This is a genomic window from Agrobacterium sp. CCNWLW155 (assembly GCF_036888815.1).
Taxonomy (GTDB): domain Bacteria; phylum Pseudomonadota; class Alphaproteobacteria; order Rhizobiales; family Rhizobiaceae; genus Agrobacterium; species Agrobacterium radiobacter.
Window position 1 is genome coordinate 1 of the sequence record NZ_JBAKFW010000003.1, and the last position, 56178, is coordinate 56178.

At 57.3% G+C, this 56178-nt stretch carries 57 protein-coding genes and 1 tRNA gene (1 of these 58 only partly in view); 34 read left to right on the forward strand and 24 right to left on the reverse strand.

Features of this window, described 5'->3' with window-relative positions:
• Positions 1-1232 (forward strand): flagellin (locus tag V6S97_RS12565; RefSeq protein WP_334426946.1); only part of this gene is annotated, 1232 nt, incomplete at its 5' end.
• Here V6S97_RS12565 and V6S97_RS12570 read toward each other — a convergent pair.
• Positions 1225-1815: a recombinase family protein gene (locus V6S97_RS12570; protein WP_334426947.1), complete on the reverse strand. Its 591-nt coding sequence runs from the start codon at positions 1813-1815 to the stop codon at positions 1225-1227. The genes V6S97_RS12565 and V6S97_RS12570 overlap by 8 nt on opposite strands.
• A gap of 213 nt (positions 1816-2028) precedes the next feature.
• On the opposite strand from V6S97_RS12570, the gene V6S97_RS12575 reads away from it, so the two are divergent.
• Both V6S97_RS12575 and V6S97_RS12580 read left to right on the forward strand, forming a co-directional pair.
• Positions 2029-2700: a response regulator transcription factor gene (locus tag V6S97_RS12575; RefSeq protein ID WP_334426948.1), complete on the forward strand. Its 672-nt coding sequence runs from the start codon at positions 2029-2031 to the stop codon at positions 2698-2700.
• A 192-nt stretch (positions 2701-2892) separates the two neighbouring features.
• Positions 2893-3237, forward strand: a complete 345-nt coding sequence (locus V6S97_RS12580; RefSeq protein ID WP_334426949.1) for a hypothetical protein — start codon at positions 2893-2895, stop codon at positions 3235-3237.
• Between the two features lie 377 nt (positions 3238-3614).
• On the opposite strand, the gene nhaA is transcribed toward V6S97_RS12580, so the two are convergent.
• From nhaA to V6S97_RS12595, 3 genes are all read right to left on the reverse strand, one after another.
• A complete protein-coding gene (gene nhaA, locus V6S97_RS12585; RefSeq protein ID WP_334426950.1) occupies positions 3615-4802 on the reverse strand; it encodes a Na+/H+ antiporter NhaA in 1188 nt (395 codons plus the stop codon).
• Between the two features lie 246 nt (positions 4803-5048).
• Positions 5049-5423 (reverse strand): hypothetical protein, encoded by a 375-nt coding sequence (locus tag V6S97_RS12590; RefSeq protein WP_334426951.1) that lies wholly within the window; start codon positions 5421-5423, stop codon positions 5049-5051.
• Between the two features lie 105 nt (positions 5424-5528).
• A complete protein-coding gene (locus tag V6S97_RS12595; protein ID WP_334426952.1) occupies positions 5529-5930 on the reverse strand; it encodes a hypothetical protein in 402 nt (133 codons plus the stop codon).
• A 161-nt stretch (positions 5931-6091) separates the two neighbouring features.
• Here V6S97_RS12595 and V6S97_RS12600 point away from each other — a divergent pair, with 161 nt between their 5' ends.
• Positions 6092-6574, forward strand: a complete 483-nt coding sequence (locus V6S97_RS12600; protein WP_334426953.1) for a hypothetical protein — start codon at positions 6092-6094, stop codon at positions 6572-6574.
• 610 nt (positions 6575-7184) lie between these two features.
• On the forward strand, positions 7185-7511 hold the full coding sequence (locus tag V6S97_RS12605; protein ID WP_334426954.1) for a hypothetical protein: 327 nt from the start codon (positions 7185-7187) through the stop codon (positions 7509-7511).
• A 30-nt stretch (positions 7512-7541) separates the two neighbouring features.
• Here V6S97_RS12605 and V6S97_RS12610 read toward each other — a convergent pair whose 3' ends face one another.
• A complete protein-coding gene (locus V6S97_RS12610) occupies positions 7542-7904 on the reverse strand; it encodes a hypothetical protein (protein ID WP_334426956.1) in 363 nt (120 codons plus the stop codon).
• A gap of 286 nt (positions 7905-8190) precedes the next feature.
• Positions 8191-8331 (reverse strand): hypothetical protein, encoded by a 141-nt coding sequence (locus V6S97_RS12615; protein ID WP_334426957.1) that lies wholly within the window; start codon positions 8329-8331, stop codon positions 8191-8193.
• Positions 8332-8396: 65 nt separating this feature from the next.
• Between V6S97_RS12615 and V6S97_RS12620 the strand changes: the two genes are divergently transcribed.
• The 5 genes from V6S97_RS12620 to V6S97_RS12645 all read left to right on the forward strand — a co-directional run bounded on the left by V6S97_RS12620 (position 8397) and on the right by V6S97_RS12645 (position 14040).
• Positions 8397-8756 carry a hypothetical protein gene (locus tag V6S97_RS12620; protein WP_334426959.1) on the forward strand — a complete coding sequence of 120 codons (360 nt, stop codon included), beginning with the start codon at positions 8397-8399 and terminating at the stop codon, positions 8754-8756.
• Between the two features lie 735 nt (positions 8757-9491).
• Positions 9492-10967: a DUF4041 domain-containing protein gene (locus tag V6S97_RS12630; RefSeq protein ID WP_334426961.1), complete on the forward strand. Its 1476-nt coding sequence runs from the start codon at positions 9492-9494 to the stop codon at positions 10965-10967.
• 118 nt (positions 10968-11085) lie between these two features.
• A complete protein-coding gene (locus tag V6S97_RS12635; RefSeq protein ID WP_334426963.1) occupies positions 11086-11346 on the forward strand; it encodes a hypothetical protein in 261 nt (86 codons plus the stop codon).
• 318 nt (positions 11347-11664) lie between these two features.
• The gene (locus tag V6S97_RS12640; protein WP_334426964.1) at positions 11665-12069 is read left to right on the forward strand and encodes a hypothetical protein; all 405 of its coding nucleotides are present in this window, start codon (positions 11665-11667) and stop codon (positions 12067-12069) included.
• A 36-nt stretch (positions 12070-12105) separates the two neighbouring features.
• Positions 12106-14040 (forward strand): AAA family ATPase, encoded by a 1935-nt coding sequence (locus V6S97_RS12645; RefSeq protein WP_334426965.1) that lies wholly within the window; start codon positions 12106-12108, stop codon positions 14038-14040.
• A 14-nt stretch (positions 14041-14054) separates the two neighbouring features.
• On the opposite strand, the gene V6S97_RS29180 is transcribed toward V6S97_RS12645, so the two are convergent.
• A complete protein-coding gene (locus tag V6S97_RS29180; RefSeq protein WP_442886053.1) occupies positions 14055-14612 on the reverse strand; it encodes a PIN domain-containing protein in 558 nt (185 codons plus the stop codon).
• Positions 14613-14685: 73 nt separating this feature from the next.
• Between V6S97_RS29180 and V6S97_RS12650 the strand changes: the two genes are divergently transcribed.
• The 3 genes from V6S97_RS12650 to V6S97_RS12660 all read left to right on the forward strand — a co-directional run bounded on the left by V6S97_RS12650 (position 14686) and on the right by V6S97_RS12660 (position 17363).
• Complete coding sequence (locus V6S97_RS12650) at positions 14686-14928, forward strand: hypothetical protein (RefSeq protein WP_334426966.1); 243 nt, start codon at positions 14686-14688, stop codon at positions 14926-14928.
• Between the two features lie 338 nt (positions 14929-15266).
• The gene (locus V6S97_RS12655) at positions 15267-16190 is read left to right on the forward strand and encodes a hypothetical protein (protein WP_334426968.1); all 924 of its coding nucleotides are present in this window, start codon (positions 15267-15269) and stop codon (positions 16188-16190) included.
• A 243-nt stretch (positions 16191-16433) separates the two neighbouring features.
• The gene (locus V6S97_RS12660) at positions 16434-17363 is read left to right on the forward strand and encodes a hypothetical protein (protein ID WP_334426970.1); all 930 of its coding nucleotides are present in this window, start codon (positions 16434-16436) and stop codon (positions 17361-17363) included.
• A 140-nt stretch (positions 17364-17503) separates the two neighbouring features.
• Here V6S97_RS12660 and V6S97_RS12665 read toward each other — a convergent pair.
• Positions 17504-17588, reverse strand: a tRNA-Leu gene (locus V6S97_RS12665).
• 296 nt (positions 17589-17884) lie between these two features.
• Here V6S97_RS12665 and uppQ point away from each other — a divergent pair.
• Entirely contained in the window at positions 17885-18535 is a 651-nt protein-coding gene (gene uppQ / locus V6S97_RS12670; protein ID WP_111793830.1) for a polysaccharide biosynthesis GNAT family N-acetyltransferase UppQ, read from the forward strand.
• Between the two features lie 54 nt (positions 18536-18589).
• Here the strand turns inward: uppQ and V6S97_RS12675 are convergent, their stop codons facing one another.
• The 5 genes from V6S97_RS12675 to secA all read right to left on the reverse strand — a co-directional run bounded on the left by V6S97_RS12675 (position 18590) and on the right by secA (position 26375).
• Complete coding sequence (locus V6S97_RS12675; RefSeq protein WP_060724914.1) at positions 18590-19861, reverse strand: GNAT family N-acetyltransferase; 1272 nt, start codon at positions 19859-19861, stop codon at positions 18590-18592.
• 8 nt (positions 19862-19869) lie between these two features.
• On the reverse strand, positions 19870-21285 hold the full coding sequence (gene uppV, locus V6S97_RS12680; protein WP_087745840.1) for a Wzx-type polysaccharide biosynthesis protein UppV: 1416 nt from the start codon (positions 21283-21285) through the stop codon (positions 19870-19872).
• Between the two features lie 57 nt (positions 21286-21342).
• Positions 21343-22545: a glucans biosynthesis protein MdoC gene (gene mdoC, locus V6S97_RS12685; protein WP_111793831.1), complete on the reverse strand. Its 1203-nt coding sequence runs from the start codon at positions 22543-22545 to the stop codon at positions 21343-21345.
• 71 nt (positions 22546-22616) lie between these two features.
• Positions 22617-23510: a DMT family transporter gene (locus tag V6S97_RS12690; RefSeq protein WP_003507064.1), complete on the reverse strand. Its 894-nt coding sequence runs from the start codon at positions 23508-23510 to the stop codon at positions 22617-22619.
• A 147-nt stretch (positions 23511-23657) separates the two neighbouring features.
• Positions 23658-26375, reverse strand: coding sequence for a preprotein translocase subunit SecA (gene secA, locus V6S97_RS12695; protein WP_003507062.1), 2718 nt, complete (start codon positions 26373-26375; stop codon positions 23658-23660).
• A gap of 242 nt (positions 26376-26617) precedes the next feature.
• On the opposite strand from secA, the gene V6S97_RS12700 reads away from it, so the two are divergent.
• The 6 genes from V6S97_RS12700 to V6S97_RS12725 all read left to right on the forward strand — a co-directional run bounded on the left by V6S97_RS12700 (position 26618) and on the right by V6S97_RS12725 (position 30898).
• Positions 26618-27481, forward strand: a complete 864-nt coding sequence (locus V6S97_RS12700; RefSeq protein WP_026364016.1) for a peptidylprolyl isomerase — start codon at positions 26618-26620, stop codon at positions 27479-27481.
• Positions 27482-27569: 88 nt separating this feature from the next.
• Entirely contained in the window at positions 27570-28811 is a 1242-nt protein-coding gene (argJ, locus tag V6S97_RS12705) for a bifunctional glutamate N-acetyltransferase/amino-acid acetyltransferase ArgJ (RefSeq protein WP_003507058.1), read from the forward strand.
• An 18-nt stretch (positions 28812-28829) separates the two neighbouring features.
• Complete coding sequence (locus V6S97_RS12710; RefSeq protein WP_003507056.1) at positions 28830-29606, forward strand: GNAT family N-acetyltransferase; 777 nt, start codon at positions 28830-28832, stop codon at positions 29604-29606.
• Positions 29603-30016 carry an 8-oxo-dGTP diphosphatase MutT gene (mutT, locus tag V6S97_RS12715; RefSeq protein ID WP_003507054.1) on the forward strand — a complete coding sequence of 138 codons (414 nt, stop codon included), beginning with the start codon at positions 29603-29605 and terminating at the stop codon, positions 30014-30016. Before V6S97_RS12710 ends, mutT begins: the two co-directional genes overlap by 4 nt.
• A gap of 279 nt (positions 30017-30295) precedes the next feature.
• Positions 30296-30610, forward strand: a complete 315-nt coding sequence (locus tag V6S97_RS12720) for a hypothetical protein (protein ID WP_003507052.1) — start codon at positions 30296-30298, stop codon at positions 30608-30610.
• A 93-nt stretch (positions 30611-30703) separates the two neighbouring features.
• Entirely contained in the window at positions 30704-30898 is a 195-nt protein-coding gene (locus tag V6S97_RS12725) for a Flp family type IVb pilin (protein WP_003507050.1), read from the forward strand.
• Between the two features lie 10 nt (positions 30899-30908).
• On the opposite strand, the gene V6S97_RS12730 is transcribed toward V6S97_RS12725, so the two are convergent.
• A complete protein-coding gene (locus V6S97_RS12730; protein WP_334426976.1) occupies positions 30909-31790 on the reverse strand; it encodes a methyltransferase domain-containing protein in 882 nt (293 codons plus the stop codon).
• A 143-nt stretch (positions 31791-31933) separates the two neighbouring features.
• Between V6S97_RS12730 and V6S97_RS12735 the strand changes: the two genes are divergently transcribed.
• From V6S97_RS12735 to V6S97_RS12750, 4 genes are read left to right on the forward strand one after another with little or no spacing between them, the layout of a single operon-like run.
• Complete coding sequence (locus V6S97_RS12735) at positions 31934-32725, forward strand: ComF family protein (RefSeq protein WP_035213057.1); 792 nt, start codon at positions 31934-31936, stop codon at positions 32723-32725.
• Between the two features lie 60 nt (positions 32726-32785).
• Entirely contained in the window at positions 32786-33040 is a 255-nt protein-coding gene (grxC, locus tag V6S97_RS12740) for a glutaredoxin 3 (RefSeq protein WP_003507043.1), read from the forward strand.
• A gap of 30 nt (positions 33041-33070) precedes the next feature.
• The gene (locus V6S97_RS12745; RefSeq protein ID WP_003507041.1) at positions 33071-33931 is read left to right on the forward strand and encodes a carbon-nitrogen hydrolase family protein; all 861 of its coding nucleotides are present in this window, start codon (positions 33071-33073) and stop codon (positions 33929-33931) included.
• Entirely contained in the window at positions 33928-34356 is a 429-nt protein-coding gene (locus V6S97_RS12750; protein WP_003507039.1) for a DUF1178 family protein, read from the forward strand. The genes V6S97_RS12745 and V6S97_RS12750 overlap by 4 nt, the downstream gene beginning before the upstream one ends.
• 38 nt (positions 34357-34394) lie before the next feature.
• Here the strand turns inward: V6S97_RS12750 and ubiG are convergent, their stop codons facing one another.
• The gene (gene ubiG, locus V6S97_RS12755) at positions 34395-35147 is read right to left on the reverse strand and encodes a bifunctional 2-polyprenyl-6-hydroxyphenol methylase/3-demethylubiquinol 3-O-methyltransferase UbiG (protein WP_003507037.1); all 753 of its coding nucleotides are present in this window, start codon (positions 35145-35147) and stop codon (positions 34395-34397) included.
• A 256-nt stretch (positions 35148-35403) separates the two neighbouring features.
• Here ubiG and V6S97_RS12760 point away from each other — a divergent pair, with 256 nt between their 5' ends.
• Positions 35404-36210, forward strand: a complete 807-nt coding sequence (locus V6S97_RS12760; protein WP_003507035.1) for an SH3 domain-containing protein — start codon at positions 35404-35406, stop codon at positions 36208-36210.
• Between the two features lie 67 nt (positions 36211-36277).
• Here the strand turns inward: V6S97_RS12760 and V6S97_RS12765 are convergent, their stop codons facing one another.
• Complete coding sequence (locus tag V6S97_RS12765; RefSeq protein ID WP_003507032.1) at positions 36278-36535, reverse strand: DUF2934 domain-containing protein; 258 nt, start codon at positions 36533-36535, stop codon at positions 36278-36280.
• Between the two features lie 283 nt (positions 36536-36818).
• On the opposite strand from V6S97_RS12765, the gene V6S97_RS12770 reads away from it, so the two are divergent.
• The 5 genes from V6S97_RS12770 (at position 36819) to V6S97_RS12790 (ending at position 42010) form a co-directional block, all read left to right on the forward strand.
• On the forward strand, positions 36819-37889 hold the full coding sequence (locus V6S97_RS12770) for an enoyl-CoA hydratase/isomerase family protein (RefSeq protein WP_003507030.1): 1071 nt from the start codon (positions 36819-36821) through the stop codon (positions 37887-37889).
• Between the two features lie 315 nt (positions 37890-38204).
• A complete protein-coding gene (cysP, locus tag V6S97_RS12775; RefSeq protein WP_003507029.1) occupies positions 38205-39191 on the forward strand; it encodes a thiosulfate ABC transporter substrate-binding protein CysP in 987 nt (328 codons plus the stop codon).
• Positions 39192-39248: 57 nt separating this feature from the next.
• Entirely contained in the window at positions 39249-40088 is an 840-nt protein-coding gene (gene cysT, locus V6S97_RS12780; RefSeq protein ID WP_080570316.1) for a sulfate ABC transporter permease subunit CysT, read from the forward strand.
• 3 nt (positions 40089-40091) lie between these two features.
• Positions 40092-40979 carry a sulfate ABC transporter permease subunit CysW gene (gene cysW / locus V6S97_RS12785; RefSeq protein WP_020012071.1) on the forward strand — a complete coding sequence of 296 codons (888 nt, stop codon included), beginning with the start codon at positions 40092-40094 and terminating at the stop codon, positions 40977-40979.
• A 5-nt stretch (positions 40980-40984) separates the two neighbouring features.
• Positions 40985-42010 carry a sulfate/molybdate ABC transporter ATP-binding protein gene (locus V6S97_RS12790; RefSeq protein ID WP_087745830.1) on the forward strand — a complete coding sequence of 342 codons (1026 nt, stop codon included), beginning with the start codon at positions 40985-40987 and terminating at the stop codon, positions 42008-42010.
• A gap of 7 nt (positions 42011-42017) precedes the next feature.
• Here the strand turns inward: V6S97_RS12790 and V6S97_RS12795 are convergent, their stop codons facing one another.
• Together V6S97_RS12795 and V6S97_RS12800 are read right to left on the reverse strand one after the other, a co-directional pair.
• The gene (locus V6S97_RS12795) at positions 42018-43115 is read right to left on the reverse strand and encodes a DNA alkylation repair protein (protein ID WP_111793832.1); all 1098 of its coding nucleotides are present in this window, start codon (positions 43113-43115) and stop codon (positions 42018-42020) included.
• Between the two features lie 150 nt (positions 43116-43265).
• Positions 43266-44702, reverse strand: coding sequence for an NAD-dependent succinate-semialdehyde dehydrogenase (locus tag V6S97_RS12800; RefSeq protein ID WP_099087377.1), 1437 nt, complete (start codon positions 44700-44702; stop codon positions 43266-43268).
• A gap of 616 nt (positions 44703-45318) precedes the next feature.
• Between V6S97_RS12800 and V6S97_RS12805 the strand changes: the two genes are divergently transcribed.
• From V6S97_RS12805 to V6S97_RS12820, 4 genes are all read left to right on the forward strand, one after another.
• Entirely contained in the window at positions 45319-45825 is a 507-nt protein-coding gene (locus tag V6S97_RS12805) for a molybdopterin-dependent oxidoreductase (protein ID WP_003507019.1), read from the forward strand.
• A 21-nt stretch (positions 45826-45846) separates the two neighbouring features.
• The gene (locus tag V6S97_RS12810) at positions 45847-47769 is read left to right on the forward strand and encodes a putative bifunctional diguanylate cyclase/phosphodiesterase (RefSeq protein WP_223564893.1); all 1923 of its coding nucleotides are present in this window, start codon (positions 45847-45849) and stop codon (positions 47767-47769) included.
• Between the two features lie 161 nt (positions 47770-47930).
• Positions 47931-48626, forward strand: coding sequence for an FkbM family methyltransferase (locus V6S97_RS12815; protein WP_112295565.1), 696 nt, complete (start codon positions 47931-47933; stop codon positions 48624-48626).
• A 254-nt stretch (positions 48627-48880) separates the two neighbouring features.
• The gene (locus tag V6S97_RS12820; RefSeq protein WP_003507013.1) at positions 48881-49717 is read left to right on the forward strand and encodes an alpha/beta fold hydrolase; all 837 of its coding nucleotides are present in this window, start codon (positions 48881-48883) and stop codon (positions 49715-49717) included.
• 55 nt (positions 49718-49772) lie between these two features.
• Here V6S97_RS12820 and V6S97_RS12825 read toward each other — a convergent pair whose 3' ends face one another.
• The 6 genes from V6S97_RS12825 to rhaS all read right to left on the reverse strand — a co-directional run.
• A complete protein-coding gene (locus V6S97_RS12825) occupies positions 49773-51155 on the reverse strand; it encodes an FGGY-family carbohydrate kinase (protein ID WP_113007383.1) in 1383 nt (460 codons plus the stop codon).
• Positions 51152-51475, reverse strand: a complete 324-nt coding sequence (rhaM, locus tag V6S97_RS12830) for an L-rhamnose mutarotase (protein ID WP_003507009.1) — start codon at positions 51473-51475, stop codon at positions 51152-51154. Before rhaM ends, V6S97_RS12825 begins: the two co-directional genes overlap by 4 nt.
• Before the next feature lie 3 nt (positions 51476-51478).
• Positions 51479-52489, reverse strand: coding sequence for an ABC transporter permease (locus V6S97_RS12835; RefSeq protein WP_003507008.1), 1011 nt, complete (start codon positions 52487-52489; stop codon positions 51479-51481).
• Positions 52486-53487: an ABC transporter permease gene (locus V6S97_RS12840; protein ID WP_003507007.1), complete on the reverse strand. Its 1002-nt coding sequence runs from the start codon at positions 53485-53487 to the stop codon at positions 52486-52488. Before V6S97_RS12840 ends, V6S97_RS12835 begins: the two co-directional genes overlap by 4 nt.
• Positions 53488-53500: 13 nt before the next feature.
• Positions 53501-55036 carry a sugar ABC transporter ATP-binding protein gene (locus V6S97_RS12845; protein ID WP_003507006.1) on the reverse strand — a complete coding sequence of 512 codons (1536 nt, stop codon included), beginning with the start codon at positions 55034-55036 and terminating at the stop codon, positions 53501-53503.
• 225 nt (positions 55037-55261) lie between these two features.
• A protein-coding gene (gene rhaS / locus V6S97_RS12850) for a rhamnose ABC transporter substrate-binding protein (RefSeq protein ID WP_003507005.1) crosses the window boundary here: on the reverse strand, positions 55262-56178 show its 3' portion. Its footprint extends 94 nt past the window's final position; the window shows 917 of its 1011 coding nt (coding positions 95-1011); its start codon lies beyond the right edge, outside the window — the gene reads right to left on this strand; the stop codon is at positions 55262-55264.

Sequence of the window (56178 nt, forward strand, 5' to 3'; positions counted from 1 at the left end):
CCCCGAAAGACCGGCGGACGCAGCACCTGGGGAAGATTCAAACGGCACTATTGGGGAGTATTGCTCCGGTACTGACAACGGGTGGCGGACTGCTTCAGGCTGATGATCGTAGTCCGGGAACCGTAGGCGGCATTCGCAACACGATATACTCCTTCGATCCGGTTGGAACGTCCGCATGGGAGGATTACGTCTTCGACGGTCCTCTGTCATTCACCGATAACAGTACGGCGATCACGTTCACCCTGAACCTAGATGCCGACGATCCCTCGACAACAACGGGTGCGCTGCCCGGGATGACGCAGACATACATGATAGACCGGGACGCGATTGACGCCGTCAATGCCAGCTGGAATGGCGTGGTATCCAATCGCTCCCAGTGGCGGACAGTGCTGCAATCGGTCCTCGGTAGCTCGGTCAGGATTCTTCAGGATTCATCAAATCCGGAGAAATATTCGATAGAGACCATGGAGGTCTCAGGACGCGGCTCTTCCTTTTATGTGAGCGGCTTCAGTTCGACCCTTTCTGGTGGAAAGACCGCTGGCCTGCAGGATAGCTCCGCCATCATATACGGAACCCGCGCTTACACGTACAGCATATGGGATACGGCATTCGAGCTGAAGCCCGAAGTGGAAGCCTACATCGCTATCACCGAGAATGGCGTCGACAAGACACTCACGTTGACGCGAGACACCGTAATGGCAGTTCTCGGCACCACGACTGGTGAAGTGAACTCGATTGGCGACTACATCCAAGTCCTGAACTACGCTTTTGTCGCCCAGGGAATGGGTATCGAAGCAACCGATCTCGGGTCCGGGCTTATCCGATATGATCTGATCGAAACCATTAACCCCGAGGCTGGACGAAAATCGACCCTGGGCGTCACGGGGGCGGATGACAACATTGGCAACACGCCGACATTCGGATTGCTCGATATTGATGTGACATCGAATTATAGTCTCGACGCCTACATCAGCGGTGTCCAAACAATGCTCTCTCGCGTAATAGACGGTGCTGCTGTTCTCGGTGCAGTGAAAAGCCGCCTGGAGCTGCAGGAAAGCTACAACCAGACTGTTATCGATTCCATCGATAGGGGCATTGGCCGACTGGTTGATGCAGATATGAACGAGGCGTCCGTAAGGTTGAAGGCACTTCAGACCCAGCAGCAGCTCTCCATCCAGGCACTCAGCATCGCCAACGAAAACCCTTCAATGCTGTTACAGCTCTTTAGATAAGCTGCTCGGGAAGCGTTTCACTGCCAACCTCATTTTTCAGGAGGTAGCGGCGAACCGTCCGTGGATGGACGCGGTATTGATCGGCGATAGCAGCCATCGATAGGCGGTCATTGAAGTACGATTGGCGAACTGCCTCGATCTGGTTCGGGGTGAGCGCTGGTCGACGACCGAGGTGCCGTCCTTTCGCTCGGGCAGCCGCGACGCCAGCCATAGATCGCTCCGAGATCAAACAGCGCTCGAATTCGGAGATAGCGCCAAAAATATGGAATACCAGATTACCAGTCGGGGTCCCGGTGTCGATAGCTTCTGTCAGCGACCGAAGTTGCACTCCCCGGCTACGCAAAGAGGAAACGGTTTTTATCAGGTGCGCAAGCGATCTGCCGAGGCGATCTAAACGCCATACGACGAGCGTGTCGCCTGTTCTAAGTCGCCGTAAGGCTTTTGATAATCCGGGGCGGTGGGTGCTCGCCCCCGAAACTCCTTGATCTTCAAAAATGATGTCGCAACCGGCCGCATGCAGAGCGTTCAACTGCAAGTCCAGATGCTGGTCGACGGTGGATACCCGTGCATAGCCTATTCTCATGATCGTTCCGAGATTTCCTTGTCATCGGCGCGATTGACAAAACCAACCGATTTTGTCCGGCAAAATTTGCCGTCGTCCGACGAATGTGTTTGTTCAAGGTTCTCAAGGGATTACGCAATCTACGACATCAATCTTGGTTCGATGACAAAATCGGTTGGTTTTGTCCGGTGCGGGTAGAAGAGGAGCATCACACCGTACCAAGGAGTTTTGTCTGTGCACGGCGTGAAATCCTTCTCCGCCTCCGTCCAGGACTTGATGGATGCCTGGATAAAAAGCAAAGATGGGGCTGATGCTGCCGATATCTATCAGGCTGCTATGCGACCGTTGCAGCCGAATGTGATCCTGGCTGTCGTCGATTGCAGATTTCCCAGTGTGGAAGCCTTCTCAGTCGAATTTGTCCGTCGATACAGTGGGGCAACGAAGGTGCTGGATTTTCTCACGCTACAAGAGCCCTCTGATTTCCGCAGCTTTCCAGATCAGGAATGCCTGAAACATACCGCCGTCCCTGCGTTGACCGAAGTCCTGACGCAGCAGCGACCATCCCTTTCCAAAGGGAACACCAATTTCGGAGGCTGCAAGATTGTCTATGAATGTTTGCTCCTTCCCCAGAAATTCGAAACCGGTCGAAGCGAATGGTGCATCATCTTCTCCAAGATCGATCTCCTGTTACCAGAAGTCTCGGGGTTTGAGACGGATGGCATTGATCTCAGCATTCTCCAGCTACTGACAGAGGGTGCAACGCAGAAAGAAATCGGGCTCAGGCTGGGCCTTTCGCCTCGGACGATTGAACATAGGATCGACCGACTTAAAGGCAGGGTGGGGGCGAAAAATATCCAGCACCTTGTGGCGCTTTGGATCGCGAGCAGGCTGGTGGACGTTTTCTAATGCATTCGAGCGTTTCTCCGTTTTGTCACCACAATGTCCCATCAGCGGTATGGCGAAAGTCAACGAGCCGAGACGGGGCAGCCTGTCACTTGCGGCGTTAAGTGAAGGGGTGGGGGGTACGATCAAAACGCGCAGTTGTTTCTTGTGTAAAGGCGCTATATCTTGTTGAGGCTGATGAGCCGAGTGCGACCGATGTCCGAAGATTTGGAGTTTCAGAAACGCCTTATAAACCAGATTTCATCCGCCATTGAGGGTATGAAGCATCTCAATGAACGCATTTCTGCGAATGTTGAGGCTTTAGGCCGGTTCGACGTCGAATTTACAAAATTGTCGCGACAGAACAATCAATTGAGAAGCGCCGTCCTGGACGTTAAGTCCGAGCTTGGTCACTTTCGGGTTGAAGCAAGTCAGCGTTTGAACGCGATTTTCAGTCGCCTGGATGAAGTTGAAAATGTCGTTGACAACAACTCAAAGCATATCCGAGATTTGGCTGGTGAAAACAGAAGCTATTACAACGATATCCTGACGGCTCTCTAGGACGGGCTTCATAATAACATTTCCGTCCGTGAGCTTACTGAACGTATCGAAGAGTTAGAACGTCGATCTGGAATGTGAGTTGTATGAGTCAACAAGATTTCCTCGGTATTTTACAGATATTCAAGCCGCTGATTTGTCTTGACCCTGTCACTTATACTGCATAACGATCCCTTGCGGAGGTTGGGGACGTACCCCCGGCTGTTATGATCCCAACAGACCGGTCGCCAGTCTCCGCAATTCACGATGACAGATATCGTCTTTGCGCCCGGGGATCACTCTAAATTTAGCTGCCCCTTACCTGAGCACCACCCTGACCGCCATCGTCAAAGGCCACAAGCAGAGTCAGATCGATAACCTGCTACCGTGGAGCACCCGATCTACGTCTCGGATCGACGGCCAAATGCGGTGAGCAAAACCGCACCGATCAAGCCCGATGTCAGTGAACCCAGCAGAATGCCGATTTTCACGTGATCCTGCACGTTCGGATCGTTGAATGCCAGCAATCCGATAAACAGAGACATAGTGAAGCCGATACCGCACAAGAGTGCTACCCCGGCCATCTGTCCCCAGCTCGCTTGTGCAGGAAGCTCGGCGAGTTTGAAGTTTACAAGAACCGCAACCGTGCCAAGAACGCCGACCAGTTTTCCGAGCAGCAGCCCGGCGGCGACACCCATGGTCAGCGGCTCGGTGACGACCGACATGGAAACCCCGGCAAACGAGACACCAGCATTGGCAAACCCGAAGATCGGCACGACGGCAAACGCCACGGGCTTGTGAAGATGGTGCTCCAGCTTATGCAAAGGAGATTCTGCATGAGTGGCTTCCGGAGTGCCCGGCGTGAGTTTCAACGGAATCGTAAGCGCCAGTACGACACCCGCCAGCGTAGCATGGACACCGGATGAGAACACCAGAACCCAGAGCACTGCACCCAGCACCAGGTAGGGCCACAATGCTTTCACGCCCATTCGGTTAAAAATGATTAGGTTGCCGACGACAATAGCCGCGCCGGAAAGTGCCAGCAGGTTGAGGTCGGCGGTATAGAACAGTGCAATTACGATGACTGCCCCGAGATCATCGATGATTGCCAACGCGGCTAGAAAGATTTTCAGCGATGCCGGGACACGTTTCCCGAACAGCGACAGCACGCCGAGCGCAAAAGCAATATCGGTCGCCGTCGGAATGGCCCATCCCCTGAGCGCGGACGCATCGTTCAAGTTAAAGTAAATGTAGAGCAGCGCCGGGAACACCATCCCTCCGGCGGCGGCGGCTCCTGGAAGGATACGTCTGCTCCAGGTCGATAGCTGGCCGTCCAGCATCTCTCGCTTTATTTCCAGTCCCACCAACAAGAAGAAGACAGCCATCAGTGCGTCATTGATCCAGTGCTGGATGCTGAGCGGCCCGATATAGACATGAAGGGTATTGAAATACGCGTCCGTCATCGGCGAATTTGCTGTCGCGATTGCCAGTGCGGCAACGAACATCAGGATGACACCGCCTGATGCCTCGTTATCGAGAAAGTGGCGGAGAGTGGATTGAATGCGGCCCTTGGACATCGTCGAAGACATGGGTTCGCGCTCCTTGTGAGAGGTTGATCGTAGTCTCCGTGGATTTCGGGGGAACCCGCAGCACCGCAGCACGCGCTGTGGGCAATATCTAGCGACTATTCGTCTAGATTTCTACAAAATTCGACCTGCATGAGCCATCAAGTAATCAAGCATGATCCTTGCAAAATACCCGCCGTAATTGCATGTTGATAGGGGTGCGAATTCAATGTGCCAGCGGCACACCGCTTACCCACCATTCACGAGTTCTCATGTAATCATCGCGGCTGCACCGGCACCATTTTGAACGACCGCTCCGAAGCGATGCCACGCCTCGCGAAATTCTGCACGATCATACGCCGTTGGCTGCAACCACATCGATATCTTTCCATTGCTGCTTTTCGCCGGATCACTGTGATGGCAAAGCGCCTTCACCTCTGCCAGGGTCATGATGTAACAGACCGGAGCGTCCGTTTTAGCCTTTATGGTGATGATCCACCAATCAGACCGCAGGTTGTCCAGGTTTCCGCCGAGACCAACGGGGTCTCGTTTGGTCAGTCCTTTGCTTTGAACCCCGAAAAAAATCGTCTCAGCATCGTTCGCGCAATACAGATCACTGCCCTTCGAGTTACGAGCTGTCAGCATAACGTTCCACCCCCGACGGGAGAGTTGCCACGCCGCGTAGTGCAGTGCCGCGTTTCCAGTCACTTGCGATGATTTAACGTCCATAGATCAGGCCTTTTGAAAAGATCATCCGAGTTTGGCGATCTCGTCTTCAAATTCTCGAACGCCCTCGATGGCATCGTTCTCTGACAATCGGCCGGACGCCATCAGCTTTGCGCTGCATACCTTAAACAGTTTGAGATACGCCTTGCCCCTATCATTGAGCACACCCCGATAGATATGAAATTGTCCCGTCATAATTTCGGACGAGGCATATCCCGAGATGATTATGTGCGCTGCATCAGGAACGGACCAGCCGCCCTTAGCGATCAAATCGCTGGCATATCTCCCATTTGTTCTCAGACCCCGGGATACTTCTTGCACGACGGCATCAACCGCCATGTCCTCACGCGGGCCTTGCCCTCGATAACGGATTCGGAATTTTTCAAGCTTCTGCTTCTGCTTCCGCTTGAAAAATCGAAACAACATAATTCCCCATATGCGATTCTTAGAGAATTGACGGAGCGGACGTGACGGCGGCCTTGGCACAGGGGCCTGCTTGGCTTGTTCAAGTGGCTTGTCACAGCCGCTTCATGTGTAAATTTACACAACTTTAGCAGGTGAGATTTAGAATTTCGCGAGATCACTAAATGGGAACAGATATGAAAATTGCGTTTTTAGCCGCCATGATTTTCTACTCGCTAGGGCCAGTGAGTGCATATGCAGATTCAAAACTTTACCTCACCCTTAACAGCGCGAAAGAGAAGTTCGGCGCATGCAATATGGATTTCATCCTGACGAACAATTACGCTAAGGAACTGACCAAAATCGCCCTCAACGCGGTTTTCGTCGACAAAGATGGCGATCTCATCGAGAATCGCCTTCTTGTGTTCGAGCGCACAAAAATGGGCAAACCATCGACTGCCAACTATGTGCAGTTTTTCAAGATGAACTGCAATGAGATCGCTGGCATACGTTCATATAGTATCGCCCCTGGAACACTAGCAGAGGGCAATTACGTATGGCCGAATGACCCATGGTATGAGAAAATTGAAAATGCACTCAACGCCTGTTCAAAAGTCGAGACCTTCGACATATCCTCGTTAAATTCGTTGGACGCGGTTTGCCCCTAATTGGATGGGCAGACGCCAAGGCCGATGGTCTCCTCGCGCCGGAGGAGACATCGGATGACTAGATCGTCTGACATTGGTCTGTCTCCAACGTGATGGATGCGCCATGTCGACATTGGTTGAACTCGTTCCTTACGATCCGAATTGAAATAGATGATTTCGGCGGCTGAAGTGCTGTTGAGCACGACACTTGCCCGTGGAATTTCGGTGACCTCGTCGCCATACACCGGGCATTGCGGTGACAAGCTCTCGCCGAAACCATGACTTTTCCCGGGGGATATGAGCAGTTGATCCTTCATGTGCAGGATACCATGCCGTCCAGACTAACGGACGAGGAGCAGTTCCATCCCAGTTTCGTCGGAGAGGATCGACTGAAGAACCCGTTTTGAAGCCAATCTGCATATAGCCTCCCAAAACCGGTATCGTTGCACTGATATCTTATACGGAGACCCAAATTAGACTCGCTCCGGATAACCGCATTAGGCCAAAATCAGACTTCGTTGCATTAGCGTGTCATTAAACATCCTAGACGATCTCAAACCGAGGACGCTATCACAGGCCAGGATATTAGTATTGGGTAGATCAGCTTAAACAGGACTGCGCAAAGGGTGTAATGAACATGAGAACATCTGCTCTTGGAGGAATTATCGGTATTGCCTGGAGCGCCGCAGCCATAGCGCAGACGGCAGATTTACCAACTCCGCAAGAAGCAGCGCGAGCATACGTCAAAGCGACGAATTCGATGGGAATGGTCTGGGAAAAGAAAAAGGAGGGCGATTATATCGTAACCCTTGGTGAGTGCGCAAAAAGCTCTTCTGGACCAGGCGTGATTTGCATAGCCTCCATCAAGACGAATGTTCCAAACGCCAAGTCATTTCATAATAAGCTCGGTTTTTCCAGATCGCCATCTGGGGAGTGGGTAGCGACATTTGAGCGTTGATATAACCCTCGGCGCGCAAAAGTGTTCTTTTTATCTTGGTTTTCGACCCCAGACGGTCTCCCGTCTGGGGTCGACATTTTGGGCGAGAGTATTATCATCCAACGCTAAAATTGGGGTGGATATCCGGTGACTGGTCGCGCTTAAAAACTTCCTTTTAGCATAAGCTCCGGTGGTCGGAATGCAGTGTTCACGAATGCCCATAAACGCTTGGACGTAATTTTCTGAAAAGACCTTTTTTAATCCAATATCATGAATAAGTTCGGGGTGTATTAGCTCGACATCTAGTCGATAGCCCCGTGATATTGACTGATAGATGGCTTGGGACTGTTCCGCTGTTAACGTGCTGACGATCCCTAAAATACCTCCGACAAAAACTTGTGGCGTGCCGTCCAACCCATTTTTCGAACTTCACCCCCCTTTATTTTATAGCTCAGTGCCACCTTCGTACCGACAAATATAGGCAGGTCATCTTGTTCAGCACTGTTCCGCGTTAAAATTTAGAGGGAAAACTTATCCTTATGGCAGATCAGCGTCACGGTTGATGAAATGTCGTCCGCGTCTTTCGCGATCCCGGTTACCACGAGCTTTCCTGCGCTGTCCAATCGTGCGAACCAAGCGGCGTTAGCCGGAGCGGTAGACATAATTGATACAATAGCAGCGGCTATAACACCCTTCACAATCAGGCTGTCGTTGCGAGGCCCATGTCGAAATATTCTCTGGTATGCCGGTTCACGTACTCATCACCCGCTGCGGCGTATGGATCAATCGATGTCATCTTGAGAACAAATGCTACGAGTTTCATCGTTACTGCGTCAGCCATGTGCGCCTCCATTTCTACGGCTTTTTAACTTCCGGGCGTTATCGCAATGCTAAGGGAGAATAATGATGAGCACATTTATTTACGACATTGAGGGATATGAAGAGGAAACAGTTGTTTCCGTCGGGCTTTCATCAAGCCAAAGATTGAAGTGCGGTCTCGTCCCCGTTTTTGATTTCAAATCTCATCGATCAAGGATTTCTCATCTCGAACATAACGATGGAACTACGACGCCACCAAAGGATTATTGGATCGTCGACACTCTGCTAACGCAGGATTTACCATCGGGATATTTAATGATGCGGAAGGGAGGCGACTACCTAGTTCTAGATGACGACGGCTTCGTTATTTCAGGACCAAGCGATGACCCTGTCGCCCTCACGAACGACGCCTGGAGTCACTACAAAGCAAAATACGGGATCATTTAGTGCCTGAATATCGATAAGCATTATCGATTGAAGCTTGATCGATCCAGCCCTTGGAAATTTTCCTTTGGACGGACGCACTGTCCAGCCTGAGGAGACAACCCGTGCCATAGACCGATTCCGTGCGCTGCGCACGTGCCAGTAATCTTCGTAGTCGATCAAGCTCTTGCCTCGACAAGATATCAGCGTCGCTGTCGATAGTGGGGCCCCGATGCCGTATCATAACGTCCAAAACGGCAAAATTTCCCTCGTCGGCTGACAGTTTCATTGCTGCGAGGATAAGGCGTGCATCGTATGGTGCGTTTGAAATGGCGGGATGATCAGAATCTATGTAGGGGGTCATTCTCGGGCAGCCGAATTGCACTGATCCAGATTTGCCCTTAATCCCCGTCGGCGCAAGTTATCCGTAATAATCCGGCCCGGCCGTGGCGACGAAAAGCTCACGCTGAGCTTTACCGCCCTTATCAGGTTATAGCCGACCCGAGGAGCGACACTCGCAACCTGTTCTAATTCTATTACGATCAGCGGCATAGACGACCGCTGACCGTACCGGAGTTTCGGCGCGCGTCAGCGACACGCGGTTTCCTTTGGCTGCCTCTTGAATATTAGCGTTTGGTTGTTTCAGCTCCAATTTAGCCGAGACGGACATCGCGGCACTTTTATCCACCGGCTGATTGTACTCCCTAGAAATTTTCAACGAGAACGGTAATCTGGAGCCTTTAGGGCTGGGGAGCATCAATGAGTCCGGAATATTCAGTCGCAATTGGCGTTACTTTCGTTCTGGTCATTCCGGTCGCACTGCTGGTTTTCTTGGTGCTGTGGTGGAAGCAGCGCCGAAAAGCAAGAAAGGCCACAACTGAAACCGTCCACCTCAGCGGTGAACTGACCGAGACGAACGCGAAACTATTGAAGGCCGTGGAGCTGGGACGCAAAACACACGAGGAAAAGGTCGTTTTGGCTGAGCGTGTGGCGGGGCTGGAAGATCGGTTTAAGGGCGTCCTCGATGTCGATGCTGAGGTATCCAAGCTTCAGACACAGGTGAAAATTGAGAGGGCGAAGATAGATGATCTACGCAACTCCTATGTAGAGAAGCGGGCCACCTATGATCGCCTGATAAAGGAAGTTGCCGTCTTCGACGAGAAGTTGGCGTTTGCTGAGATGGGCGTTTACGAACCGCACTTCGAGTTTAACGACAGCGAAGAGTACAAGCGCAATATTGAAATCGTGAGGGCTTCCCAAAAGGCGATGGTGACGGCCAAAACAGCTGCCGTGTGCCCCACCGCCTGGACGGTCGAGGGGAGTACCTCAAAGGGCCAAACGATGACTAATCGGAACATCAAGTTGACGCTCCGAGCCTTCAATAACGAGTGCGAGGCCGCAATAGCGAACTGTCGGTGGAGCAACGTCAACGCGATGGAAAAACGCATTGCCACTGCCTTCACCCAGATCAACAAGTTGAACGAGTCCAACCATGTTTCGATTACCGAACCGTATTTGAAACTAAAGTTCCAGGAGTTGTTCCTGACACACGAGTACCGGGAGAAACTCAAGGCCGAACGAGAAGAACGGGCGGAATTGGCTAGGGCAGCCAAGGAAGAGCAGAAACTCATCCGCGACATGGAGCGTGCCGAAGAGGAGGAGGCTCGTTATCAGCGTCTTCTCAATAAGGCCAAGGCCGAAGCCGAGAGCGCGGTCGGCCCGAAACTTGAAGCATTCAATACCCAGATTGAGATGCTGGAACGCGACTTGGCGGAGGCGCATGCAAAGTTTGAACGTGCACAGGCGATGGCTGAGAAAACCCGTTCGGGGTATGTTTACATCATTTCAAACGTCGGTTCGTTCGGCAGTGACGTCGTGAAGATCGGTCTGACACGCCGTCTCGATCCAGCAGACCGCATCCGCGAGCTTGGGGACGCCAGCGTTCCATTTGTTTTTGATACTCATGCCATCATCTATAGCGACAACGCTCCGGGACTGGAGCGTGCTCTGCATGCCGAATTTGAGCCTGTGCGAGTGAATGCCCAGAATTACCGGAAGGAGTTCTTCAAGGCGACTCTGGACGAGGTCGAGACTGCCGTTAAGCGCTTGGCTCCAGATGCCCCGTTCTTCAAAGACGTTGAGGCGCAGGATTATCGGGAGACACTCGCAAAGCGGCGGTCTACCCTTCTTGCTCAGGAAATGGCAGCCGAAGCATTGCTACCCGAGGCGATCTGAGAAAGGACGAGTCACAGGCCCCCGTCAGGAAACCAGCTCTTACTTCATTCGCAACCGTACAAGTTTTCTTGTAGGAAGAGATGGGGGGCGAACGTGACGATCTCGGAGGGACTGGAACATGATCGATCCAATCGTGAGAGCAATTCAGGGGGCGATAATTAATATCTGTCTCTCCGACCCAGCTACCGGTGCCAGGTTGGGACGGCTGAAGCTGCAGCCAAACATGAACATCGGGACCGCGTTGAAGGTGGATGGTGATGTGCTCCATTACAGCAAAGAGCACGTTAAAAGCCTAACCACGTCAGAACTGAAGGACGCTCTAGCGAAGGCGGCCGGGGATAAGGTTTACGGTTCGCATGCCACCTCAAAAAAACATTGACGCGGCGGCTTTTGTTCTCTATTCGTTCTAATCATGAAAAACGCACCTCTGCACATCATACGAATATCCCGTTAATCCGCTGCCTCGTCAGAGGCTTCGATTAATCGCGAGTATTCGAGTGTGTAGATGAGTATCCGGCCGTTGCCTTCTGGCAGGACGTCACGTAAGTCGTCAGCCATCTTCTCCCAGCCCAAATTCAGCCGATGCGTAGGACGCTTCATCGCCAGAGATCAACTGGCGCGTGATGTCGCGTGTCTGTTGGAATTCGAGGACACAGTTTCAAGCTGGAACTGCCGGTCCCTGGAGTTTCGACAGGGCTTGGACACGTATCGCCCTGATTTCGTTGCCGAACGATCTCAGGATATCTTGGTAATCGATGCTATCGGGCAACATCGTCCCCCGCCTTGGATTTCTGAAGCCGTCCGTGCAGAGAACTATACTTATCAAACCTGGTCACGCGGCGACATTGATCCGATCCGCTTGAAAAATTGCAAAGACCTGCTTCGTTACGCCGGGACTGAGGTCCGTCTCGGTGACCGCATCCGGTTGCTTTCCGCGCTTGAAGATCAAGGTTCCCTCACGTTTTCAGAGTGCTTGCAGATGATGAGGGAGAGCCAGCCGATATGCGCGCTGGCGAACATGATTTTAGCCCGGTTTATCGAGATCGATCTCGACACCGCGCTTCTGGGGCCTGACACCAGCGTTCGCAAGTTCTCCCGATAATCACGTATTCTCATATTAGATCGCCAAGGGATCACCATGTCACGCAGCAAAAAGCAAAGCCGTGCGCTTCAATCCATGCGCCAATACGTACTCGACAGCATCATCATCCGCGCTATCAGAGAGCATTCTTTGTTTGCGGCAGGGGGGCCTGGCTTTTTGGTCCTTGTAACGCCTGAAGGATATCTCCCGTCTGAATATAGAGCGTCTGTTTTCGAACACCTTACCCAAGAGGACAGGTTCTACAGAAGCGATGATGTAGGCTGCATTCTCATCAATCTGAAAGATAAATCATCGAAGTTCGAAGACGACTATTACCAGTGCTATAAAAGGGAACGCGTCATCGCTGTGATCGAGAAAGGTGTTGAGTTGCCTTCGGTAATCCGGCTCGCCGCAGACTTGGTCATCGACATTCCCCCCATCACGCCCGACGATCTAAAAGCTGCATCGAGGGCTGTGTTGCGTCTCCCTATGACGGACGAGCAAGCCATCATTGCACTCAGCTATCCACGTGAGCACCTCTGGGCAGCTTTTCGTCCGAGACGTTCGATCAGCGAATCAATGCGACGCTTGAGGGAAACTCCGGTTGCCGCGCCAAGCAATGAGGCGAACCAAAATAAGATGCGGCCAGCCTCTGAAACGCCGATGCTTGCGGACATGTACGGCTATGGTTCGGCAAAAGAATGGGGCATGCAGCTTGCGACTGATTTAGCCGATTGGCAGGCTGGAAAGATCGACTGGGGCGATGTGGATAAAGGCATCGTGCTTAGCGGTCCTCCTGGCGTTGGCAAAAGCATTTTCGCCAGCGCGCTTGCAAAGCAATGCGATGTTCTCTTGGTCGCATCATCACTTGGACGGTGGCAAAGCAGGGGGCATCTGGGCGACCTACTTAAGGCGATGCGAGCGGACTTCGACCGCGCCCGTAGCAATGCGCCGTCTATTATGTTCATCGATGAAATCGATTCCTTCGGGTCACGGGACAGTTTCGACCACGACAATGCCAATTACAGCATTCAAGTCGTGAACGCGCTGCTTGAATGCCTGGATGGCTTGGATGGAAGAGAGGGTGTTGTCGTAGTGGGTGCGACGAACAATATTGATCGCATTGACCCGGCGATCATTCGCGCTGGTCGACTTGACCGACATGTTCGGATTCCATTGCCATTAGCCCCGGACAGGATTGCGATCCTTTCCCAATTGATGGACCACTGCATCCCGATTTCTGAACTCGCAACTCTAGGACCGCTCACCAAAGGTATGACTGGTGCCGATTTGGCAAAAGCTGTTCGCGATGGCCGGAGGCTGGCAAGGCGGAATAAGCGGCAGCTCACGCTGGAAGACCTGAAGGCAGGACTTCCGGAAGCGGTCAAAATTTCTGGTGACCACCGTTGGGCTATTGCAGTTCATGAAGCCGGGCACACCATTGTTGGTACTCAACTGAAATACGGCACGTACCTGGGCACCAATATTTCAGATTTCGTGCGCCCTGACTTAAAGCATCAGATGGGCGGAGCAGCTCATTTCGACATTCCCTCCGTTGGTCGTCGTAGCCAACAATTTTATCTGGATTGTGTTGCAGTGATGCTGGCTGGCCTGGCAGCAGAACAACTGTGCCTGGGAGACTTTAGTGACGGGGCAGGGGGAGGGGAAAACTCCGACCTCGCCGTCGCCACGCGTATTGCAACCTATGCTGAAGCCAAGCTGGGGATGGGAGCGACCTTTCTTCACAGCAAGGCTGAGAGCGATGAGGAACTCGAAAAAATCAGGCTGTACGATGCCGGTTTGCGAGCCCGAGTGGAAAAGACCCTGGCGGACCAATTTGAGAGAGCTAAGGACATCCTGCAAAGAAGACGAAGACTGCTTGAATTGCTCGCGGCCGAGTTGGACACAACCGGTTTTCTATCGCCAGAACGCGTAGTCGCACTGGAGAAAAACATCGCCGTTTCAATTCCTTCGGAATCTCAAATAGTTTGAAGCCAGCGGTACTGCTAGTCGGTCCCAATTTTCTCGCGGGAAGCTTCCAGTGGGTTGGCGGTATGCCAAGTGTCGGTCTGGGGATTATAGATTCCCGGGAGTGGGTAGCAAGTGTGGATAAGAAGGAAGTCTCGCGTATTGAAAGTTGCAATCGGTGTTCTATGTACCAGAGCCGCTGCGGCAACATGGAGGTCCTGCCCATGCCTGAGACGTTTTGCACCGGGATGAGAAACGATGAGATTGCGTAGCCTCGGATCGGCAGCTAATGTTCCCCAAGCTTCGGCTACCTCTTTCCCTGTTTCCAGGATAGGCATGCCTAACGTCATTAGATTCTGGTACCAACGCGTCAATTGCACCGCTTTCACCGGGTCGCGGGAACATAGCTGCGTTATGCCCTGTTGGAACTCCATGATTGCGGCGGCGGGAATAAACAGATTTGGGGCCGTTTCAATGAAACGGACGACACCTGGATGAGGTCTGGCCCTGCTTGTTTCGCTTAGGACGCATGTGTCGAGAATGTATCCTGCAACCATGGAAGTATGCTCACCTGAAAATATGGGCACGCTCCACATTTATAGTTAAAGCGGAGTTAATCTCGCTTTATCGGAAATCGCCCGGCGATATTCATTCACCCAGGAAGCTGCAATGACTGAAGACGAGCATCTCTCACCATCGGAAGGCTCCAGCGGAAACATAACCGGCGAGGAGATTGCTATTCCAATGGAGGGTGAACTAAGGCGCTTTTTTGAAATCCTCCGCAGCAAAGGGAAAATCACCGTGAGCGACGGAGAGAAACGCTTTTGGGTGCATATTTCTCCCTCGCAGATTTCTGCTGAAGCGCGAGCATTCTTGACGCGAGGAGGGCCTATTACCGACAACAATTCTTAGGCTCGGAAAGCCAAGCAGCGTTGCCGTTCTTATTGGTCATCCGAAACTGTCGCGACTTCATGATCAACGTTCAGGTTCGACGACACCACCGTGAACCGCCGGTTTTTCTACCAAGTCATAAAGGCTATCGATAGAACTGGCGACATTGAACAATGCGCGGCAACGAGAGCGAAGAAGTTTACAGGTACAAAAACAAAACCCCAGCTCAAGGCTGGGGCGGAATGTTCAGGTATTTACCTAAGGCCGTATGCTTTCGCACATTGGAGCCTTAAGCCAACCTTGTAAGCAATAATTAAGACAGGGCGTTGATGATGTCAACGAAAAAAACGAGAGAAGCAATGCCCAGTTCTGTAGCGCTTTACCCACATATAATCCCAGTCGCCATTACCGCAAGCCGATTAGATAGTTACAGAAGTGTCTTTTCCGCTGCAACTGACCATGAACTTGTCGGCTGCTATCTGTGGAATCAACACGTTTGCTCTGCAATGTATCCGCTCTTAAGTTCAGTCGAAATCACGATCAGAAATTCGATTGACAGAGCAATTGCACCTGATCTCGGCCACTTCTGGTGGAGGGGAAGTAAACTTCACTACAAATCGTTTGTCCCCCACGTGGCCCCGCCGCAACCCGTTCAGTCGATAAGAGACAATTTTTCTAAAGCAACATTATCGGTCAAAAAGGATCGGCGTAAGCGCTATCCGCATCTCCCGACAAACCTACCTCCTCTACATGATGACATCGTTGCAAAAACGGATTTCTCGACTTGGGAGTTCATGCTTGATCAGGAGTTCTTGGGGCCTAGCTTGATATGGCAATCGAAATTGGGGCAAGTATTAAAGGGCAAGTGGCCCAGCCCTAGCTTGGGTAATACCCTTAGCCATGCTCAAAATCTAACGAAAACCGTTAGAGAGCTACGAAACAGAGTTTCTCATTCAGAACCTGTTTGGAAGCGGTATGGCATTTTGAATGAGACTGACGCACTGGCATACCTAAATGAGAAAATCGATACTATCGAGGAAATTGTCGTCCTCTTTTCACCTGAAAAATTACACTTTTTAGAAAAAAACAACATTCTAAAATCGGCGCGTCGTCTGTGTACGCAACGAGAATTAGAGCGAATTAAGAAAAATGGCCCTATCTTCGCAGTAAACTCATTCTCTAGATTGCAAAATCTGGTAAAAAACCATCAAAACGCTGAGGGTGGTATGCATATAAAGCTATATGCTCCAGGAAAGCGCAGGTTCGTTATATTTCCTGAATAATTCTTTCCCACGCCTTCTACGGTAAGGAGTGCAACTCACAAACACACAAGGGACCCGAAGGTCCCTCATGGCGGCTGGCGTATAGCCCAACCCCGTGGCATTGCCATATTCCGTCTCTACTACGCTCTGGAGACGATTGAAAGGGTCTTTTACCCACGCACGGATGGCATCCTTATCAAATGTAAGACGAGTTTGTCGCTTGCAGTAAACGGCGAAACCTTTGGAAAAACCAAAGGACAAACAATGGACTACCTGCCACACCCAGCTCGCACCATTTTCATCTCGGCAGCGGGATACGAACGCTCCGCTCAAACAAAAGCAGCCATTGAGAAGAACATCCGACTGTCCGATCCCAAGCTGGCCCGTCAACGCAGCACTATGGCTCGCTGGGTGCAAACTGCTGAGATGTCGGGAGCAACTGAAGATCAGATCGCAGACATGGAAGGGCGGATCAAGGTCTTGGAGATGATAGCGGTGCGCGTCCTACACAGCGACGAGTGTTCGATCTTCGACGTATCCGCTTTGCTCCCGAAGTTGCCGAAGAACGACATCTCGGACTTTAGCCTCCGCCATCTGGTACTGCCTGGCGATGAAACCATCTATATCCATTTTGGTCGTCAAGAGGCGCTTGTCGTCGACCGGGCCCAGGACCTCTATTTTGAGGGCGCTTATATTACGCAAGTTGACGATGAGATAGGTGACGACGAAGTCAGCACATTCCAGATAGCACTCGTATTCAGCGATCCGGAATTCGGAGCACTAGCTTTCGACCGTCCAGTCGGTCAGACGCTCAAAAGGAACTTGGACTTCGTCAGGTTCGAGATCAAACATACCAATAGCGTCCAACAAAGCTTTGCCAGCATGGCCCAAAACGGGTTGGTAGAAGAGAGCCAGATTTTAACTGCCCCGTTGATCGTCTATCGCGCAGCGTATGATCTTCTTGTCAGATCGATGATCTACCTCGGCGTTGAAGGGCGAGACTTAGAACTCGGCTTCTTCGAAGGGGCTCCGGACAAACAGGTGCAGAAGGCATTCAAATGCGATGAAAACGCCGAACAGCACCTTTTAGAAAACGGCTTTCCTGCGGTGCAGTTTGTCGGCCGAAACGTCGAACTGGTTCCAGACCTTTCGGAGCCCGATTGGGGCGCTGAGCCAGTTGGCTTTCGGATTTAGGGGAATCTGTGCGTCAAGCCATAAAGCGGCCGGGGAAAGTTGTTAGGGGGCATCCGCCCCCTAAGAGGGTCTCTGGGGAAATTCGTTAGGGGCCGCACCAGCGCTGGACAAAGTGAAGGAAATCAATGCGGTTTTGGAAATGGTACCCCAAGCCGGGATCGAACCAGCACTCCTTTCGGAACCGCATTTTGAGTGCGGCGCGTCTACCAATTCCGCCATTGGGGCAACGGTGGTAATGCCACGGCGTCTATCATGGTGAGGGCCATGCGTGCAACCCCAAAGCTGACTTATCCTTTTGAATTGCGCGTGTTTGCGCGGCCGGTTTTGCGTCCTTGCCGGGGCCGCCGATCAAAATGTTACGGTCGGTGGCTGTGCCGGATCGCGACACCTGCAGTTGCGGCATTAAGGTAATATTAGGTACCTCTAATAAATTAGAATATACGCAATTACTAATTGAATTATGATGTCCGGGTGGAGTTTCCACGCGGGGCGGGAATGGCCAAACTCATAGGGAGGAAATTATGAGGGCTTTTTCTCGCAATTTATTACTGTCCGCCTGCCTGATCCTGCCGGTCCATGCCCATGCGCTGGATATCGGGATCGGCGGTGAAAATGGGGTTAATGCCAGTGTGGGTGGCAATGGCAGCGGCGGGCTCGGGGTCGATGCCTCCGTTGGCGGCAGCGGTGGTGTCAACGCCAGTGCGGATGTCGGCGGCAGGAGCGGCGGCGGATTGGGCGCGGATGTCAACGCTTCGGTCGGCGGCAGCAATGGGGTCAATGCGGATGTGAATGCATCCGTCGGCGGTTCCAGCGGCGTCAATGCGGGCGTGAACGCCTCCGTTGGCGGGTCGAACGGTGTCAATGCCAATGTCGGAGCCAATGTCGGCGGCTCGAGCGGGGTGGGCGTTGATGTCGGGCTGGGCATTGGCGGCTCAAGTTCGCCGGGTAACCCCGGCAATCCGGGAAATCCTGGGAACCCGGGAAATCCTAACAATCCCGGCACATCGGGGCCAATGACGCCTGGCGCCATGCGTCAGGTCATACAGGCCTATAACGACATGTCGCGGACCGAGCAGATCAAGCTCGCCCGCCGTTGTGTCGATATTCTGGGCGGCGGATACGATGCGGCTCTGACGCAATTGTGCAAGATGATCCGGACGGCTTCGCGCTGAAGCGGGCTTTACCCGCATCATAAACTCCGAAGGGCGCCGCCGGCGTCCTTCGGATCAATTGCCCTTGCGTCCGAAGGACAGGATCTTCTGCCGCAGGCTGCGGGCGAGGTTGCGGGTGTTGCGGTACATGTCCACCTGCGTGGAAACCTGCCGCACGTCGCGGTCGCTGTTCTGGGCAAGCCCCACCACCAGCGTGCCCATTTCCTGGCGCTCCTGCCAGAAGCGGCTCATGATCGGATGATCGGGCACGGCGCAGCTGTCGCTGCGCAGGATATTGGCGTCATCCAGATGCCAGTCGGTCAGTTTCTGCACCAGCAGCTTGCCGGGAGAAAATTGCGCATAGCTCTCGTCGAAAGCGGTTTTCCACGTATAGGCCTCACCGGCCGTGATGAAGACGACCATGGAGGCGATGGCGTTGCCATTGAGATCGATGGTGTGGATACGCACCGCATCGGCTTCTGCCAGATTGGTGATCGCCTCGCGGGCAAAGGCGGCGCGATAACGGTCGTTGACCAGCGCGGTGCGCTTGCGGCCTTTCCAGCCGCTCGCCTCCAGCGCCAGAAATTCCTCCATGCGATAGCGCACGTCCTTCGGCTGCCGGGTAACGGTATAGGCGAGGGAACCGAGTTTTTCGAGCTGGCGCCACTGCCTGTTCATTTCACGCAGATGGTGCGGCGCAAGGGCGTTTTGCAGGTAGGCCCTGCCATCAAGCAGGCTTTCCAGCATCGGCCGGTGATAATTGCCCGTCGTCGTCACCGGCAGGTTGCGGCTGAGCGCGATGGCTTTGAACATGCGGGCAAAAGGCCCTTCCAGCCGAACATCCGGCAGCACCAGAACGTTGGGCAGACGCATGTTGCGGTCGGAAAGGGCGTCGAAAAGATTGTCGAGGGTTTCGGCGGCCCCTTCGGTATCAACCAGCGGCGTACCAAGCGGCCCGAACGGATTGGCCCAGACGCGAATAATGGAAGGGCCGATTGAAAAGCCGGGCTTTTCCACGGTGAAAGGCATCAGGAAGCGCATGCGGCTTCTGGCGCCGTTCTCATCGCGAATAAGCGCAAAGCGCACGGATTTGTCCTCGATCCGCGGCATGGCGGGTGCGAGAAGCCGTCCGGTGAAGAAGACATTCGCCTCCATCACGCGGTTGGACAGAAAGTCGAGTTCTTCCTGCATGTCGTAACCGAGCTGACCCGGATAGATGCAGAATTCCCGGCCATCGCGCCCCACGCGTCGGCTGCTGTCGGCTACGGGACGGTCACGCTCCGCAGACGCCATCAGTGCGGCGATGCGCGGGTCCTGAAAATCAGGATTCTTTGGATCGCTGGACATGCTTATCGTTACACCGCCTTCCCAGTGTTTTGGCCCGCCCGGGGATCGTTGAAGGCAAAAAGGACGATCCCGAGTGTGCGGCGAATGGCAATATGCAATAGCACAGCTTCTATGCACATGGCTATCGCCACCGCTGCCGCGGCCCCTGCCAGACCATAGACCGGAATGAGCGCCATGTTGAGTGCAATGTTGCAACCAAAGATAATAATATAAAGCACGACGCACAATTTTTGTTTGCCGGCCATATTCAGCAATGTTTCTCCCGGACCGATCAGCGCTTTGGCGAGGAAACCGGCGAAAAGGAAGAACATCAGCTCGTAACCCTGAACGAAGCCGGGACCGAACAGCGATAGCAGGAACGGGCCGGCCAGAAGCACCACGCTGCCAACGGCGAGCGACGGCCAGAAGGCCCAGCGTGCGGCCTGGCTGGCGAAACCGGCGAGCCCCTGCCTGTCATTGGCAGACATCAGGGCGGCCAGACGCGGGGCGGCTGCCGCCTGCACGGAGAAAAACACGAATTGCATCAGCACGATGGTCTTTGCCGCGGCGAAATAAATGCCCACCTGATCCGGCGGCAGATAAAGCCCGACAATCACCACATCGGAATTGGTCATCAAAAACCCGATGCCGTCGATCAGGAACATCGGAAAGGCGAACCTTATCCAGTGGCGGAAATGAACCCTTCGGGCTGTGCTGCGGAAATGCCGGTTGAGCCGGCGGTCCATGAAGACGAAATGGAAAAGCGTGGTGACATAGGTGGCAAGAAGGGCCGTGAGCATGGCCGTCGTCGCGGTTTTTTCCGCTCCGAAACCGATTGCCACCAGCATGAACAGCAGGATCAGCACCGGGCGGACAATATAGGTGGGGCTGAGAGCGGAAACCGCCCAGCCATTGGCGCGCGCGGTGCCGTTCAGCACATCGCCCAGCGCGACCATCGGCAGGGTGAACAGCGCCAGCGACACGGGAATGAGATAATAGGAGGCGATGCGCTCGCCGAAGAAGTACAGGAAAACGAAACCGAAAATCGCAAGCGCGCTGGCCGAAAACATGGCGAAGACGCGCGCCGTCGAGGTCAGTCCCATGATCTTGTCATGGGCATCCTCCAGACGGTAGCCGGGTAAAAACCTGATGACGGTCGTGTGAAAACCGAGGCAGGAGAGGTTGCCGAACAGGATCACCAGAACCCAGACAAAGGCGAACAGGCCATATTCGAACTCCCCCATCAGGCGGGCAAGAATGATCTGCGAAATGAAGGCGATGCCGGCGCTGACGATGCGCACCGCAAATGCAACCAGCGCCATGCGCTGCGCACGGGAAACCTCATCTCCGCCGGAAAGAAGGACGGCGACTTTCGCTACCAGCGGCGAAAGCTTCGCGCGCAGGCCTGCGGGTAAGGCTTTTTCCGCCGTGTTGAGGATAGCCATGATCCACACGCCATCATTTCCAGTTGAATAGGCAAGCCGATTATACGCGCTTCATCCTTAACGAAGGGTTTGGGAGGCGCCGGCCTGTGTGCCAATGTCGTCCACCACCTTCGGCCTGCGGATGCCATTGAACAGGAAAAGGGCGAGCGGGCTGAGCCGTATCACCTGATGCAGCATATAGGCCACCACTGTGGTGGCCGCGACGATGATGGCGAATTCCACGATCGGCGGCAGCGCGATCAGGATGAAGAGCGTTCCGAAGGCGTAAATCAGTGGATGGTGAAACAGGTAGATGGTGAAGGATGCATCCGTCATGCGTCTGGCAAAGCGGTTTGGCCGATCGAAATAACGGCAGGCAAGGTCGATCAACAGACGGCTCGTGGCCACTGCCGCAATTGCCGAAACCAGCACCAGCAGGGCCGAATTCGAAAGGGGATTTTGCAGCCGCAGGCTCACCGAGGTTGCGATGGCGCCCGCCGCGACGATGCCGGTGAGAAGTCCCGTCTGGCGAAAGCGGTGAAAGAGGGCGCGATCACGGTGCAGCAGGGCCCCGACAAGGAAAAATGGCAGGTAGCGCGCATAGGGGTCGGAAGCGCGCTCATAGAGAAGAAAGAGTCTGCTTCCGTTCTTTGCCGCAAGCAGGCCGGATCCGTAGATCATCAATTCCCACAGGATAGGCGCAGTGCAGAGTGCTGCGAAAAACAGTGTGGCATGTCGCTGCCGCAGGCTGTCGAACCAGTCTTTCGCATGTGCCAATGGCTGATGTTCCGTAAGAAACAGCAGGCTGGCAAGTAGAATGGAATAAACGATAAGGGCCGGCAGGAACCACAGATGCATGATCCACTGTTCGCTCGGACGCAGCAGGCCGGGCAGGCTCTCCAGCAGCCGGTCGGCCGGGATATCGCCCTTGGCGACACCGGCCAGTTCCAGCAGGAAAAGCTGCGATGGCCCGAGCAGAAGGACCGCCACAATAAAGGGCACGCCGAGGCGCAGGAAACGCTGCCTGAGCCAGCGCATCTTGCCCTTCTTGCCGATGACCATGGTGGAGAAATATCCGGCCACCACAAAAAAAGCAGGCATGCGGAAGGTGGAGAGCACGGCGCCAAGCGCGCTCAGAAGCGGGCTGGTGTCAAAATCCTTGATGTCCCATGGCAACGCATGGCTGTAGATGAGGGAGGCGTGATAGGGAATGCCAAGCAGCATGAGGAGAGCCCTGAGCGGGTCCCAATAATGCTCGTAGTCTGACTTGCCCGGTTGCATTTTTCCCCCGTGCCGCAAACGCGATCAGCAATGACCAGCACGACTATTGGTGGAAAACGCTAATAAACTCTTCACGCACCGGAAGGGGTGGGTGGAGCCTTTTTCTTGGGCATAAGGTCAAGGACCAGCGCACAGCCCAAAATGATGATGCCGGCGCCGAAAAGCTGGGGAAGCGAAAGCGGCTCATCCAGCACCAAAGCACCGACGAGAACCGCCACGACGGTGACGGCGAATTCAACGCTGATCGCCTTGGTCGCACCGATCGAGGAGACCAGCTTGAAATAGGTGATGTAGGTAAGGCCGCTCATGACCACCGCCTGTATCAAAAGATAACCGTAATCGATGAGATCAGGTGTTCTCGGCAATGGGACCATCAAGAGAAGCGGCAGGGTCATCAGGCCGCCTGTCAGGAATGAGCCTATGGTGATTTCCCAGGAACCCACGCCCTTCAGGTGGCGGCTGGCAAAATTGCTGCCATAGGCCGCGCAGATGCAGGCGGCGACAGCAGCGGCGCAGCCGATGATGAAGGTGGTTGTAACGGGAACGGCGGGGAAACCGACAAGCAGGACGATGCCGGCAAAACCGATAACGAGACCGGCAATGCCCTGGCGCGTCAGACGCTCAATACCCCATAGCTGAGAGATGAGCATGGAAAAAAGCGGAATGGTCGCCACCAATATGGCAGCCATGGCGGTGCCGATCTGCGGTGTGGCGTAGGACAGGCCGATCAGTTGCCCCGCGACCGTTGTCGCACCGACGACGGTAAAGGCGCGCCAGCCGGCCGAGAATGTCAGCTTTCGACGGACCGTCCGCGCAATGAGAAAGAGGGCGGCAGCGGTCATGAGCGAACGAAGCGTGACGGCGCCGATCCAGCCGAAGGCAGCTACGACTTGTAAAAGCAGCAGAAAAGAGACTCCCCACGCGAGCGCGAGAAAAATATAGGCGGCGAGATCGCGAGGGGCCATGGAAGCAGTTTCCAGAAAATGATCAGGCTCCCTTATGGAAAGCGCCGAGACCAGTCAACAGTCGGCTCACCCGCAATGACCCGGCCCAAACAAAATCGCCCGTAACGCGGGTTACGGGCGATTGATTTCAGACTGATAACAAGCGCCTTACGCCTGTTCGTAAACGCCGTGGCAGTGCTTGTATTTCTTGCCGGAGCCGCAGGGGCACATTTCGTTGCGGCCGATACGGCCCCAGGTGGTGGGGTTGTTCGGATCGCGTTCCTCGGCCGGCACGAAATTGACGGGCGTGGGCTGCATGCCCTGCGCCATTTCATCTTCGCCCGTATTGGGGTCGAGATGATGCGCGGTCATTTCCGGCAGTTCCGGCTGCTGCGGTTCCTGCTGCACCAGTTCCACACGCATCAGCTGGGCGGTAACGGCCTCGCGCAGATTGGCGAGCAGCGCCTGAAACAGTTCAAAGGCTTCCGCCTTGTATTCCTGCAGCGGATCGCGCTGGGCATAACCGCGGAAACCGACGACGGAGCGGAGGTGATCGAGATTGACGATATGTTCGCGCCACAGATGGTCGATCGTCTGGAGAATGACCGAACGTTCGACATAGGTCATGATCTCGGGGCCGAAACGTTCCGCGCGCTCGGCGGCGTATTTGTCGGCGGCCTCGGTGACGCGCTCAAGAATATCGTCCTCGGCGATGCCCTCTTCCTTGGCCCAGTCCTCTACCGGCAGGTCGAGGTTCAGGAACTGGGCGATGCCGGCCTTGAGGCCCGCAATATCCCACTGTTCGGCATAGGCATTTTCCGGAACATGCTTGGTGACGAGCATTTCGATGACTTCGTGGCGCATGTCGGCTGCGGTTTCGCCGATATTGTCGGCTTCCATCAGCTCGAGACGCTGGTCGAAGATCACCTTGCGCTGGTCGTTCAGCACATCGTCATATTTCAGAAGGTTCTTGCGGGTCTCGAAGTTGCGGGCTTCGACCTTCTTCTGGGCGCGTTCCAGCGCCTTGTTGATCCACGGATGGACGATTGCTTCGCCTTCCTTCAGGCCGAGCTTCTGCAACATGCTGTCCATGCGCTCGGAACCGAAGATGCGCATCAGGTCGTCCTGGAGCGACAGGTAGAATTTCGAACGGCCGGGGTCGCCCTGACGGCCGGAACGACCACGCAGCTGGTTGTCGATACGGCGGCTTTCATGGCGTTCGGTGGCGATGACGTAAAGACCGCCGGCGGCGAGCGCCTTTTCCTTCAGCACCTTGATCTCGGCGCGGATGGCCTCTTCCTTGGCGTCAAGCTCCGGACCCGGCTCCATGCCTTCCAGCTCGCGCTCCAGACGCATCTCGACGTTGCCGCCGAGCTGGATGTCGGTACCGCGGCCGGCCATGTTGGTGGCGATGGTGACGGCGCCGGGAACACCGGCCTGCGAAACGATATAGGCTTCCTGCTCGTGGTAACGGGCGTTCAGAACCTGGAAGTCGGAGAAACCGGACTGGCGCAGCATATGCGCAAGAAGCTCGGATTTCTCGATGGAGGTCGTGCCCACCAGAACCGGCTGGCCGCGTTCATGCGCCGCCTTGATCTCGGTGATGATCGCCTGGAACTTCTCCTCGCCGGTGCGGTAAACCTCGTCATCCTCGTCGATACGCTGGATCGGCAGGTTGGTCGGTACCTCGATGACGTCGAGGCCGTAGATGTTGCCGAATTCTTCCGCTTCCGTCGAGGCCGTACCGGTCATGCCGGCCAGCTTTTCATACATGCGGAAGTAGTTCTGGAAGGTGACGGAGGAAAGCGTCTGGTTTTCCGGCTGGATCTGCACCTTTTCCTTGGCTTCGAGAGCCTGATGCTGACCTTCGGAATAACGGCGGCCGGGCATCATGCGGCCGGTGAATTCGTCGATGATGACGATCTCGTCGTTGCGGACGATATAGTCCTTGTCGCGGGTGAAGAGCTTGTGGGCCTTCAGCGCATTGTTGATGTGATGGACGATGGCGACGTTTTCGACGTCGTAAAGCGATTCGCCCTTCAGGAGACCCGCCTGCCGCAGCAGGTTTTCGAGCTTTTCGGTGCCTTCTTCGGAGAAGTTGGCCGAGCGCTGCTTCTCATCGATCTCGTAATCTTCCGGCGACAGAAGCGGAATGAAGGCGTCGATGGTGTTGTAGAGATCGGAACGGTCGTCCAGCGGGCCGGAAATGATGAGCGGCGTGCGCGCCTCGTCGACCAGGATCGAGTCGACTTCGTCGACGATCGCGTAGTTGTGGCCGCGCTGCACCATCTGCGCGCGGTCATATTTCATGTTGTCGCGCAGATAATCGAAGCCGAGTTCGTTGTTCGTCGCGTAGGTGATGTCGCAGGCATAAGCCTCGCGGCGCTGGTCGTCGTCCAGCCCGTGCACGATCACGCCGGTGGTGAGGCCGAGGAAGCGGTAAAGCCTGCTCATGGTGGCGGCGTCGCGCTGGGCAAGATAGTCGTTGACGGTAACGACATGCACACCCTTGCCGGCGAGCGCGTTGAGGTAGACCGCAAGCGTTGCCACCAGCGTCTTGCCTTCACCCGTCTTCATTTCGGCGATGGCGCCGCCGTGCAGGATCATACCGCCCGTCAGCTGCACGTCGAAGGGACGCATGTGGAGAACACGGCGCGATGCTTCGCGGGCCACGGCAAAAGCCGGGATCAGCAGGTCGTCCAGCGACTTGCCGTCTGCCAGCTGCTGGCGGAATTCGGCGGTCTTGGCCGCCAGCGCCTCGTCGGAGAGCGCCTTGGTGGCGTCTTCCAGCGCATTGATGGCTGCGATCTTGCTTTTATAGGAGCGGACGCGGCGATCATTTGCCGAACCGAACAACTTGCGGGCTATACCGCCGAGACTGACCATCTTACTGGCCCTTTCTGAAATTCCGTTTTGCCGGGCGCTTTTCTCCGTCACGCTGTTTTCAGCACAAATGACGGACTTCGCCCTTCAACGTATCTGGACGCGAGGTTGCGTGACAGATAAGAGGGGGGGCAAATGATGTCAACGGTTCTGCCCGTTACAGAATGGCCACAATCCGGTGTTTGGAAGTTTTTTCAGAGCCGGAAACCATGTCTGGAGCCGGCATTGTCCCCGAAAGGTTCAAAATGTTGCGCTATAATAAAATTGCGGCTGCGGTGATTGTGGCCACGCTCGGCCTCCAGCTTCCGGCTTTCGCACAGGAAGACAAGGTTGTCGCCAAGGTCGGCGATCTGGAAATCCACCAGTCCGAACTCGACCTCGCCATGAGCAACCTCGACCCGCAGCTCGCGCAGCTTCCCGACGAGCAGAAGAAGGTCGCAGCCCTTTCCGGCGCGATCGACGTCAAGCTTCTGGTAAAGAACGCCAGCGCCGAAGGTCTGGAAAAGACTGAAGATTTCAAGAAGCGCATGGAATTCATCCAGGACCGTGAGCTGCATAACGCCTATTTCCGCAAGCATGTGGTCGAGGCCGTCACCAATGACGAGGTGAAGGCGCGCTACGACAAGGAAGTCGCAGCCCTGCCGCAGGAAGAAGAAATCAAGGCCGCGCACATTCTCGTCGCCAGCGAGGACGAAGCGAAAGACATCATCAAGCAGCTTGATTCGGGCAAGGATTTCGCCGCGCTCGCCAAGGAAAAGTCGACCGATTCCAACAAGGATGACGGCGGCGACCTCGGCTGGTTCGGCAAGGGCCGCATGGTGCCGGAATTCGAAGAAGCCGCTTTCGGCCTCGAAAAGGGCGCCTACACCAAGACCCCGGTGAAGACGCAGTTCGGCTTCCACGTCATCAAGCTGGAAGACAAGCGCATCGCCCCGCCGCCGGCTTTCGAGCAGGTCGAGCCGCAGGTTCGTCAGCTTGTCATGCGTGACAAGTACGTTGCCCTCATCGAGAAGGCAAAGGCTGACCAGAAGATCGAAATCATGGATGAAACGCTGAAGAAGGGCTACGACGAAGCCTCGAAGGAACAGCAGGCTCAGCCGCAGCAGTAAAAAATTCAGGTTACGGGGCGGCTATGGGCCGCCCCGTTTCATCTCAGGCATTCCCAGATCCTCCTTTCCAGAATTTCAGGCGCTTCCCATGTCCGTTGCCGTTTCCCCGCTCGCTCCGAAATCCTATCCCGACATGCCCGCGCTACGCGGTGTTCGCATGGCGACGGCCGCCGCCGGCATCAAATACAAGAACCGCACGGATGTTCTGCTGATGGTGTTCGACACGCCTGCAAGTGTCGCCGGCGTCTTCACCAAGTCAAAATGCCCGTCTGCCCCGGTTGATTTCTGCCGCACCAATCTCGGCGGCGGCGTGGCGCGTGCCGTGGTGGTCAATTCCGGTAACGCCAATGCCTTTACGGGCGTCAAGGGCAAGGTGGCCACCGAGCTGACGGCGAAATCCGCCGCCGCTGCCGTCGGTTGCTCCGAAAACGAGGTATTTCTGGCGTCGACCGGCGTGATCGGCGAGCCGCTGGACGCCACCAAATTCGCCGGTGTTCTGGGCGATATGAACGGTATGGCCGAAGCCGATTTCTGGCAGGAAGCCGCCAAGGCGATCATGACGACCGATACCTATCCCAAGGTTTCGACCCGCACTGCCGAAATCGGCGGCGTCATCGTTACCATCAACGGTATCGCCAAGGGCGCCGGCATGATCGCGCCCGATATGGCGACGATGCTCTCCTTCGTGGTGACGGATGCGGACATTGAGCCGGCAGCCCTGCAGGCGCTGCTTTCGGCCGGTGTCGGCCCGACCTTCAATTCCGTGACGGTCGACAGCGACACCTCCACCTCCGACACGCTGATGCTGTTTGCCACGGGTGCGGCAGCTGAAGACGGCCAGGTGAAGGTGACGAGCGCCGATGATGAGCGCCTTGCCGGCTTCCGCGTCGCGCTGAACGATCTCCTGAAGGACCTAGCCTTGCAGGTGGTTCGCGACGGCGAAGGCGCGCGCAAGATGGTGGAAGTCACTGTCACTGGCGCGGAAAACGATGCCGCCGCCAAGAAGATCGCTCTTTCCATCGCCAATTCGCCGCTGGTGAAGACCGCGGTTGCCGGCGAAGACGCCAATTGGGGCCGTGTCGTCATGGCAGTCGGCAAATCCGGCGAAATGGCAGACCGCGACCGTCTCGCGATCTGGTTCGGCGGCGTGCGCGTGGCCGTGAATGGTGAGCGCGATCCGGATTATTCGGAAGCGGAGACGACCGCGGTGATGCGTCTCGAAGACATTCCGGTGAAGGTGGATATTGGTCTCGGTCAGGGCAAGGCCACCGTCTGGACCTGTGATCTCACCAAGGAATATGTTGCGATCAACGGCGACTACCGGAGCTGACCGTTGGAGCCGAAGAGAATGCAGGACAACAAGGCCGTCAATCTGCCGCTGGTTCGCCGTCTGGAAGCCGTCAGCTTCCGGGCATGGCCTGCCTCGTCGGTGATTTATGACGGCAGCTGGCAAATCCGCCTCACAGGCTCGCATCCCTCCAAGCGGATCAACTGCGTGGTGCCGCTCGACCCTTCCGACTACGGAAACAGCACCGTGCGGCTGGAAAAGGCACGCAAGCGCTTCGAGGATTTCGGCCGTCCGCTGGTGGTGCGTGAAACGACGCTGATGCCGCCGCAACTCAAGGACTTTCTGGTCAAGGACGGCTGGTCCATGGTCGAAGAGGTCAGGGTCATGACGGCTGATCTTACCGGCATGGAACTGCCGGAAACGCTGGTCAGCCTGCCGAGCCACGATATCGGCCGTTTTGTCGAGGCGAGCATCAAGGTCAGCGATAGCGACCCGGCCCAGCGATCAGCGATCGCAGAAATCGTTAGTTCGATCAAGCCGACGCTCGGCCTGTTCATCAACGAGGAAGTTGAAGGCAGCCCGCTTGCGACTGTGATCTGCGTGCAGGATAACGATCTTGCCGGCATCCTGTCGCTCGACGTTGACAAGTCGCAGCGCCAGAAGGGCCTCGGTACGCAGATTCTGGCGTCGGCGCTGCGTTGGGCACGGATCAGCGGTGCCAAAAGCGCCTGGTTGCAGGTCGTCTCGACAAATGTGCCCGCAATCGCGCTTTATGAAAAATTCGGTTTCACCGATGCCTACCTCTATCGCTACTGGCGCAAGGTTGACGAAAAATGAGCGAAGCGGGCAAGAAGATTCTGCTGGTCGCCGCCTGTGCGCTCCTCGATCGGGATGGGCGCATCCTTCTGGCGCAGCGTCCTGAAGGCAAGTCGCTTGCTGGCCTGTGGGAGTTTCCGGGCGGCAAGGTGGAGCACGGTGAGACGCCCGAGGAAACCCTTGTTCGCGAGCTGGACGAAGAACTGGGCATCAAGACCAAGGTCGCCTGCCTTGCACCGCTGACTTTCGCCAGCCACACCTATGAGACCTTTCACCTCCTGATGCCGCTTTACGTGTGCCGCCGTTATGAGGGCATTGCGCATGGCCGGGAAGGGCAGGCGCTGAAATGGGTAAAGCCGCAGGCTCTGCGCGATTACCCCATGCCGCCGGCCGATGAGCCGCTCATCCCTTTCCTGCAGGATCTGCTGTAAGCTGGCGGCGTGGCGTTTGCGCGCGATCGGGTAAAGATCAGCCTGTCGAGTAACGTAGTTGTCGAGTGCGAGGCTGTCTCGCCTCAATATGACGTCATCCTCGGGCCTGTCCCGAGGATCTATCCGCCCTTGTAAGGTCATCCCGTCACAGCTTCGTGAAAATGCCCTGTTGCCAGCGCTTTGCCGTACCAAAACGGGGCTGTGTTAAGAGATCGTTCAGCACCCTCTGGCAGATTGTTAAGCTAAAGAAGCGGTAAACTGCGCGAGACGAGGTTGGTCATGAACGAGGATTTCTGGAAGACGGTGGAAGGTCGTCATTTGTATTCCAACAAATCCCGTCGCACCGGCGTGCTCAATGTGGCGCTGCTTTTTGGCACGGCGGTTATCGCCCTTTCCCTGATCATCACCCCCATGCTTGCCGGAAAATCTTCCACGCGCGTGGCGCAGTTTCCCGAAAATTACGACATGATCAGCACGGGCTCCATCAAGAAGACCGATGCCGGCAAGACCTATTCCATTCGTCGCAGCATCACCCAGCCGATGCCGGAGATGCCCTGCGTGGTCACGGGTTACAGCAACGAGAGCGGTTGCTGATCGTTTACCATCAACGGTAACGGATTTCTCACATCGCCGACCTAGGATAGTGTTGATTTCAACAGGGCAGATGCCGGTTGTCGGAACGCACCGGTGGATGGGGAATATCCTGTGCTGCATTTTTTTATCAATTTTTGCAAAAACGAAGACGGTGCGACAGCCGTTGAATACGGCTTGATCGTGGGGCTGCTCTCCGCCGCCCTCATCGCTGGCGCAGGCAACATCAGCAGCAATATCAATGCCGTGTTTCAGTTCATCGTAGATACTTTTGCCCAGTCGAACCTGTAGGGCTGATCGCTCAGGACAGCTTCACCTCTGTTGTCTTCAAGGCATCGGCAAGCCGCACCTTGGCGGAGCCGGGCTTTAGCGGTTTCTGCTGGCTTTCGTGCGGGGCCCAGCCTGATACGTAAATAATGGAAAATGTCGCCCTTATCCGCCCGTCAGGATCTGAATAGCGCTCGGCGTAAAGCTCCGCTGCGCGCAGGAAAAAGGCGCGGTTGAGCGGTTTTCTGCTGCGGCTTGCCAGCGGGTTGGCCATGCCCATGGCGCGCAGATCCCGCATCAGCGGAAAAATAGAATCGTAACGAACCGTGTAGCTTTCCGCATCGGTAACGGGAAGCGCAAACCCGGCGCGCTGCAAAAGCGCGCCGACATCGCGCACATCGGCGAAGGGAATGACACGCGGACTTGCGCCCCCGGTCAGTTCGGCCTCTGCGGTCAGCAGCACATCGCGCAGCTCCTGCAGGGTGCCGCTGCCGGGAATGGCGCCGAGAAACAGGCCGTCCGGTTTTAATGCCCGCCGGATCTGGATCAGCGCGCCGGGGGTGTCGTTGGTCAGATGCAGGGCAAGTGGTGAGACGATGAGATTGGCGGAGGCCTCGTCAAGCGGCAGATGCTCCATGGAAGCGGCCTCGGGAATATTTGCATCGGTCGCAAAAGAACTCTCGGTTTCGATACGGCGAATGGTATCGACCTTGCCGGTCTCCGCCAGGCGTCGGGCGGTGACGCCGGTTCCGCCATGAAGTTCGATCGCGGTCTCGAACTGGCGCTCGACGATGGCGAGCCTGTCGGCCAGCTCTTCGGCCGCCATATCGAGAAGAAACAGGGCCTTGTCATCGCGTCTGGCCCACGCCCGGTGACGGTTTTGTTCGATCAGGGCCTGGTCAAAGAGAATATCCATCGTCTTGCCTGCTCGGCCGCAAACGCCTTCGGGATCGGCGGGCCGTATCGTTACTGTCATGCCGCTGCGGGCATCGTTCTCCCGGTGACGGGACGGAACTATCGCTCTCGCAAAGGCACCCGTTCGGCGGTAAAGTCAACCTCATGGGTGCTGGTGAAAGTCTGTTTTCGGGGTTGCTATCGAAGTCCGCGGCCGTGCCGGCGGCAGCAGGAGACATATGGCGCGCGTTCTTCCGTATGGTCTACCCGCCAACCTGTGCGGGCTGCACCCGCATGACCGGCGGCGAGGGCGCCTTATGCGCGGATTGCTGGCGGGATGTGGGCTTTATCGATCGCCCCTTTTGCGAGGTTCTGGGCATTCCCTTCGCACGGGATCATGGAAGCGGTTTTGTGAGCGCGCGGGCCACTGCCGAACCGCCGCCCTTTGACCGGCTGCGTGCCGTCGCAAGCCATGAGGGAACCGCCCGCAAGCTCGTGCACCGGCTGAAATATCAGGACCGGACCGATCTCGCCCGACTGATGGCGCTGTGGATGCTGAGGGCAAGTGACGGAACGGTGAGTGACTGTGATTGCATCGTGCCCGTTCCGTTGCATCGTCACCGTTTCCTGCGCCGCCGTTTCAATCAATCCGCCGAGCTGGCACGGCATCTGGCCAAGGCCGCCGACAAGCCCTTGCTTGCCGGCACGCTGTTGCGCGTGAAGCCGACCGAGCGGCAGGTGGGGCTTTCGGCACTTGCCCGACAGGACAATATGCGCGGCGCTTTCGCGCTCGCGCCCGGCCGGGAAACCGATGTCCATGGCAAGCGCGTGGTGCTGGTGGATGATGTCTATACGACAGGTGCGACGGTGGGTGCGGCAAGCCGCGCCCTGCGCAAGGCCGGTGCCGTGGATGTGACGGTTTTGACCTTTGCAATGGCCATTTCCGGCCCTATATGAAACCTGAATGACATGACTTTATCGTGCGTTTTACCGCACGTTTGCGAGGGCTTTGAAAACATGGCACCGGTAACGATCTATACGCGGGATTTTTGTGGTTATTGCGCGCGCGCCAAGGCGCTGCTGGACAGCAAGGGCGTGGATTACGCCGAATATAACGCCACGACGACGCCCGAATACCGGCAGGAAATGATCGAAAAATCCGGCGGTACAACGTTCCCGCAAATCTTCATCAATGGCCAGCACGTGGGCGGTTGTGATGATCTGCACGCGCTGGAGCGCGCCGGCAAACTGGACGTGCTGCTGGCCGCCTGATCGGCCCGATTTGCGGGCATGGAGGATATGATGAGTTTCAAGGCTGCCGCCATTCAGATGCGTTCCGGCGTCGACCCGGCAAAAAACGCCGCCGATATGGAACGGTTGGTGCGGGCGGCTGCAGCCGAGGGCGCCGTTTATGTGCAGACCCCGGAAATGACGGGCGCCATCCAGAAGGACAGGCAGGCGTTGCGTGCGCAATTGCAGGATGACGATGGCGATATCATCGTTGCGACGGCCGCGCGTCTCGCCCGCGAACTCGGCATTCATGTCCATGTCGGCTCGACCGCGATTGCCCGGCCGGATGGCAAGATCGCCAATCGCGGTTTTCTCTTCGCGCCGGATGGTTCGCGCATCTGCAGCTATGACAAGATCCATATGTTCGATGTCGATCTCGACAATGGTGAAAGCTGGCGCGAAAGCGCTGCTTATCAACCCGGCGAGGTGGCGCGTATCGCTGAACTTCCGCTGGCGAAATTCGGCTTTGCGATTTGTTACGACGTCCGTTTTCCGCAGCTTTTTCGCGCTGAAGCACTGGCCGGTGCAGAGGTTCTGACGGTTCCGGCGGCTTTCACCCGGCAGACGGGGGAGGCGCATTGGGAGATCCTGCTGCGCGCCCGCGCCATTGAAAATGGCGCTTTTGTCATTGCTGCCGCGCAGGCCGGCGTGCATGAGGACGGGCGCGAGACCTTTGGCCATTCCATCATCATCGATCCCTGGGGCAAGGTTCTGGCCATTGCCGGCGGCGCTGGAGAAGAGATAATCATCGCCGAGATCGACACGTCGCTGGTCGCGGCTGCGCGTGGCAAGATTCCCAATCTGCGCAATGCTCGCGAGTTCGGACTGGACACCGTCATTCCCCTGAAACCTGCCGGAGGTGAAGCGGCGTGATCCGTTATGCGCTGGCCTGTGAAAAGGGCCATGAGTTTGAAGGCTGGTTTGCCGGTAGCGACGATTTCGACAATCAGTTGCAGCGCGGTTTCCTGTCCTGCCCGGTCTGCAATTCCGTGCAGGTCTCCAAGCTATTGATGGCGCCCTCGGTCTCCACCGCCCGCAAGAAAGACGAACGCCAGACGCTCGCCATGGATACGGCCAGGAAAGAGGCGATGGCGAAAATCCGCGAGGCTGTCGCCAATATCCGCGCCAATGCCGAGGATGTCGGCGATAAATTTCCCGAAGAGGCGCGCAAGATCCATTATGGCGAAGCGGATGAGCGCGGCATCATCGGCAATGCCTCTGCGCAGGAAGCCAAGGCCCTGCTGGATGAGGGTATAGAGATCGCGCCGCTGCCGGTCTTGCCTGATGACGTCAACTGAATTTCTTTAGAACGACATCACTCACATAGCGCCCCGCGTTAGCCTTGCGCCGGTCGTTTCGCCAGCATCATGTAGTTGACCTCCATGTCAGGTGAAAGATTCCAGCGGTCCTGCAGCACGTTGTAGAACACGCCGGTGCGGTGGATGATATCCATGCCGCTTGCCACCAGCGGCCTCTCGAGCTCTTCCGGGCGAACCAGCTTTTCATATTGGTGCGTGCCGCGCGGCAGCCAGCGCAGCACGTTTTCGGCGGCGAAGATTGCCAGTGCCCGGGCTTTGAGCGTGCGGTTGATGGTGGCGGCGAACATCAGGCCCCCGGGTCGCACCATTTTTGCGCAGGTGGTGACGAAGAGATCGACATTGGCCACATGTTCGACCACCTCCATGTTGAGGATGACGTCGAAGGTCTCGCCAGCTTCCTGCAACTGTTCGGCGGTCACGGCGCGGTAGTCAACGCTGACCCCGCTTTCGCGGGCGTGGGTGGAAGCGATGCCGATATTTTTTTCCGAGGGATCGGCGCCCACAACATCCGCGCCCATGCGCGCAACGGGTTCGGAGAGAAGGCCGCCGCCGCAGCCAATATCCAATATGCGCAGCCCTTCCAGCGGGCGGTGCGCCTTCGGGTCGCGGCCGAAATTGTCGCAGATCCGGTTGCGGATATATTCGAGCCGCACCGGATTGAACTTGTGCAACGGGCGGAACTTGCCGGTCGGGCTCCACCATTCCGCAGCCATCGCGGAGAAGCGATCCACTTCGCTCTGGTCGACGGTCGTCTGTGCGGTTTCGCTCATGGTTCTGCTCCATATTGCTGTTGCATTGAAGTCGGATGATTGCCCCCCGAAGTCAAGACCGGCGGTCCATTCCGGCGGCAATTTGTCGGGCGCTCATTGCCGCAGGTGGAACTGATGAGGCGTCTCATTTGTTTCATGCTGCGTTCATGCAGCAACGCGTATTTTCCGATCGTGGCAGTATGCGGAACGCATACTCGTCCATCGAAGTGGTGGATGCCGACAAGGGCAAAGCGGGCCTTTGCTTGAGGAGAAAGAAGTGAAGAAAAAACTGTTTGGCGCAATTGCGCTGGTGGCCATGCTCGCCGCGCCGGCACTTGCCGAAGCTGCGACGCGCGGTTTCGCCACCGCGAATGTGAATATGCGCTCCGGCCCGAGCACGGCCTATCCGGCTGTTGTGGTGATCCCGAATGGCGCGCCGCTCACCGTCCATGGCTGCCTTTCCGACACGCCCTGGTGCGATGTCGCGTTCGTGGGTGGTCGCGGCTGGGTAGCCGGGCGTTACATAGCCACGACCTACCGGCAGAACCGGGTCTATGTCGAACCGCGTTATTACCGCGATCTCGGCGTGCCGGTTATCACCTTCGAAGTCGGCCGTTATTGGGACCGCTATTATCGCGACCGCGACTTCTACCGCGAGCGTGACCGCTGGCGTCGTCCGCCGCCATCAGGCGGTTACTGGAACGCCCCGCCGCCGAGTGCCGGATGGGATCGCCCGCGTCCGCGTGACGAGTGGCGTGACGGACGCCGGGATGACTGGCGTGATGGTCGTCGTGACGAGTGGCGCGATCCCCGTCAGGGTGGCGGTCCGAATGACGGACGCTGGGAACGTCGTTATGGCGATTGGAACCAGGGCGACAGAAATCAGGACAGGCCCCGTCGCGATGACGATCGCCGGCGCTTCGAAGATGAGAACCGGGATCGCAATCGCGATCGCCAGCCAAATCAGAATGAGGGCCGGCTTCCTGCCGAGCGTCGCCAGTGGGATGACCCGCGCCGTGCGCCTGCGTCGGAAAACCTCCGGGATGGCTGCCGGGTCGGCGATCCGGGTTGTGACCCGCGCTAAACAGACGAAGCCCGGCGAATTTCGTCGGGCTTTTTCATTGGTGGCTTCAGCTTAACGGCACGAGCCCTTATTTCGTGGCGGCAGCCTTGCGGGCACGGCTCTTGGGTTTCGCCGGGGTTTCTGCATCCGGTGCGGCATCGGCAGCCGCGACCTTGGGAGCGGCCTTCTTGCGCGTTGCGGGTTTTGTCGCTTCCGATGTCTTCAGCAGCGAAAATTCATGTCTGGCCTGTTCCCAGTGGTGCGCGTCGCGCCCAGTGGGATGGCCTTCCTTTTCCCAGAGTGTATATGCCCGTTTGCTGATCCATTCGTGTTCCGAAACCTGCATGCTCGTCTCCCGTTGCTGTTTACAGCGCCTTTGAGAAGGCGACATTCCGCTTGGTCCGGCACACGCTCGACAGGAATCAATGCCGGCATTTCCAGAGCCCATTACATGCCATGATTTTCCGGGCGTCAAGCAAACATGCTGCATTGCAAAAACGGATTTCTGGCATTTTGTCCCCGTTAAAGCGGTTTGGGCGAAAGACGTTCCTACAAGAGAAGATCAACGTTGCGTGATCGGCCCAAGGCCGCCAAGATGGCCGGATGAATGGGCAGCGGAGGAGGCGGTCTTGGAACAGACAACGGAAGCGGATGCGCAGGTCATCGTCAAGAAGCGGGGAGGGGCTGGCATCATTCGCCTCAACCGCCCGAAGGCGATCAACAGCCTGACGTTGCCGATGGTTCGCGGCCTGTTTCAGGCGCTTCAGCGTTTCGAGGAGGATGCCGGTGTTGCCTGCGTGGTGTTGACCGGGGAAGGCGACAGGGGGCTTTGCGCCGGGGGCGATGTTCGCATCATTCATGATCTTGGCAAGGCCGGCGACCCCCAGGTGCTTGATTTCTGGCGGGAAGAATTTCCGCTCAACTATCGCATCGCCCGCTTCAGCAAGCCCTATTTTGCCCTGATGGACGGCATCGTCATGGGCGGCGGCGTCGGTATTTCAGCCCATGGCAGCCACCGCATCGTCACGGAACGCACAAAACTCGCCATGCCGGAAACAGGCATCGGTTATTTCCCTGACGTTGGCGGCTCCTGGCTCCTGCCACGAGCGCCGGGCGAATGCGGCACCTGGCTGGGGCTGACGGGCAACGCGGTTACGGCCGCTGATGCCATCTACGCCGGCTTTGCCGATTATATTGTTCCTTCGGACCGTCTCGACGGTCTGGTCCAGAACCTGTCGCAAGCGGCGGATATAGACAGCATCGAGACGGCGATCATGGCGCAGGCGGTTGAGGCCGATGAAGGCGTTTTATCCATAAATCGGGATATTATCGACGCGACATTCCGCTTCGACACGGTTGAGGAGATTTTCGCCGCGCTTTCGGCGCGCCAAGATGCGTTTTCGCGCGAGACCCTTGAGGTCCTGCAAAAGCGCTCTCCCACCAGTCTGAAACTGACCCTGAAGCTGCTGCGCCTCGGTCGGGAAAGTGCGAGCCTCATCGAATGCCTAGAGCGGGAATTTGCCGCCGGCACGGAGATATTGCGCCAGCACGATTTTTACGAAGGCGTGCGTGCGGCCCTTATCGACAAGGACCGCAATCCCCGCTGGCAACCGGCGCGGCTGGAAGAGGTGCGGGAGGAGAATCTGGCGCCCTATTTTGCCGGGCATTCCGGCAATCTGTTTCCCGATCATCGCCTTTAGATCAGTGGAGACCGCGCCTGTTGCCTGGAGACTGGCGAATCTCCGCCCTCATTCCTGTGACAAGCACAAGGACGAGGGCTACGCTCAATGCGAATACATGTTGCGGGCGTAATGAATTTCATGGTTCTCTCCGAGATTTTGGGAAGGGTGACGCAAAAGAAATTCGGCTTCTTGCCCTATATGAAATCATCACCTTTTGAGTGCTTATTCTTTGGGTGAAATTTCCAATCCATACCCCTGCAAGGCACAGTTGTTTCTCGCGGGCGTTGCCGCCGCCCGCTATGTTGAACACCATTCGAATTGCCGGGGGTATTCATGAAACGTCTTCTCATTATCGGTACTGCTTTTGCCGCTCTTTTTGCAGGTGCGGCGCAGGCGCAGTCTCCGACCACCATCCTCAACGCATCCTACGATGTCGCCCGCGAAGTTTTTGCGGCCGAGAACGAGGCGTTTATCAAGCAGCATCCGGGCGTAACCGTCGATCAGTCGCATGCCGGCACCTCCAAGCAGGCGCGCGCCATTGTCGAGGGTCTTGAAGCTGATGTTGTCACCTTCAACCAGGTGACCGATGTCGATTTTCTGGTGAAGCAGGGCTTCGTTTCCGCCGACTGGAAGAAGGATTTTGCGAACGACGCATCGCCGTTCTATTCCTTCCCGTCCTTCCTCGTGCGCGCCGGCAATCCCAAGGGTATCAAGGACTGGGACGATCTTGCCCGCGACGATGTGAAGATCGTTTTCCCCAATCCGAAGACCTCGGGTAACGCCCGTTACACCTATCTCGCCGCCACGGCTTACGCCAAGGAGAAGTTCAACGGCGACGAGAAGAAGGTCCAGGAATTCGTCAAGAAAATCTTCGACAATACGCCGGTTTTCGACACCGGAGGCCGCGCCGCCACCACCACTTTCGTGGAACGCGAGATCGGCGACGTGCTGATCACCTTCGAAGCCGAGACCCGCGGCATCGCCAAGCAATATGGCGCCGACAAGGTGGAAGGCGTTGTGCCCTCCGTCAGCCTGCTCGCCGAATTCCCGGTGGCCGTGGTGGATAAGGTGGTCGACAAGCGCGGCTCGCGTGATCTGGCGAAGAGCTATCTCGACTTTCTCTATACCGAGGAAGGCCAGCGCATCGCCGCCGAATTTGGCCACCGCGTTCACGATGAAAAGGTCGTTGGCGAGTTCAAGGACAAGTTCCCGGCCATTCGCCTCGTCAACGTCGATGATGTCTTCGGCGGCTGGGACAAAATTCAGAAAGAGCATTTTGCATCCGGCGCGACGCTTGATACGCTTTACGGCAGCCGTTAATCACAACGACAAAGAACAGATAGAAGACCCGGCGGGAAACTGCCGGGTCGCTTTTTGATGAATTGGGGGCGGGGTTTGAAACGGAATGTTCTGCCGGGGCTGAAATTGTCCCTTGGCGTTACCCTGACTTACGTCGCCATCATCGTGCTTCTGCCGCTCTCGGCGCTGGTGTTCAAGGCGGCAAGCCTAGGCCCTGCCGAATATTGGTCGATCATCTCTTCTCCGCGCGCCGTCGCCAGCTATCGTGTTACCGTGCTCTGTGCGCTGGCCGCCACGCTGTTCAACGTCATTTTCGGGGTGGCGCTTGCCTGGGTGCTGACACGTTACCGCTTTCCCGGCTGGCGCATCGTGGACGCCATCGTCGATCTGCCGTTTGCGCTTCCCACCGCCGTTGCCGGCATTGCGCTGACGACGCTTTTTGCGGGCAATGGCTGGTTCGGCTCGGTGCTTTCCCAGTTCGGCATCAAGGTGGCCTATACGCCGCTTGGCATCATGGTGGCGATGGCCTTCACCAGCCTGCCCTTCATCGTGCGCACCGTGCAGCCAGTGCTGGAAGACCTTGATCCGGCGCTGGAAGAGGCGGCGCAATCGCTCGGCGGTTCCGATCTCGAGATTTTCCGCAAGATCATCCTGCCGCTCCTGACGCCGGCGTTGCTCGCCGGTCTGTCGCTGTCCTTCGCCCGCAGCCTCGGCGAATTCGGGGCGATCATCTTCATCGCCGGCAACCAGCCGTTTTCGACGGAGATCACCGCGCTGCTGATCTTCATCCGGCTGGAGGAATATGATTATCAGGCGGCCGCCGCCATCGCCTCCGTGCTGCTCATCACCGCCTTCGTGATGCTGGCGGTGACCAATTACCTGCAGGCGCGTGCGCTTCGTTACACGGTGAGGGGCTGAAACATGAGTGCCGTTTCTTCACATCGCAAGCCGCCGCGTGTTGGTGATGCGCCTCTTGTTCGCCGCAGCCTGATCGCCTTCGTGCTCGTCATAGGCGCCCTGCTGGTCGTCGCACCGCTTGTCATCATCGGCGTCGAGGCCTTTTCGCAGGGCTGGAAGGTCTATTCCGCTACCATCACCCATCCCGATACCCGCCACGCCATCATGCTGACGGTATTGACGGCGCTGATCGCCGTGCCTGTTAATACCGCCTTTGGGGTCGCGGCGGCATGGGCGATCACCAAGTTCGATTTCCCGGGCCGGCGTTTCCTGCTGGTGCTGATCGAAATACCCTTTTCCATTTCACCGATCGTCGCCGGCGTCGCCTATCTCTTCGTTTACGGCCTTCAGGGGTTGTTCGGCCCGTTCCTCGATGCGCATGATATCAAGATACTCTTCGCGCTTCCCGGCATCGTCATCGCCTCGATGTTCGTGACTGCGCCTTTCGTGGCGCGCGAACTGATCCCGCTGATGCAGGCGCAGGGCCGTGATCTTGAGGAGGCGGCGACCTCGCTTGGCGCATCCGGCTGGCGCACCTTCTTTTCGGTGACCTTGCCGAATATCAAATGGGCGCTGCTTTATGGCGTCGTGCTGTGCAACGCCCGCGTGATGGGTGAATTCGGCGCGGTATCGGTCGTATCGGGCAATATTCGCGGCCAGACCAATACGCTGCCGCTGCATATCGAGCTGCTTTACCACGACTACCAGACGGCCGGCGCCTTCGCGTCAGCCTCCATCCTTGCCTTGCTCGCCGTCGTCACCATCATCGCCAAGGTGGCGCTGGAACGACGCGGCGCCGGGCGCGGGGCCAAGAAGACCAACGGCGACGCCGCCATCGCCACGGAGACCTGATTCCCATGAAAATCCGCCTCGAAAATGTGGTGAAGACCTTCGATACCTTCCGCGCCGTGCGCGATGTTTCGCTGGATATCGAAAGCGGCGAGCTTCTGGCACTGCTCGGTCCCTCAGGCTCCGGCAAGACGACGATTTTGCGCATGGTCGCCGGTCTCGAATATAGCGATGGCGGCCGTATCTTTTTCGGCGACGAGGACGCCACCAATATTCCGGTGCGTGACCGCGGCGTCGGTTTTGTGTTCCAGCATTATGCGCTTTTCCCGCATATGACTCTGCATCAAAACATCGCTTTCGGCATGAAGGTCTCGAAGGTGAAGCGGGACAAGGCGGCGATCGACGCCCGCGTTGGGGAGCTTTTGCGGCTGGTGAAGCTTGATGGTCTGGGCGACCGTTTCCCGGCGCAGATTTCCGGCGGGCAGCGGCAGCGCGTGGCGCTGGCGCGTGCGCTTTCGGTCGATCCAAAGGTACTTCTGCTCGATGAGCCTTTCGGGGCGCTGGACGCCAATGTGCGCCGCGACCTTCGCCGCTGGCTGCGCGAGATTCACGATTCGCTCGGCATCACCACGATTTTCGTGACGCATGACCAGGAAGAGGCGCTCGATCTTGCCGATCGTGTTGTCATCCTCAATCAGGGCGAAATCGTACAGGAGGGCACGCCGAAGGAGGTCTGCCGCCAGCCGAACAGCGCCTTCGTCATGCGCTTTCTGGGTGATGCCAACCGGGTCTCCGGCGTGGCGCGCGGCGGCAAGGTCTATGTCGGTGACAATGAGCTGCCTTTCTCCTATGCGCAGGGAGATGGCGTCGTGGATATCTATGCCCGCCCCGGCGATCTCGAATGGGAAGATCTGCATGAGGGCATTCCGGCCTCGGTGGCGCGGGTTCTCGACCGGGCGGGTGAACGCCGGGTAATCGCCAGCACCGATGGCGGCGACATCCTGGAATTTGACGTGCCGCCGGAAAACGACGTCGCCGCCGGTGACCGCGGTTCCGTCATCATCCGCCGGGCGAAGATTTTCCCGGCGGCATGAGCCGTTGTCAGCTCACAAGCTCGAAGGCGCTTTCTGCCACAAGCTTGCCGTTGATCATCAGCTCAACCCTGTGAAGGCCGGGATAGTGTTTGCGGGTGGTGAAATCGCGTATGGCGCGGCTGATCGACAGCGCGCATGTCTCACCGGGCTGAAGCTCGATTTCTTTCCACTTGAAGACTTTCGCCGAGGCGTCGCCGCTCTTCTTCACGTAGTGCACGGCGTAGTCGATCACCAGTTTCTGCGGGCGTTTCGCCGTCGAGGTGAAAGAGGCTGAAATCCGCACAGGGTTGCCGAGAGCCACCTTGTCCGGCGTAACCTGAAATGCCGCAAGTGCAATTTCCGCTTCCTCATGTGCGCCAAGATGGGCAAGCGCGGCGGCGTCGCCCTTCTTGATCAACGTGCGCAGGGCTTGGCGTGTAATCCAGCGCGTATGCGGGTTTTCCTTCGGCCATGCATCGATGAGCGCCAGCACGAAAGCGGGATTGTCCTTGGTGATGTCGTTCAGATGATTGGCGACGGATTTGCGCACATAAAGCGCCTCATCAGCTTTCATGGCCTCGAGGATACCAGTGACCGGGGATGGATCGTCGATCAGGGGTTTGAGCTGGAATGACCATGGCAGGCGCGGCCGGCAGCCCTCGCTCGCCAGCCGCCGCACATGTTCGTTTTCATGTCGTGACCATGTCTCCATCACGGCAAGGGTACGGGCCATATCCCTTTGCAGGAAATGACGGATGGCGAATTCCGAGGAGCCGAAACGGGTGAAATAATGCAGCGCTTCCATGGAAAGATCGAAATCATCGAGGCCGTAGAGCGCCACATATTCCGGCAGCGAAATGGAGGCAAAACCGTTGCCGATGCCCGGCGCTGCGGCGGTCAGGATTTCGATGTTGCGGGCATAGTCGCCGGGAAGTGTCGCATGCAGGCTCGTCGCCACCTGCCGCATACGCTGCATGATCCCCAAGGCCTCGAGGTTTTCGGTGGCGAGCGCCATGAAGGCTGAGATGTCAAACTGCGGATGGACGGCCCTGGTCTGATCGGCGATGTGCCGCAGTTTCTCGCGGTTGAAGATTTCCTTCAATGAAGGTGCCGCCGTGTCGCTCATATTGCCCTCAAAGTTCACTTTTTGTTCTTTTAGGGCAGGATGAGGCTGGAGGCAAGGGCTGAGCAACTTTCGAAGAGTGCTGACGGACCGAGTGGGTACCGCTTACTTCTTCTCCCCGACGGGGAGAAGAAGTTTCGTGACAAACTAACTTCAGCTCATCTGGCTGACGAATTTGGTCTCCAGATAGGCCTGAACCGCTTCCGAGCCGCCTTCCGTGCCATAACCGGAATCCTTGATGCCGCCGAAGGGGACTTCGGGAAGCGCAAGGCCATTATGGTTGATGGTCAGCATGCCGGCCTCTACCTGCTGGCCAAGTGCGTGCGCGGTCTTGACCGAACCGGTAAAGGCGTAGGATGCAAGGCCGAAGGGCAGGCGGTTCGCTTCGGTGATGGCGTCATCGAAGCTCGAGAAGCGGTTGATGATCGCGACCGGGCCGAAGGGCTCGTCATTCATGATCTTGGCGGTGGTGGGCACATTGGCGAGAACCGTCGGCTCGAAGAAATTGCCCTTGTTGCCGATGCGACGGCCGCCGGTCTTCAATTCTGCGCCATGGGAAACGGCGTCGCTGATGAGGCCTTCCAGTGCCGGAATGCGGCGCTCATTGGCGAGCGGGCCCATGATGACGCCATCTTCGAGACCGTTGCCGACCTTGATGGCCTTCGTCGCTTCCACGAAACCTTCAAGGAAGCGATCGGCCACGCCGTCCTGCACGAGGAAGCGGGTGGGGGCGACGCAGACCTGACCGGCATTGCGGAACTTGGCAAGCGAGGTCACTTCGATCGCCTTGTCGATATCGGCATCGTCAAAGATCATGACAGGCGCGTGGCCGCCCAGTTCCATCGTGGCGCGCTTCATGTGCTTGCCCGCAAGTGCGGCCAGATGTTTGCCGATGGGCGTGGAACCAGTGAAGGAAATCTTGCGGATGACCGGATGCGGGATCAGATATTCCGAAATTTCGGATGGAACACCGTAAACGAGACCGATGACGCCGGCAGGCACGCCCGCATCCACGAAGGCGCGAATGAGTTCGGCCGGCGATGCCGGTGTTTCCTCGGGCGCCTTGACGATGATGGAGCAGCCGGTGGCGAGCGCTGCGGAAAGCTTGCGGACGATCTGGTTGATCGGGAAGTTCCACGGCGTGAACGCCGCCACAGGGCCGACCGGCAGCTTGATGGCAAGCTGCGAAACGCCGCTCGCGCGGGCCGGGATGACCTGGCCATAGGTGCGGCGTGCTTCTTCCGCGAACCAGTCGATGGTATCAGCGGCACCCATGATTTCGGTGCCCGACTGCGCCAGCGGCTTACCCTGCTCGCGGGTCATGATATAGGCGATCTTGTCCTTGCGCTCGCGCAGGATATCGGCAGCCTTGCGCATGATCTTCGAGCGCTCGAAGGGGGAGGTGTCGCGCCACAGCTTGAAACCGCGCTCGGCGGCGGCAAGCGCCAGATCGAGGTCTTCCTTCTCGGCGTGCGCGATCGCGCCGATGATCTCGTCGGTTGCCGGATCGGACACGGCGATCGTCTTGCCGGAAACGGCGTCTCGCCATTCGCCATCAATGAGAAGTTTGATGTCGGGATAGGTGTGCATAGGGGCTACCTTCATGATGCGGCCGATACGGCGGAAGCCGTCCGGCCCGGAGACGTGAACAGAATTGTCCTGGCCGGATGAAACCGGCATCGCGGCTTTCGCTGCGCGGAACATGTGTCTGGATATTTCCGACAAGAGGCTTCTGGAATTGCCGGAAACGGAAACGACAGCCTTTATATTAAGTTCCGGGCGGTATGTTTCAACCGTGTGCTCCGGCAATCGTGATGATTTTTCTATGATGTGGAATTTGTCATTCGTCATTTCAATCCGGCGCGGAGATGGGGCGACGCCTGCCCGGCCGCCTCACGCGAATCAGATGAACCTGTGCGGCGACGGCGAGGCTCTCGCCACAATTCGGCCTTTGTCGCACCTGACGAATTATCGGGAGGGGTCTCCGGGGCTTGCCGCCTGCGTCATAACAGGGCGTCGAGTGTAAAAAACTACAATAAGACGGAAAAATTATCCAAAGGGTTTACTCAAAACCTAGAGAAAATACGGATAAAATCTCAGTGAGGATATAACATCAGTTCCTGATATATATTGCTAACGTCGGTTCCCTTGACCTTCAAAGGTTGGTGAAAACCCTCGACCTGAACGTTATCGATGGAGAAAAAGTATGAGTTTCGCCCGGGTACTTCTCAGTGCGTTCTTGTCGCTTGCGTGGCTTTCCTGTGCCGAAGCCGGGGAAATTGCCAAACCGCAGGGAAAGCCGATATTAACCATATCCGGAAACATCAGTAATACGAATGCCGATGGCGCCGCGGTATTTGATCGTGACATGCTGGAAGCGCTCGGCATGGAGACGGTGGAGACGACGACGCCCTGGCATGATGGCCGTGTCCGTTTCGATGGTGTCTCGCTGGCGAAACTGATGGATGTCGTCGGTGCAAAGGGCACCAGCGTCACGGCGGTCGCTCTCAACGATTATGTCAGCACGATACCTATTGAAGATTTTAAGAAATTTAACGTTATCCTGGCGATCAAGCTGGATGGCAATTACATGACAGTTCGCGAAAAAGGCCCGTTGTTCGTCATCTATCCCTATGACAGCGACCCGGAGCTGCAGAAGCAGACCTATTATTCGCGGTCCGCATGGCAAGTTGCCAAACTGATAGTGGAATAAAGGTGCCGTTTGCGAAAACTTGTGGCGGTGATCATCTGTTGCTTCGTCCTGGCAACGGGCTATATCGCTTTCGTCATTGCCGAGCGGCAGACCGCTCTGCAGAAATTCGCCCGCTACAATGATTCCTGGGCCGTCAGCCAGACCGTAGCCGAATATCTGCGCCTCCAGAACAAGCTGGCCGTCTTTGCGCTCAATCCCGGCAAGATCGACCGGGACGAGTTGCAACTGCGTCTGGACATCATGCTGAGCCGCCTTGAGCTTCTGAAGCAGGGCAATCTGGGCGCCTTCATTGACGAAAAGCAGCAGTGGCGGGATCTAGTGACCCGTCTTGATGCCGTTCTGGCCCGTCTGGAGCAGCAGGTGAACAACCTTAATCCGGCCGATGTGCCGGATCTGCTTTCGGCAATGAGCGCACTTGACGCGCCGATGACGACGCTGGCCTCGTCTTCCGTCGCTTATGACGTCAATCTCATCGATACGGCCCATGAGGATGTGCGCAAGCTGCATATCGTTTACACCGCGCTGGCAGGCGGCCTCATCCTGTGCGGTATAGCACTTGTCATATTGCTGCTTCGCCAGAACGACCTCCTGAACCGCGCGCAGAAAAGCATGCGCGGCCTGACGGACGATCTACGTGCCGCCACGCTGGAATTGCAGGCGAAAAATGTCCGGCTCGAGCATGATGCCTATCACGATGCGCTGACGGGCCTGCCGAACCGCGCGCTGTTCCGGCAGGAATTGATCGAGAGATTGCGCCGATCCTTCGGCGGTACGGGAACGACGGCCATCCTTCTCCTCGATCTCGACGGCTTCAAGGACGTGAACGACACGCTCGGCCACGATGCGGGCGATGCGCTGCTTCAGGCCGTGGCGCAGCGCCTTTCGGCCATCGGTGGTGATTATGACATGGTCTGCCGTCTGGGCGGCGACGAATTCGCCGTCGTCTCCGACGATCTGAACGAGGACGCCGCCCGCCGCCTTGCCACCAAGCTCATCGACCAGATCAGCCGCACTTACCAGCTGGGTGAGCAGGAGGTCAAAATTGGCACCTGCATCGGCATCGCCATTTCGCACGGCGCCGTCGATGCGGATGAATTGTTCAAGCGTGCCGACTTGGCGCTTTATGAGGCCAAGGCTATCGGCCCCGGCCGGGCGAGCGTTTTCAAGGTCCGCATGCAGAAACAGCTGACCGAGAAGAAATCCTTCGAGGCCGATCTGCAGACCGCGCTGCAGAACGACGAGATGGAAGTCTATTACCAGCCGCAGGTGGCGACGCAGACCCGCAAGCTCTGCGGCTTCGAGGCGCTGCTGCGCTGGAAACATCCGGTGCGGGGCGATGTGCCGCCCAGCGTTTTCATTCCCGTGGCGGAAAGAACCGGTCTCATCCATTCGCTCGGAAAATGGGTGATGGAGACCGCCTGCCGCGAGGCGATGGGCTGGGACGAGGACATGAAGGTGGCCGTCAATCTGTCGCCGGTTCAGTTCCACAGCACCAGTCTCATCCAGAACGTCATGGGCGCGCTTGAGAAAAGCGGGCTGGAGCCGAGCCGGCTTGAGCTTGAAATCACCGAATCGATCCTGCTCAACAAGAGCGACCAGACGATCAATACGCTGTCGCGGCTGAAGGCCGTCGGCATCAAGATCGCCATGGATGATTTTGGCACCGGCTATTCATCGCTCGCCAACTTGCGCGGCGTACCCTTCGACAAGATCAAGATCGACCGCTCGTTCCTGCGCGATATCACCAGCGACCGCGATGCGCTGGCGATCGTGGAATTCGTGGTCGGTGTCGGTCGCAGTCTGCGGATGACGACGATTGCCGAAGGTATCGAGACGGAAGAGCAATATGAATGCGTCAGGCGTCTGGGATGCGATCAGGTTCAGGGATATCTGATCAGCAGGCCATTGCCGGCCAAGGAGCTGGTGGCCTGGAGTTCCGTCTGAGACGGGGCCTGTTTGACGGCGGCCGTATCTTGAATTTTTACCAAGTCATATTGTTGCTTGCGAAAACCGATACCGGTTGCCGCAACGATGCTGTAGAGCATTCCCGGTCGATATGGGATCATTCCGACGAAGCGGCCGGGTTTTGCGAAAAGGCTTGAGACATGGAAATACTGGACGTGCATGGAGTTGCCCTGCCTCTTTCTTCCGACGAGGTGTCGCCCGTCATCTGGCAGGCGCTGACCGACGGCAGCTACGAGGCGAAAGAGGCCCGCAGCGTCCTGAAAGCCATCAAGCCCGGCGATCGTGTGCTGGAGCTGGGCTCCGGTATCGGGATCATCACGTCGATCATTGCTGGCATTGAGGACGTTTCCGTCTGGGCTTTCGAGGCCAACCCCTCCACGGCGGCGCTGGCAGAGCGGGTGATCAAGGCGAATTGCCGCGGTAATGTCGTGTTTTCGCAGGGACTTCTTACCGCCGACGAGCCGAGCTCCTATTCTTTTTACGTTCGCAAGGATCTCTGGATGTCGTCCATGGACGAAAAACAGGGCCCCTATGAAAAGCGCATCGAAATCTCCTCCGCCAATATCGATAAATTTATCGCCAGCCGGGGCATTACCGCGCTTGTCATGGATATCGAGGGCGCGGAACGCGACCTGCTCGGCAGGGCCGATCTGACCGGCGTGGAGCGGATATTCGTGGAGCTGCATGACCATCTTTACGGTCTCGCCGGGGTTCGCGATATCATGCAGGCGTTGACCGCCAAGGGATATGCCTATGATCCGCGCGGTTCACGCGGGCCCTGCGTCCTGTTCTCGAAGGACGAGAGCCCGAGAGAATACGATCCCGAGGTTGACTGAGGCCGAGGGTCGCGTCGAATTCAAGGAACCGTCCGCCTGTCATCTCGTTCTTACCTGTGCATGAGGGCGTGGAGCGGGTCGACGCGTGTGCCGGAACGGGTATGCGGTTCGAAAAGATAATTTCATAAACAGCAATTCATTCTCAATTATTGTTGCAATTGTCGCAACCGTTATCCTGCGTCATCATCCCTCCATCAAACCGGCGCACAACAGGCTGCACCGGAGATGCCAACGCAACCGAAGGAGAAACGATCATGGGCTTTGTTAAGACGACAGACGGAACCGAAATCTTCTACAAGGACTGGGGCCCGAAGGACGCTCAGCCGATCATGTTCCACCATGGCTGGCCGCTCAGCTCCGATGACTGGGATGCGCAGATGTTGTTCTTCGTTTCCAAGGGTTTTCGCGTCGTCGCCCATGACCGCCGTGGTCATGGCCGTTCCGCCCAGGTTGCCGACGGTCACGATATGGACCACTACGCCGCCGACGCCTTTGCCGTCGTCGAAGCTCTCGATCTGAAGAATGCTGTCCATATCGGCCACTCCACCGGCGGTGGCGAAGTTGCCCGTTATGTTGCCAAACATGGCGAACCCGCCGGCCGTGTCGCCAAGGCGGTTCTCGTTTCCGCCGTGCCGCCGCTGATGCTGAAGACCGAGGCCAATCCGGAAGGCCTGCCGATGGAGGTTTTTGACGGCTTCCGTTCTTCGCTCGCCGCAAACCGCGCGCAGTTCTTCCGCGATGTGCCAGCCGGCCCGTTCTACGGCTTCAACCGCGATGGTGCGACCGTTCATGAAGGCGTTATCCAGAACTGGTGGCGTCAGGGCATGATGGGCGGCGCAAAGGCCCATTACGATGGCATCAAGGCCTTCTCGGAGACCGACCAGACCGAAGACCTGAAGAATATCAGCGTTCCGACGCTGGTGCTGCATGGCGAAGACGACCAGATCGTGCCGATTGCCGACTCTGCACTGAAGGCCGTGAAGCTCCTGAAGAACGGCACGCTGAAGACCTATCCCGGTTTCTCGCACGGCATGCTCACCGTCAACGCCGATGTGCTGAACGCCGATCTCCTGGCCTTCATCAAGGGCTGATACTTCTGCAAAATCATAATGCGGCCGATCATTCGGCCGCATTTTTTGTTTCGCATCAGGCCAGACGGCCCCGCCAGGCATCGCGGTAAGAAGTGAGGCCGGGAATATCGTGCGGCGTGAAATGGCGCTCGCGACCGGCAAGCGGTTTGATGCCGGTGAGCAGGGCCGCGCCTGCGCTGGTGCCGGTAGACCCTTCGACTGCCGTTACTTCCGTCTCTGCAAAGCCGGCCAGCGCCTTCAGATAAAAGGCGTTGCTGGCGAAGGGGCCTTCCACAAGGATTGGACCTTTCCGCCCGATGAGCGAAAGGCTGAATTCCGTCATCAGGGCAAGATAAAGCGACGTCGCCGCGTGCCGTTCCGCAGCCGTGGCATTTTCATCGCCGATCCAGCGCGCCGCCTTGTCGGGAAATGGACCGGAGCCGCTGACGACGCTCGGCAGCAGCATCATGCCTCTGGCAACCACGTCGCTGAGCGCCGCGTCTATCGCTTCGTCTTCCGCTGCCCCTAATTGTTGCGCGAGCATTTCATATTCCCTGCCGCCCATGAAGCGGGAGGAGGGAACGGGACGGCCGAAAGCATCGACATTCAGGAGTGTGTCACGGGTGGGATCGAGCGCACCCGCCGCGCCGCCAATGGCGAAATTCACCACCCAGGTGCCGGTGGAGACGACCGAAAAATCACCGTCCCGGCGCAGAAGATGCGGCAGGAGCGACGCGTTGGAATCGTGGATGCCACAATAGACCGGCATATGCGGCGAAAGGCCGGTTTCCATTGCCAGCGATGGGCGGATTGTTCCCAGCACATCAAAAGCGGGGCGAACCGGCGCCATCAGCTGCTCGATGCCGAGACGCGCGACGAGCGAGGAGAAACTCTTCCGCCGCGGGCTCCAGAGATCCGTATGGCAGCCGAGCGAGGTCGTTTCCGTGGCCTGAACGCCGGTCAGCCGCCCCGCCCAATATTGCGCATAGGTGACGATACTTCGCACTCTGGAGAAATCGTCCGGAAAGGCCTCTTTCTGGAAATGGATTTGCGCGCCAAGGTTCAGCCCGGCGGGAAGCTGCGGTGAGCCGGTCTCGGCAAAATCAGGCCTGATGCCACGATAGGCTTCCTGAATGGCTGCGGGGTAGCTGTGTTCATAATCGAGCACGGGCATGGCGAGATCGCCGGTCCCATCGAGAAGCGCTGCCGAAGCGCCATGGGTGGTGATGGAAATCGCATCGAAACCGTGCTGCTGGCCGAACCGCTGAAGGGCGGAGAGAATGAAGCGCCAGAGCATTTCCACATCGTAATGCGGATAAATTCCATCGCGAAGGACAGGGTTCGCCTGTTTCTCGGCAGCAATCTCCTCGCCGCTGCCGGTGTCGATGACGACGACCTTGGCATTGGTCTTGCCGATATCGATGACCGCGACACGGCCCGGTTTGATGCTGTCGGTCATGGCAGATGGAACACCGTCACCAGATCTTTCGCAATGGGCGAATTGTCCGGATTACTCTCCATGATGTCAGCCATATGCGCCCACCACTTCTTCATCACGGGATGGTCGGGCAGTGACGCCATGCCGTGGTTCTTCGGCCGCGTCAGCACGCCGAAAAGGATGCTGGTTTCCGGGTCGAGATGGATGGAATAATCGCTGACGCCCGCCTCATGCAGCAGCGCCACCAGTTCCGGCCATATCTCGTCATGGCGCTTTTTATATTCGGCCTCTTTTCCGGCAAAGAGTTTCATCCTGAAGGCGTGTTTTTCGAATTCCGGCATGGCTCAGCCTCTCATGGCCCGAAGGCGGCGCACAACGATGGGGATGGCGATGGTGATGATCAAAAGCAGGCCGACGAAGATCGACATGACGATACCAGGCACATTGAGCAACCCAAGCCCAAAGGTGACGAGGCCCATGACGAAGGCCGCGATGACCACACCTGCGATGGTGCCGGAACCGCCGAGAATGGAAACGCCGCCCAGCACCACCATCGTCACCACCTCAAGCTCCCACCCTTGAGCGATCGACGGGCGGGTGGAGCCGAGGCGCGAGGTGAGGCAGACGGCGGCGATGCCGCTCATTAGGCCGGTGAGCAGGAACAGGATGAACTTCACGCGTTCAACGGGAATGCCGGAGAAACGGGCGGCGAACGGGTTGTTGCCGATCACATAGACCTGCCGGCCGAAATTGGTGGCGTGCAGCAGGATGGCGAAGAGGATTGCCATGACGATGAACAGCACGAATTCGAAGGAAATGACGGAGATGACGTAACCCTGACCGAAATAGGCGAAATCGGCCGGGTATTTGCCATAGGCCTGATCGCCCAGCACCATGTAGGAAATGCCGCGAAACAGGCTCATCGTGCCGATGGTGACGACAATGGACGGCAGTTTCAGCCCTGCGACCAGAAAACCGTTAAAGGCCCCGCATAAAAGCCCGGTGCCGATGCCGATGGCGACGAGGCCCGGCGTGCCGATGCCCATCTGCACCGCAGCGCCCATGGCGGTGGAGGCGAGCGCAATGATGGCGGCGACGGAAAGATCGATTTCGCCGGCGATGATCAGCAGCGCCATCGCAAAGGCGATAATCGCCTTTTCGGTGAAATTGAAGGTCGCGTCCGACAGGTTCCAGGCATTGAGGAAATAGGGCGAGGCCAGCGAATTCGCGATAAAGATGAGGATCGCAACGCCAAGCAGCAGCACTTCCCAACTGGCCATGATGCGGCGTAGTGGCGTGCCGAGCTTGTCTGGAATGATGCGCGCGTTCTGCGTCGGTTGAGATGGCGTGCTCATGCTGCGGCCTCCTTGGCCTGATCGGCTGCGGCTCGGTCACGCAGGATGATGCGGCCTTTTCTGGCTTCGGCGCGGGCGTTGAAGACGACGGCGAGCACGATCACTACGCCGGAAATCGCCATCTGCGCGAAGGGCGAGATGCCGATGACGGGCAGGGCGTTCTTGATGACGCCGAGGAACAGCGCGCCGAGCACCGCACCTGCCACCGAGCCGATGCCGCCGGCAATCGAGATGCCGCCGATCACATTCGCCGCCACGCTGTCCAGCTCGAAACCGGCGGCGATGTCGACATAGGCAACCGCATAACGCGATACCCAGAGATAGCTGGCGAGGCCGGCAAGTGCGCCTGACAGCACGAAGGCGAAGAAGCGCGTGCGGCCCACATCGATGCCCGCATAGACGGCCGCGCTCGGATTACCGCCCGACGCATAGGCCGAGCGGCCAAAGGAGGTGCGGCTGAGCACCAGCCAGGCGCCAGCGATGATGAGGATCGCCACCCAGGAAAGGACAGGCATGCCGAGGATCATGGTGCGCGGCACATTGAGGAAGGTCGGCGAAAGCTGGTGCGCATTCACCCAGCCGCCGCCCGAAAGCACGAATGCCATGCCGCGATAGATGGTAAGCGTGCCGAGCGTGACGACGATGGGCGGAATGCCGAGCCACCAGACGAGCACGCCGTTAAGCGAACCGAGAAAAGCGCCGATGCCGACCGCCATGACGATGAGAAGCGGCAACGGAATGCCCGGAAAGGCGGCATTGGTCATCGCCACCGCCATGCCGGTAAAGGCGAGATTGGCGGCAACGGAGAGATCGATGGATTTGGTGAGAATGACCGCCATCTGGCCCAGCGCCAGAATGATAAGGATGGAAGTATCGTTGAAGATATTGACGAGATTGGCCGGCCGGCCGAAACCGGGGGCGCGCAGCGCAAAACCGGCGATCATGATGAGGATGATACCCGCCAGCAGCCATTCGCGATTTTTGAGTAGACGTTGCATGGTTTTGCCCCTCTCAGGCATTGCCGGTGGCGGCGCGCACCAGCTTTTCCGGAGAAAAATCGGCGCGTTCGAACTGGCCCGCCATCAGGCCTTCGCGCATCACGATGGCGCGGTCGGACATGCCGAGGATTTCGGGAAGTTCGGATGAAATCATGATGATGGAGAGCCCCTCGGCGGCAAGCTCGCTGATGAAGCCATGCACGGCGGCTTTGGAGCCGATGTCGATGCCCTTGGTGGGTTCATCGAGAATGATGACCTTGGGCTGGGTGGCGAGCCATTTGCCGATCACCACCTTCTGCTGGTTGCCGCCCGAAAGCGTGCCGACGGGCACCGAGAGGGCGGCGGCGCGCAGATCGAGCCGCGAGGCATATTTGCGCGCCAGCGCGAATTCATTGGCCGCGGCCAGAAATCCCTTGCGCGAGGTTCGCGTGAGGGAGGGCAACGACATGTTCTGGTAAATCGGCATTTCGAGCGCGAGACCGTGGCGGCCGCGCTCTTCCGGCACATAAACGATACCGGCGCGGATCGCATCCTCCGGCGAACGGATGACGAGCGGTTCGCCATTGAGGGTAATCTGTCCGGAGGCCGGGCGAGTAATGCCGAAAAGCGACTGGCACAGTTCCGAACGCCCGGCGCCGATCAACCCGTAAAGGCCGAGAATTTCGCCCTTGCGCAGATCGAGCGAAATATCGCGGAATTCGGTCTGGTGCGAATAGTCGCGGACCGACAGAACCGTCGGGCCGAGGGTGACGGCCTGTTTCGGAAAGGCGTTCGTGACATCGCGGCCGACCATCAGGCGTACGATTTCGTCCTGCGGCGTGGCGGCGAGATTGCCCGCGCCGACCATCTTGCCGTCCCGGAACACGGCGTAATTTTCGGCGATCTCATAGACTTCGTCGAACTTGTGGCTGATGAAGAGGATCGCCTTGCCCTGCCGCTTCAGATTTTCGACGATGCGGAAGAGGTCGTCGATTTCCTTGCGGGAAAGAGCAGCCGTCGGTTCGTCCATGATGACGATGCGCGCCTCGACCGACAGCGCGCGGGCGATGGCGACGAGATGGCGCTGGGCAATGGACAAGTCCTTCAGCCGGATCGTCGGATCGATGGTGCTTTCGAGCTGTTCCAGCAGAACCTTTGCGCGGGCATTGATGGTCTTCCAGTCAATGAGGCCGAAACGGCCTTTTGGCGCATGACCGAGGAAGATGTTTTCGCCCACGGAAAGCTCATCGAACAGCACGGTTTCCTGGTGAATGGCGGTGACACCGGCATCGATGGCGTCTTGCGCGCTGTGAAAATGGACAGGCTGGCCATCGAGAAGGATTTCACCCTCGTTGGGGCGATAGATGCCGGTGAGGATTTTGACGAGCGTGGATTTTCCAGCACCGTTCTCGCCGATCAGAGCGGTGACCTTGCCGGGATAAAGCGCGATATCGACGCCATCCAGGGCTTTGACGCCGGGGAATATCTGGCTGATGCCGCGCATTTCCAGAATGGGCGTTGAATTTGAAGCCTCGACGACATCTAAAATTTTCGTTTCGATACGCATCATCCGTCTTACCGGTCAGTTTTGATTGAAGCGGTGAGGGGCACCCCCCTCTGCCCTGCCGGGCATCTCCCCCTCAAGAGGGGAGATCGATATGTGGCGACCTCTCGGCCATCTCCAACGTTGAGGATAAGCGAGCGTTCTCTTCCGGCCGATCTCCCCCCTTGAGGGGGAGATGCCCGGCAGGGCAGAGGGGGGTAACCCTCCACCCGCCGTCAGCTGCTACCCAGGTCAAAAAATCTTCGAGAACTGATCGATATTCTTCGCGTCATAAACGAAGGGATCGGCCATAGCAGCTTCGCTGTTTTCGCCAACCTTGATCTTGCCCATGCGGCCAGCTTCGATTTCCGAGCCCGGCTTGCCATCGGCTTCGCCCTTTACGAGGCGATAGGCGATCTGGGTGGCGGAATAACCGAGGTCGATCGGGTTCCAGATGGCGAATTCCTTGGTTGCGCCTGATTTGATGGCGCCGGCCATCTCGGACGGCAGGCCAAGGCCGGTCACAAACACCTGGCCGATCTTGCCCGCATCCTTCACGGCCTGCGAGGCGGCGAGAACGCCAACCGTCGTCGGTGCGACGATGACCTTCACATTCGGCTGCGAGGAAAGCAGGCCCTGCGCTTCGCGGTAGCTCTTGTCGGCAAGGTCGTCACCGTAAACTGTCGTGACGAGGTTGAGGCCGGGGAAATCCTTCAGCTGCTTTTTCATCTCGTCGATCCAGATATTCTGGTTCGTGGAGGTGGTGGTGGCCGAAAGAATGGCGAAATCACCCTTGCCGCCTTCCAGATGTGATGCGGCAAGCTGCAGGCACATCTTGCCGATCAGTGCGTTGGACGAGGGGTTGAGCTGGAGAATGCGGCCCTCAGGCGCTACGCCGGAATCCCAGGAGATGACCTTGATGCCGCGCTGCGCCGCCTTTTTCAACGCCGGAACCACGGCGTCGGGGTCATTGGCGGAAATGGCGATGGCATCGACGCCCTGCGCGATCAGCGAATTGATGACTTCGATCTGGCCTTCCGCCGTGGTGCTGGTCGGGCCGGTATAGATGATCTCGACGCCGCCGAGGTCTTTTGCGGCCTCCTGCGCGCCCTTGTTGGCGGCTTCGAAAAAGCCGTTGCCGAGCGATTTGACCACCAGTGCGATCTTCA

Excerpts from the sequence above, each read along its gene's own strand:
- mdoC (WP_111793831.1), bottom strand. The coding sequence starts at position 22,545 with ATGCAACCGGGCAAGTCAGACTACGAGCATTATTGGGACCCGCTCAGG.
- V6S97_RS12720 (WP_003507052.1), top strand. The coding sequence starts at position 30,296 with ATGAACGAGGATTTCTGGAAGACGGTGGAAGGTCGTCATTTGTATTCC.
- V6S97_RS12690 (WP_003507064.1), bottom strand. The coding sequence starts at position 23,510 with ATGGCCCCTCGCGATCTCGCCGCCTATATTTTTCTCGCGCTCGCGTGG.
- V6S97_RS12605 (WP_334426954.1), top strand. The coding sequence starts at position 7,185 with ATGAACATGAGAACATCTGCTCTTGGAGGAATTATCGGTATTGCCTGG.
- secA (WP_003507062.1), bottom strand. The coding sequence starts at position 26,375 with ATGGTCAGTCTCGGCGGTATAGCCCGCAAGTTGTTCGGTTCGGCAAAT.
- rhaM (WP_003507009.1), bottom strand. The coding sequence starts at position 51,475 with ATGCCGGAATTCGAAAAACACGCCTTCAGGATGAAACTCTTTGCCGGA.
- uppQ (WP_111793830.1), top strand. The coding sequence starts at position 17,885 with ATGAGGGCTTTTTCTCGCAATTTATTACTGTCCGCCTGCCTGATCCTG.
- V6S97_RS12765 (WP_003507032.1), bottom strand. The coding sequence starts at position 36,535 with ATGCAGGTTTCGGAACACGAATGGATCAGCAAACGGGCATATACACTC.
- ubiG (WP_003507037.1), bottom strand. The coding sequence starts at position 35,147 with ATGAGCGAAACCGCACAGACGACCGTCGACCAGAGCGAAGTGGATCGC.
- nhaA (WP_334426950.1), bottom strand. The coding sequence starts at position 4,802 with ATGTCTTCGACGATGTCCAAGGGCCGCATTCAATCCACTCTCCGCCAC.
- V6S97_RS12600 (WP_334426953.1), top strand. The coding sequence starts at position 6,092 with ATGGGAACAGATATGAAAATTGCGTTTTTAGCCGCCATGATTTTCTAC.
- V6S97_RS12590 (WP_334426951.1), bottom strand. The coding sequence starts at position 5,423 with ATGCTGACAGCTCGTAACTCGAAGGGCAGTGATCTGTATTGCGCGAAC.
- mutT (WP_003507054.1), top strand. The coding sequence starts at position 29,603 with ATGAGCGAAGCGGGCAAGAAGATTCTGCTGGTCGCCGCCTGTGCGCTC.
- V6S97_RS12730 (WP_334426976.1), bottom strand. The coding sequence starts at position 31,790 with ATGGATATTCTCTTTGACCAGGCCCTGATCGAACAAAACCGTCACCGG.
- cysT (WP_080570316.1), top strand. The coding sequence starts at position 39,249 with ATGAATTGGGGGCGGGGTTTGAAACGGAATGTTCTGCCGGGGCTGAAA.
- V6S97_RS12820 (WP_003507013.1), top strand. The coding sequence starts at position 48,881 with ATGGGCTTTGTTAAGACGACAGACGGAACCGAAATCTTCTACAAGGAC.
- argJ (WP_003507058.1), top strand. The coding sequence starts at position 27,570 with ATGTCCGTTGCCGTTTCCCCGCTCGCTCCGAAATCCTATCCCGACATG.
- V6S97_RS12710 (WP_003507056.1), top strand. The coding sequence starts at position 28,830 with ATGCAGGACAACAAGGCCGTCAATCTGCCGCTGGTTCGCCGTCTGGAA.
- V6S97_RS12675 (WP_060724914.1), bottom strand. The coding sequence starts at position 19,861 with ATGTCCAGCGATCCAAAGAATCCTGATTTTCAGGACCCGCGCATCGCC.
- V6S97_RS12615 (WP_334426957.1), bottom strand. The coding sequence starts at position 8,331 with ATGGCTGACGCAGTAACGATGAAACTCGTAGCATTTGTTCTCAAGATG.
- V6S97_RS12650 (WP_334426966.1), top strand. The coding sequence starts at position 14,686 with ATGACTGAAGACGAGCATCTCTCACCATCGGAAGGCTCCAGCGGAAAC.
- V6S97_RS12735 (WP_035213057.1), top strand. The coding sequence starts at position 31,934 with ATGGGTGCTGGTGAAAGTCTGTTTTCGGGGTTGCTATCGAAGTCCGCG.
- V6S97_RS12800 (WP_099087377.1), bottom strand. The coding sequence starts at position 44,702 with ATGCACACCTATCCCGACATCAAACTTCTCATTGATGGCGAATGGCGA.
- V6S97_RS12745 (WP_003507041.1), top strand. The coding sequence starts at position 33,071 with ATGAGTTTCAAGGCTGCCGCCATTCAGATGCGTTCCGGCGTCGACCCG.
- V6S97_RS12805 (WP_003507019.1), top strand. The coding sequence starts at position 45,319 with ATGAGTTTCGCCCGGGTACTTCTCAGTGCGTTCTTGTCGCTTGCGTGG.
- V6S97_RS12570 (WP_334426947.1), bottom strand. The coding sequence starts at position 1,815 with ATGAGAATAGGCTATGCACGGGTATCCACCGTCGACCAGCATCTGGAC.
- V6S97_RS12630 (WP_334426961.1), top strand. The coding sequence starts at position 9,492 with ATGAGTCCGGAATATTCAGTCGCAATTGGCGTTACTTTCGTTCTGGTC.
- V6S97_RS12795 (WP_111793832.1), bottom strand. The coding sequence starts at position 43,115 with ATGAGCGACACGGCGGCACCTTCATTGAAGGAAATCTTCAACCGCGAG.
- V6S97_RS12840 (WP_003507007.1), bottom strand. The coding sequence starts at position 53,487 with ATGCAACGTCTACTCAAAAATCGCGAATGGCTGCTGGCGGGTATCATC.
- V6S97_RS12790 (WP_087745830.1), top strand. The coding sequence starts at position 40,985 with ATGAAAATCCGCCTCGAAAATGTGGTGAAGACCTTCGATACCTTCCGC.
- V6S97_RS12825 (WP_113007383.1), bottom strand. The coding sequence starts at position 51,155 with ATGACCGACAGCATCAAACCGGGCCGTGTCGCGGTCATCGATATCGGC.
- grxC (WP_003507043.1), top strand. The coding sequence starts at position 32,786 with ATGGCACCGGTAACGATCTATACGCGGGATTTTTGTGGTTATTGCGCG.
- V6S97_RS12580 (WP_334426949.1), top strand. The coding sequence starts at position 2,893 with ATGTCCGAAGATTTGGAGTTTCAGAAACGCCTTATAAACCAGATTTCA.
- uppV (WP_087745840.1), bottom strand. The coding sequence starts at position 21,285 with ATGGCTATCCTCAACACGGCGGAAAAAGCCTTACCCGCAGGCCTGCGC.
- V6S97_RS12835 (WP_003507008.1), bottom strand. The coding sequence starts at position 52,489 with ATGAGCACGCCATCTCAACCGACGCAGAACGCGCGCATCATTCCAGAC.
- V6S97_RS12660 (WP_334426970.1), top strand. The coding sequence starts at position 16,434 with ATGGACTACCTGCCACACCCAGCTCGCACCATTTTCATCTCGGCAGCG.
- V6S97_RS12620 (WP_334426959.1), top strand. The coding sequence starts at position 8,397 with ATGAGCACATTTATTTACGACATTGAGGGATATGAAGAGGAAACAGTT.
- V6S97_RS12815 (WP_112295565.1), top strand. The coding sequence starts at position 47,931 with ATGGAAATACTGGACGTGCATGGAGTTGCCCTGCCTCTTTCTTCCGAC.
- cysW (WP_020012071.1), top strand. The coding sequence starts at position 40,092 with ATGAGTGCCGTTTCTTCACATCGCAAGCCGCCGCGTGTTGGTGATGCG.
- V6S97_RS12700 (WP_026364016.1), top strand. The coding sequence starts at position 26,618 with ATGTTGCGCTATAATAAAATTGCGGCTGCGGTGATTGTGGCCACGCTC.
- V6S97_RS12595 (WP_334426952.1), bottom strand. The coding sequence starts at position 5,930 with ATGTTGTTTCGATTTTTCAAGCGGAAGCAGAAGCAGAAGCTTGAAAAA.
- V6S97_RS12645 (WP_334426965.1), top strand. The coding sequence starts at position 12,106 with ATGTCACGCAGCAAAAAGCAAAGCCGTGCGCTTCAATCCATGCGCCAA.
- cysP (WP_003507029.1), top strand. The coding sequence starts at position 38,205 with ATGAAACGTCTTCTCATTATCGGTACTGCTTTTGCCGCTCTTTTTGCA.
- V6S97_RS12845 (WP_003507006.1), bottom strand. The coding sequence starts at position 55,036 with ATGATGCGTATCGAAACGAAAATTTTAGATGTCGTCGAGGCTTCAAAT.
- V6S97_RS29180 (WP_442886053.1), bottom strand. The coding sequence starts at position 14,612 with ATGTGGAGCGTGCCCATATTTTCAGGTGAGCATACTTCCATGGTTGCA.
- V6S97_RS12655 (WP_334426968.1), top strand. The coding sequence starts at position 15,267 with ATGCCCAGTTCTGTAGCGCTTTACCCACATATAATCCCAGTCGCCATT.
- V6S97_RS12635 (WP_334426963.1), top strand. The coding sequence starts at position 11,086 with ATGATCGATCCAATCGTGAGAGCAATTCAGGGGGCGATAATTAATATC.